Raw genomic sequence first — 57671 nt, forward strand, 5'->3', positions numbered from 1 at the left:
CGCGACGAACTGGAAGAAGAACAGCGCCTGCTGGCCGCTGCGAAAAAGCAGAAGCCTTTCGAGTTCGGCGGCAAGGACGACTTCCAGCTGGAACAGGCGCTGCGCCACTTCAAGGGCTTGCCGGTCAAGACATCCAGGCCTGAGCTGGCTGCCAAGTAAATGAACGACCAGCAGCTGCTGCGTTATTCGCGCCATATCCTCCTCGATGAAATCGGCATCGAGGGGCAGCAGGCGATGTTGCAGGGCAGGGCGCTGGTGATCGGCGCGGGCGGCCTCGGCTCGCCGGCTTCGCTCTACCTGGCCTCGGCCGGCATCGGCCAGCTGACCATCGTCGACCATGACAGCGTCGACCTGACCAACCTGCAGCGCCAGATCGCCCACACCACCGAGCGTGTCGGTCAGCCCAAGGCCGAATCGGCGCGCGCCACGCTGAATGCCATCAACCCCGAATGCCAGGTGAACGCCCTGGTCGAACGCGTCGACGACGCGCGCCTGGCGGCGCTGGTGGCGCAGCACGACGTGGTGCTCGATTGCACCGACAATTTCAAGACCCGCCATGCCGTCAACCGCGCCTGCGTGGCGCATCGCGTGCCGCTGGTGTCGGGCGCCGTGATCCGCTTCGATGGCCAGGTCAGCGTGTTCGATACGCGGGTGGCGGGGCCTTGCTACTCCTGCCTGTTCCCGCAAGACCAGCCGTTCGAGGACGTGGCCTGCTCCACCATGGGCGTGTTCGCGCCGCTGGTGGGCGTGGTCGGCGCCATGCAGGCTGCCGAAGCGCTCAAGCTGGTGATGGGCATTGGCGAGTCGCTCTCAGGCCGCCTGTTGCTGCTGGATGGATTGCGCATGGAGTGGAACAGCATTAGCATCACCCGCAACGAGGCCTGTCCTGTGTGCGGGACACAACATCAATAAACAGGAGATCCATCAATGAAGCGAGTTTCCGCCGTCCTGGCGCTGGCGATTGCAAGCGCGTTCAGCGCACAGGCAGCCGTCACGCAAACCACGCGCTACGTCATCATTTCCGAGAACAACGGCAAGCAGATGGGCGAGCAGGTGGTGGAAAACCACGACGACGGCCTGACCAAGGTTCGCTACATTTACAAGGACAACGGCCGCGGCCCCGAACTGACGGAGGAATTCCGCCTGGCGCCGGACGGCACCATGTCGCAATACCACGTCAAGGGCAATTCGACCTTTGGCGCCGTGGTGGACGAGGTCTTCGAACGAAACGGCGACAAGGCGCAGTGGAAGTCCACCACCGAACAGGGCGCGAAGGATGTGCGCGGCCCGGCCGTCTATGTAGCGCTGAACGGCAGCTTCGAAGTCGATTCGCGTGCAATCGCCGCGCTGGCCAGGACGCCGGATGGCACCATCCCGCTGCTGCCATCGGGCACCCTGAAGCAGGTCGTGCTCGATGAAGTGCAGGTTGCCGGTCCCAAGGGCCAGTCGCAGCAGGTGCAGCTGGTGGCACAGACCGGCCTTGGCCTGAGCCCCAAATTCCTGTGGATCACCAAGGGCGCCAATCCTTCCCTGTTCGCCGTCATCGAGCCTGGCACCTATGTGTTCGCCATCGAAGGCTGGCAGGACAACGGCAAGGTCCTGGCCGAGCGCCAGAAAAGCGCCGAAGCAAACATGCTGAAAGACCTGGCGGCCAAGCTGCAGCACCCGCTGCAAGGCCTGACCGTGGTGAAGAACGCCCGCATCTTCGACAGCAACAAGGCCACCGTCGGCGCGCCGTCCGACGTGTACGTGCTGCGCGGACGCATCGCCGCCATCATGCCGGCCGGCTCGCCGGTGCGCGGCGCCGTCAATGAGATCGATGCCGCCGGCCGCATCATGCTGCCAGGCCTGTTCGACATGCACGGCCACATCGGCCGCTGGGAAGGCGCGCTGCACGTGGCCGCCGGCGTAACCACGCTGCGCGACATGGGCAACGACAACGCCCAGCTGCAGATGATGATCGACGAGACTTCCGACGGCAAGCTGCTGGCGCCGCAGATCGTGCCGGCCGGCTTCCTGGAAGGTGAAAGCCCGTATTCGTCCAATGGCGGCTTCGTGGTGAAAACGCTGGAGCAGTCCAAGCGCGCCATCGACTGGTACGCCGAGCATGGCTATCCGCAGCTCAAGATCTACAACTCCTTCCCGAAAGAGATCCTGAAGGACACCGTGGCTTACGCCCACTCGCGCGGCATGCGCGTCTCCGGCCACGTGCCGGCCGGCCTGCGCGCCCAGCAGGCGCTGGACGCCGGCTACGACGAGCTGCAGCACATCAACCAGGTCATGCTGAACTTCCTGTTCAAGCCGGGCGTGGAAACGCGCAGCCTGGAACGCTTCTACCTGCCGGCTGAAAAAGTGGCCGGCCTGGACTTCAATTCGAAGGAGGTGAAGGACTTTGTCGCGACCCTGAAGAAAAAGCAGATCGTGATCGACCCGACCCTGGCGACCTTCGCTTTCCTGAAGCAGAAGGATGGCGACGTCAACGAGCCATGGGCGGCAGTGGAAGGCAATATGCCGCCCGACGTGGCGCGCGGCTTCCACGTCGGCACCATGAAGATCCCTGATGCCGCCACCCAGGCGCGCTACGAGAAGTCTTTCGCCAAGATGGTGCAATTCGTCGGCACCCTGCACAAGGCCGGCGTGCCGATCGTGGCTGGCACCGACGACCTGGCGGGCTTCACCCTGCATTCGGAACTGGCCCTATTGGTGAAAGCCGGCCTGACCCCGGCCGAAGCGATCCAGATCGCGACCCGCAACGGCGCCCGCTACACCCGCACCAGCGCCGACCGCGGCAGCATCGAAACCGGCAAGCTGGCCGACCTGGTGCTGGTCGACGGCGACCCGACCAGGAATATCGAGGACTTGCGCAAGGTATCCGCCGTCATCACGCGCGGCCAGGTGATCTATCCTAAGGAAGTGGACGAGGCGCTCGGCATCAAGCCTTTCGTCCGAGATTTGCCGGGGTTGCAGCCGTTGGAAGCTGTACCTGCCAATATAGCGGGTTCGAACGACGGCCTGTTGCGCCGCGCTGGCGCAATTGGCCGCAAGCACGATTGAATCACTTATACTGCCAGTTTAATTTCTAATGAATCTTATGCAAAAACCAAGCAAACGCCGCTCCGGCGGCTTCACGCTGATCGAAATCATGGTTGTCGTTGTGATCATGGGCGTGCTGGCGGCACTGGTGCTGCCTAAGGTGCTGGACCGCGTGGGCCAGTCCAAGACTGCCGCCGCCAAGGTCGAAATCTCCACCATCATGCAGGCGCTGAAGATGTACAAGCTGGATAACCAGCGCTACCCGACTACCGAGCAGGGCCTGCAGGCCCTGATGGCCAAGCCGACCGCCGGCCCTGCCGCCAATGGCTGGAAAGCGCCGTACCTGGAAAAAATGCCGAAGGACCCTTGGGGCAATCCGTACCAGTTCCTGTCCCCGGGCGTAAAAGGTGAAATCGATGTGTTCTCCTATGGCGCCGACGGCCAGCCAGGCGGCAGCGGCGACGATGCAGATATCGGTTCCTGGGAAATCTAAGCGTTCGGCAGCGCACTCGGCGGGGTTCACGCTGATCGAGCTGCTGGTGGTGCTGGTCATCATCGGCATCACGCTCGGCCTGACCGTGATGAATGTCGCGCCGTCCCAGGCGCAAGCCATGCAAAAGGAAGCGCAGCGCATCGCGCTCCTGATGCAGCTGGCGCGCGACGAAGCCATCGTGCGCAACCGGCCGATCGCCTTCGAAGCGGGGCAGGACAGTTACCGCTTCCTGGTGCGTAACGACAAGACCTGGGAAACGCTGCCGCAGGACGACCTGCTGCGCGAACGCCCATTCCAGTTCACCCCGATCACGCTGCTGCTGGACCCGCCGACCAATGTGCCCGGCACCATGCGCATCGTCTTTGGCCGCGAACCGGTAGACCGCCCATTCACGCTGACCATGGCCAGCGGCGATTTGCGCGCCATCATCCGTGCCGACGGCGTCGGCCATTTCACGGTGGACTGAAGAATGCGGCAAAAAGGCTTTACCCTGCTGGAAGTGCTGGTGGCGCTGCTGATCGTCTGCACCGCGCTGGGCGCCGCCTTGCGCGCCATGGGCAGCCTGACCCAGAACAGCGAAGGACTGCGCACCAACATGATGGCCATCTGGTCGGCGGAAAACCGCATGGTGCAGGTGCGCCTGGCCAAGGTATGGCCGGCGCCAGGGAAAACCACCTTCGAGTGTCCGCAAGCCGATTTCAATTTCATTTGTGAAGAAGTGGTGTTCACGCTGCCGAATCCGCGCATGCGCCGCATCGAAGTGAGCGTCTATGAAGCCAGCGCGCCGGAACGGCGCATCACGTCGTTGAACCAACTGGTGCTGCAGGAATGAAGAACGCGCGCGGCTTTACCCTGATCGAACTGCTGGTGGCGATCACCGTGCTGGCCATTGTCGCCGTGCTGGGATGGCGCGGGCTCGATGGCATTGTGCGCTCGCGCGAACAGCTCACGCAGAACATGGAGCAGACACGCGGCACCCAACTCACCTTCGCCCAGATGCAAAGCGACCTGGAACAGATTGCCGACAAGCCCCTGCTGCGCGAGCGCCAGAATCTGCTGGCCGAGAGCAACCGCCTGGTCTTCGTGCGCACCGTGATGGTCGAGAATGCCGCTTCGCAGCTGCAGGTGGTCAGCTACACCATCCGCGAGGGCTTGCTGTCGCGCACCGAGTCGCGCGGCGCGCGCGACCTGATCGAGCTGGACGCCCTGTGGAAGGCCGCGCTGGAACAATCGGGGCCGCAGTCGCCGGTCGGCCTGCAAAGCGGCGTCGCCAGCATGGAATTCCGGGTATGGGAGGGCGGCGGCTGGCGCCAGCCGAACAATTCCACGGCTTCGCCTGCCGATGGCGTGAAATGCGCCGATCCCGACCCGAACAAGTGCAAGGACATCAACCCGAGGGCCGGGCCAAAGGCCGAAGGCCCGACGGGGCTTGAAATCTCGCTGCAGATCCAGGGCCAGCCGGCGCCCCTGGTCAAGGTTTTCCAGCTGGGGTCCGTATGAAACGACGCTTCCAGTCCCGCCAGCGCGGCGTAGCTGTTGTTACGGCGCTACTGTTAACCACCCTGGCCGTGACGATCGTGGCCAGCCTGTTCTGGCAGCAGCAGGTGCAGGTGCGCTCGATCGAGAACCAGCGCCTGCATTCCCAGACGCGCTGGATCGTGCGTTCCGGCCTTGATCTGGCGAGGCTTATCCTGCGCCAGGACATGCTCGATAGCCGTACCATGACGCGCGCCGACGGCCTGTGGGCCACGCCGCTGGCGGAAACCCGGCTCGACGACTTCGTCAAGCGAGAAAAGATCGAGGGCGAAACTTTCGACGCGACCATTTCCGGACAGAATTACGACGCACAATCGCGCTACAATCTTGCGAATCTGGCCAGCACGACTGGCGCCGGCGGCATCAACAAGAAACAGGTGGCGGTATTTGCGCGGCTGCTGCAAGTCCTGCAGCTTGACCCTGCGCTGGCCAAGGTGGTGGCGACCCAGGTGGCGCGCAGCGAGGGCGCCGGCCTGCTGCAGCAGCCACCCGGCGGCACGCCGACGCCGGACGTCGAGGCTGTAGCGCCGGGCAGCGGGCAGCCGATGAAGATGCTGCGGGCCGAGGATTTGCTGTCGGTGTCGGGATTTGACCAGAAAGCCATCGACAGGCTGCGCGATTTTGTCGTCGTCCTGCCGGCGGCGACGCCGATCAACGTCAACACGGCGCCGGCGGAAGTGCTGGCGGCTCTGATCAACGGTTCGGTGTCGGAGGGGCAGAACCTGGTGGTGGCGCGCAAGCGCGCTCCCTTCCTCAACGTCAGCAACTTCAAGCAGAACGCCGGCAAGGCGCCGCTGCTGCAGGACAGCGACATGGACTGCCGCAGCGACTACTTCCTGGTGATGAGCCGGGTGAAGCTGGATCGGGCGGAGCTGGTGTCGTGGTCGTTGATCCATCGCGACCAGAACGGCACCCAGGTGGTGTGGATACGGGAAATTTAAGGAACAGGGAAGGCCAGCTTTGACAACACTCTACATTCGGTATCCGGCCCGCGCCGCAGCCGCCGACAACGGCGTGCCGGCCAGCTGCCAGTTCGCGCTGGTGGGCGACGGCGGCAACGTGATGCAGCAGGGCGCCGGCGCGCTGGGCAACCTCGGCGAGCTGGTGTCCTCGGCGCGTCGCGTGGTGCTGCTGCTGGCTGCCGCCGATGTCTCGCTACTGAAGGTCAAGATGCCGCCGCTGTCGGGCGCCCGGCTGAAGGCCGCCCTGCCCAACCTGGTGGAAGAACAGGTCCTGGGCGACCCAGCCGACTGCGTGCTGGCCCTGGCCCCCGCCAGCGGCGACAGCGACGAGCGCGTGGTGGCCGTGGCCAACCGTGCCTGGCTGGAAGTGCTGGTCAAGGCACTGGTGGCGCAAGGCGCGCATGGCGTGGCGGCGCTGCCGGTGCAACTGAGCCTGCCGCTGGCGCCGGGCAGCGTGTCGGCGGCCCTCGGCGTGGACGATGCGGGCCTGGAGCTGACCCTGCGCACCGCGCCCAACGAAGGCCTGGGCCTGACCCTGCCCAATGCCCCCGAACCTGCGCTGCACACCCTGCGCGCCCTGGCCGGCGAAGCCCCGGTCACGCTGTACGTGGCGTCGGCCCAGCGCGCGGAATATGCCGCTGCGGCAGCCAATGTGCCGGGCATCACGGTTGAAGAAGACAACTGGGCGCACCGCATCGCGGCGGCGAAAGCGGTGCCGTTCGACCTGGCTGCCGGCCTGGGCGCCGTCAGCGGCGCCACCGCCCGCGCCTGGGCGCGCTGGAAATGGCCGTACCGCATCGCCGTCGCGGCTGTGCTGGTCAATATCGTCGGCATGAACTGGGAATGGATGCGCCTCAAGCGCGAAGCAGACGCCGTCAGGCAGAACATGGTGCAGGTGTTCCGCGCGGCTTATCCGAACCAGCCGGTCACCGGCGACCCGGCGGCGCAAATGCGCCGCAATATCGCCGTGGCGCGCGCCAGCAGCGGCGGCGGCACGCCTGATGAATTCACCAATATGAGCGCGGTGCTGGGCGAAGCGCTGGCCGTGCTGCCCAATCGCGAGGCGGTGGCAGGCATCGAGTACAAGGAACGCAGCATGACGGTCAAGTTCAAGCCGAACAGCGTCGACGCCAACGCGATGGCGCAGGTACAGGCCGCGTTGGCCCAGCGCAAGATGAGCGCCACCGAAAGCGGTCCTGGCGTGTGGCTGGTGAAGGCGGGGGGCAAATAATGGCAAAACTGAACGACGCCATGAACGGCTACCGCGCCGCTGCCGACGCCTGGTGGGCCGCACGCACCGAGCAGGAACAGCGCATGCTGGCCGTCGGCGGCATCGTGCTCGCCCTTGGCCTGGTGTGGGGCGTGCTGATCGATCCGGCGCTGAGCGGCCGCGCCAAGCTGCAGAAGGAGCTGCCGCAACTGAACCAGCAGGTGGCGGAGCTGCAGGCGCTGGCCGGCGAGGCCACCCAGTTGGCGGCCCAGCCGCCGGTGCAGCCGCAGCCCCTGAGCAAGGACGGTGTGGCGGCGCGGCTGCAAGCGGCCGGCCTGGCCACGCAAAACCTGGCAGTTACGGGCGATTACATTAAAGTGGAATTCAAGGGCGTGCCGTTTGCCGGCCTGGTGACCTGGCTCGATGCGATGCGGCGCGAACAGCGCGTGGTGGTGCAGGAAGGCAGCATGACGCAGCAAGGACCGGCTGGCCAGGTGGACGCCAACCTGACCCTGCGCCAGGAGTCTTCCCCGCAATGAAGCGCGCAGTCTTGTGGTTGCTGGCCATCGTGCTCAGCGCAGGCCTGACGGTGCTGGTGTTCCTGCCCGCGAGCTGGATGGGGCAAATGGTGGAAAGCCAGAGCGGCGGCCGTTTGACCCTGGGCGATGCGCAGGGTACGCTGTGGCGCGGCTCGGCCTTCATCGGCGGCGCCGCCAGCAAGGATGGCGCGGTCACGCCGCTGCTGCCGGGACGCTTCAGCTGGCGGCTGTCGCCGTTGGTGCTGTTCGGCAGCGTCGACATGGAACTGCAAAATCCGGACGCCCTGACGCAGCCGGTCACGCTGCGCGGCGGCTGGAACAGCTGGGACGTGAGCCCGGCGGCCCTGATGCTGCCGGCCGACGGCCTGGCGGGGCTGGGCGCGCCATTGAATACGCTGGCACCAAGCGGCCGCATGAAATTGTCCTGGACTTCGCTGCACCTGGCGCGCGAAGGGCAGGCGATGTCGCTGAACGGGCGCACCACGCTGGAAATGCAGGACATGTCGTCGCGCCTGACGCCGGTGAAGCCCCTGGGCAGCTACCAGCTGGCCTTCGACTGGAAGGGCCAGCAAGCCGCGCTGGCGTTGAATTCGCAGCGCGGCCCGCTGCTGTTAAGCGGTGCGGGAAAGTTTGCGCAAGGCCGCCTGGAGTTTTCCGGCCAGGCGGAAGCAGCAACAGGATTTGAAGACCAGCTTGGCGGCTTGTTAAGCATGCTGGGCCAGCGTAAGCCAAACAGCGTTAAAAACGTCATTGCACTAGAGTTCCGATAATGAAAACACACACTGCAAGCCCAACCCCCTTCCCGGCGCTGCGCCGCCTGAGCGCTGCCGCGCTGCTGTGCTGTGCGCTGGCGCCCGCCGCCGCTCCGGTGCCGGCCTGGGCTCAGCCCAATGACGAAGCCGCGCTGAATTTTGTCGGCGCCGACATCGAATCGGTGATCAAGGCCGTCGGCCACTACACCAACATCACCTTCCTGATCGACCCGCGCGTCAAAGGCACGCTGACCCTGGTCTCGGAAAAATCCATCACCAAGTCGCAAGCCTTCCAGCTGCTGGCCTCCGCGCTGCGCCTGCAAGGCTATGCCATCGTCAGCGGCGACGGCTACGCCAAGGTGGTGCCGGAAGCGGAAGCCAAGCTGCAGGCTTCGCCGACCGTGATCGGCGGCCAGAAAAGCCCGCAGGGCGACCAGATCGTGACCCAGGTATTCCACCTGAACCACGAGAACTCGGCCAACCTGGTGACCGTGCTGCGCCCCCTGATCACGCCCAACAACACCATCAACGCCAACCCGGGCAACAACACCCTGGTGATCACCGACTACTCGGACAACCTGAGGCGCCTGGCCAAGATCGTGGCCTCGCTCGATGCGCCGTCGTCGGCCGACCTGGACGTGGTGCCGGTGCGCTACGCCATCGCCAGCGACCTGGCCGCCATGATCAACAAGCTGATGGAACCGGGCGCCGGCGGCGACTCCGGCCGCGTCACCCTAGTGCCGGACCCACGCACCAACTCGCTGGTGGTGCGCGCGCCTTCGGCCGCACGCGCCAACCTGGCCAAGTCCCTGATCTCGAAACTGGACCAGCCGACCGCGCAAGCCGGCAATGTGCATGTGGTCTACCTGAAAAACGCCGAAGCGACCAAGCTGGCGGAAACCCTGCGCTCCGTGGTGTCGGGCGACGGCGGCAGCAGCCAGTCCGGCAGCAATAGCGGCAGCCTGTCTTCGCTGGGCGGCGCCGGCAGCGGCAACAGCCAGATGGGCCAGTCGGGCCTCGGTTCTTCCTCGCAATCGGGCAGCGGCCAGAACGGCCCGAGCAATCCTGCGCTGCAAAGCGGCAGCCGCAGCGGCTCGCAGTCGTCCGGCGCCGGCGGTTCGGCAGGCTATATCCAGGCCGACGCCACCACCAACACCCTGATCATCACCGCGCCGGAAGCCGTGTACCGCAACTTGCGCGCCGTGATCGACCAGCTCGACGTGCGCCGTGCACAGGTCTACATCGAGTCGATGATCGTTGAAGTGAACGCTGAAAAGCTGTCCGAATTCGGCGTGCAGTGGGCGGGCCTGAGCGGCAACTCCGGCAGCACCTACCGAGTCGGCGGCGGCACCTCGTTCGCGACCGATTCGGGCAACAACATCATTAATCTGAATAACATCGCCAACACCACAGACATCACGAAGCTGACTCCACCAGGCGCTGGCCTGACTCTGGGCGTGTTCAAGCAGCTCGCCAACGGCAAGTTGGGACTGGGCGCGATTGCCCATGCCCTTGGCTCGGACGGCGACAGCAATATCCTGTCAACGCCGAACATGATCACGCTTGATAATGAAGTGGCGACCATTAAGGTAGGCCAGAACGTGCCGATCGTGACCGGTTCGTTCACCACCACTTCGGGCACTAACAATAACCCGTTCCAGACCGTGGATCGCAAGGACATCGGCATTACCCTGAAAGTGCGCCCGCAGATTTCCGAAGGCGGCACCATCAAGCTGGCGATCTACAACGAAAGTTCGAGCATCGACAATAGCGTTCCTTCGAGCAGCGGCCTGATCCTGAAAAACCGCGTGATCGAGACCAATATCCTGGCTGACGACGGTCAGGTGCTGGTCCTCGGCGGCTTGATCCAGGACGACACCAGTGAAGGCGTGGAGAAAGTTCCGGGCCTGGGCGACATTCCTTTGATCGGCAACCTGTTCAAATACCAGAAGCGCCAACGCAAGAAAACCAACCTGATGGTGTTCCTGCGCCCTGTAGTGGTGCGCAACCGCGAGCAGCAAACGAGCCTGACGGCCGACCGCTATGACTTTATCCGCGCCTCGCAAGAAGCGTCGAAGCCAGAACCGAGCATGGTGGTGCAAGACCTGGGTCGTCCAACCCTGCCGCAACTGGTGAACGGCGAGCCGAATGGAGGCGGCCAGATGGTGCGCCCGATTCCGCCGGCGCCGCACACCGTGCCTGAACAGAAGCAACAGCAACAGTAAAAGCGAGCAATGACCAACCTCCTGCCCTATGCCTTTGCGCGCGACTTCCTGGTGCTGGCCCAGCCCAGCGCCGAAGCCGAGCACGCGGTCGATGTGATGATGTCGGCCGCCACGCCTGCGTCGGCGATTGCGGAAGTATCGCGCCGCTTTGGCCGCATCAACCTCAAGCACCTGTCGCGCGCCGACCTGGAGGCGGCGATTGCCACCGCCTACGCCAGCGCCAGCGGCGACGCCTCGCAGGTGGCGGAGGAATTCGACGCCGACCTGGACCTGACCAAGCTGCTGCAGGACGTGCCGGCCATCGAAGACTTGCTGGAATCGTCCGATGACGCGCCGGTGATCCGCATGATCAATGCCCTGCTGACGCAAGCCCTGCGCGACGGCGCCTCGGACATCCACATCGAGCCATTCGAACAGACCTCGGTGGTGCGCTTCCGCGTCGATGGCGCGCTGCGCGACATCGTGCGTCCGCGCAAGGCGATCCACGGCTCGCTGATCTCGCGCATCAAGATCATGGCGCAGCTGGACATCGCCGAAAAGCGCTTGCCGCAGGACGGCCGCATCACCTTGCGCGTGGGCGGCAAGCCGGTGGACGTGCGCGTCTCCACGCTGCCGACCGGCCACGGCGAACGCGCCGTGCTGCGCCTGCTGGACAAGGAAGCGGGCCGCCTCGACCTGTCCCACCTCGGCATGAGCGAAAAGATGATGGGGCAGTTCAACAGCCTGATCAACCAGCCGCACGGTATCGTGCTGGTCACCGGCCCGACCGGCTCCGGCAAGACCACCACGCTGTACGCCGCGCTGTCCATGCTGAACAACACCTCCACCAACATCATGACGGTGGAAGACCCGGTCGAATACGACCTGCACGGCGTGGGCCAGACCCAGGTCAACGCGCGCATCGACATGACTTTTGCCAAGGCCCTGCGCGCCATCCTGCGCCAGGACCCGGACGTGATCATGATCGGCGAGATCCGCGACCTGGAAACCGCGCAGATCGCGGTGCAGGCATCGCTCACCGGCCACCTGGTGCTGGCGACCCTGCACACCAACGACGCCGCTGCCGCCGTGACCCGTTTGCTGGACATGGGCATCGAGCCCTTCCTGCTGTCGTCCTCCCTGCTTGGCGTGCTGGCGCAGCGCCTGGTGCGCAAGCTGTGCCCGAGCTGCAAGACATTCGACGGCACGCAATGGAAAGCCGTGGGCTGCGAACATTGCGGCAATACCGGCTACCAGGGCCGCGTTGGCATCTACGAGCTGCTGCAGACGGACGAACATATCCGCGCCCAGATCCACGACCGCACCTCGGAAGCGGAGATCCGCGCCACCGCGCAGCAGCAAGGCGGCATGATCACCATGCGTGAAGACGGCGAGCGCTGGCTGCAGCAGGGCGTCACCACGCCGGCTGAATTGCTGCGCGTGACGAAGGACTAAGCGATGCCGGCCTTCCGTTATGAAGCCGTCGATGCGGCAGGCGCCAGCAAGAAGGGCGTGGTCAACGCCGACAGCGCCCGATCCGCGCGCGCCGACCTGCGTTCGCAGGGCCTGGTGCCGATCAAGGTCGACGCCATTGCGGCGCAAGTGGACGCCAGCGGCGCCGCGTCGCGCCGCGGCTTCGGCGAAAAGCTCAGCACCACCGAACTGGCGCTGTTCACGCGCCAGCTGGCCAGCCTGCTGGAAGCGGGCCTGCCGCTGGAGCAAGCCTTCACCGCGTTGCTGGAGCAGGCCGAGCGCCCGTATGTGCGCGACCTGGTGGCCTCGATCCGCTCGGAAGTCATGGGCGGCTCTTCGCTGTCGGACGTGCTGTCGCGCCATCCGCGCGACTTCCAGGAAATTTACCGCGCGCTGGTGGCCTCGGGCGAGCAGATCGGCCAGTTGTCGCGCGTGCTGTCGCGCCTTGCCGATTACATCGAACGCCGCAACGCGCTGGTGCAGAAGGTCAAGCTGGCCTTTACCTACCCGGCCATCGTGACCGTGGTGGCCTTCCTGATCGTGATCTTCCTGCTCACCTATGTGGTGCCGCAGATCGTGTCGGTGTTTGCCAATACCAAGCAGAAGCTGCCGTTGCTGACCGTGATCATGCTGGCGATTTCGGACTTCGTGCGCAGCTATGGCTTTGCCGTGCTGGGCATCCTGATTGCTGGCGGTTTCGTGGTGCGGCGCATGCTGCAGAACCCCGACATCAAGCTGCGCTGGCACACCTGGCTCCTGACGGCGCCGCTGTACGGCAAGTTCGAACGCAGCCTGAACACCTCGCGCTTCGCCAGCACGCTGGCGATCACCACCGGCTCGGGCGTGCCTATCCTGCGCGCACTGGAAACCAGCCGCGACACACTATCCAACGTGGCCATGCGCCAGCTGGTCGAGCAGGCCAGCGATTCGGTGCGCGAGGGCGCCAGCCTGGCGCGTTCGCTGTCGGCGCAAAAACACTTCCCGCCGATGCTGATCCACATGATCCGTGCCGGCGAAATCACCGGCGAACTGCCCGCCATGCTGGACCGCGCCGCCAGCGCACAGGAATCGGACCTGGAGCGCCGCACGCTGACCATCGCCGGCCTGCTGGAACCGATGCTGATCCTGGCGATGGGCGTGGTGGTGCTGCTGATCGTGCTGGCCGTGCTGATGCCGATCATCGAAATCAACCAGCTCGTGCGCTGAACCTGGAGAATTGAATTGAAACGTTTGCCTTTGATCTGCAGTGTGGCCGCCGTCGCGGTGCTGTCTGCCTCGCTGGCCTATTGGGGCATGCAGCTGTTCAAGCCCAAGCAGCGCCCGATTGCGGCGGTGCCGGTGGCCCAGATGCCGGAAGCGAACATGGACGCGGCGCGCGGGCTGTTTGGCGGGAACACCGCGGTGGCTGTGGTGAGCAACTACCAGTTGCGCGGTGTGGTGGCCGATACGCGTGGCCACGGAAGCGTGGCGATCATTTCGGCTGACGGGCAGCCGGCCAAGGCTTTCCCGGTCGGTTCCGAGGTGTCGCCTGGTGTCAGCGTGAAGGAAGTGCAGCCGCGTCATGTGATCCTGATGGAAGGCGGCGTGCAGAAGCGCCTTGACCTGATGAGCGACCAGGGTGTGAGTTCGACCGGTGGCATCGTCGGGCCGGTTGGCATGGGCGGGCCGCAGGAGCCTCCGCCAGTCCCCCTGCCGCAGCCGGCCACGCCAATGGCGCCGCCGCCAGTGCAGATGGCGCCGGCGCAGCCGCCAACCATGTCGGCGCAACCGACCGGTGGAGCGCCGCAAGCGCGATGAAGCGCTTAATATTTGTCCTAGCTTTATGCACGGGCCTTGCCTGCGCAGCCGAAAACCCGGAAAGCGGGGTCAGGCCCATGGGGCAGACCCCTGACACGCGGCAGTCGCTGGCAGGTGTCGGACCCAGTGGGTCTGACACAGGGGTGCCGGTTTCACGCCGCCCTCGCGTTGCCCTAGTATTAAGCGGCGGCGGCGCCCGCGGCTTCGCCCACGTCGGCGTCCTGCGCGCCCTGCAACAAATGCGCATCCCGGTCGACATCGTGGTCGGCACCTCGATGGGCAGCGTGATCGGCGGCGCCTGGGCCGCCGGCGCCTCCCTGAAAGACCTGGAAACCATGGCCGCCACCACCGACTGGGACAGCGTGGTAGCCGACCGCCCCGCACGTGACGAGTTGCATTTCCGCCGCCGCGACGAAGACATCCAGATCCCGTCGCGCATCGAATTCGGCATCACGCGCCACGGCGTGCTGGGCCCGCCCGGCGCCGCCAGCAATGCCGCGCTGGAAATGGCCCTGCAACGCCTGCTGCCGCGCGGCACGCGCGACCTGCCGGTCAGCCAGTTGCCGCTGCCGTTCCGCTCGGTCGCCTCCGACCTGCTGACCGGCGAACTGGTCGTGCTCGACAACACGCCGTTGTTCCAGACCATCCGCGCCTCGCTGGCCGTGCCGGGCGTGTTCGCGCCGGTGCGCATCAAGGACCACCTGGTGGTCGATGGCGGCCTGGTTCGCAACCTGCCGGTCGACATGGCGCGTGCCATGGGCGCCGACATCGTCATCGCGGTCAACGTTGGCACCACGCTGGCGCCGGAAAAGGAATTGGGCAGCGCGCTAGGCGTCGCCAACCAGATGCTGCAGATCCTGACCGAACAGAACGTGCAGCGCTCGCTCAGCGAGTTGCGCAAGGACGATATCCTGATCGCCCCCAAGCTGGATGGCATCACTTTCCTCGATTTCTCCACCTGGGAGAAAGCCATGGCCGCCGGCGAAGCGGCTGCGCGCGAGCTGGAGCCGCGCCTGGCTGCGCTGGCGCTGCCGGAACGCGAGTACGTCAGTATGGAAAGCTTGCGCCTGGCGACGCCGGCCGACTCGGATCGTCCCGTCAAGCTGGCCAAGGTACAGGTCCAGGGTGCGCGCGAAGTGAATCCCGAAGTGCTGGAAAAGCAGTCCGGCCTGGTGATCGGCCAGCCGACCACGCGCGAGCAGGTGCGCCAGGCCGCCGTTGCGTTGTACGGCCGCGGCGACATGGCGCGCGTGGAAACCGATATCGACGACATGGATGGCGAACGCACTGTCACCATCCGCGCCACGGAAGCCGAATGGGCGCGCAGCCGCATGCGCGTCGGCCTCGAGCTGGCCAGCGACTTCCGCGACTCGAACAATTTCGCCATCAAGGTGATGCACGTGCTCTCCGCGCTCAATAGCTGGGGCGGCGAGTTGCGCACCGAGGGGCGCCTGGGCAATGAACGCGGCCTCGGCATCCAGTGGTGGCAGCCCTTGGGCGCGGGTTCGCAATGGTTCGTGATGCCGTCGGCGCAAGTTGGCAGGATTGCCGGCGATATCTTCCAGAAGGAGCGGCGCATGGCGCGTGTGGCCTACAGCACGCGCGCCGCGTCATTTGCGCTGGGGCGGCAGTTCGGCAACTGGGGCGAACTGTCGGTCGGCGTCACGCGCCAGGCCAACTCGGTGCGTCCGCTGATCCCGCAAGACCCTGCGGTTCCCGTGAACCGCGTGTACAACAGCAAGACTTTCGCCCGCTTCCGCGTCGATACGCTCGACTCCCTGGCCTTCCCGACACGCGGCACCCTGATCACCATCGGCCGCGAGCAAACGCCGGGCAGCGGCAAGAGCGTGGGCACGGGCGGCGTCAACTGGGGCGCGACGGCGCTGCAGGCTTTCGAGTGGAACGACTGGGCCGGCCATGTATCGGCGGAGTGGGCCAAGGCGCAAGCCGGCGCTTCGCCGGTAACCCTGGGTGGCTTCCTGCGCCTGTCTGGCACGCCGACCGATTCGATCCAGGAACCAACCATTTTGCTGGGCCGCCTGGTGCTGGCGCGCCGCATCGCAGCGTTGCCGAGTGCGTTCGGCGGCACCATGCGTGCCGGCTTCTCGCTCGAGACCGGCGGTGGCTTTGACCGCGGGACCAGCGCGACCGGCCGCGCGCTGAAACAGGCGGGAAGTGCATTCCTGTCGGTGGAAACCCGCTTCGGCCCCTTGTTCCTTGGCGCCGGCGCCACCCGCAGCGGCGAAGAAACCCTCTACCTCTTCCTTGGCCCGGTCTGGTAAGCCGGCCTCCCACTGGTGAGAATTCGATAGGCTTATAGCAATATTGTTTGATAAACTAGGTTGCTCAGGGGTAACTGCCTCCCCAGCCATCATATTCGTGTGGAAAAGAACTCTATTATGAAAAGCAGGCTTTTAGCGGCCGCCGCCGTGTTCATCTTCATTTGCCAGGGCAGCGCCATGGCAGCCGAGTTTGTCGATGAGGTAAAAGAATTCCGCTCGACAAATAAGGAAGCAAGCGCAGACATTTCCGAAATTGCCAGAAAATATATCGCAGCGGGCCAATCGCAAGAAACGGTCGAGCATTACTTGAAGGCTCAGAAGTTCAGCTTGAACTACCAGCCGGTTGCCGCCGGCAAGGTGCAGACGCTGGTCGCCGTCCACGCCGGGAAAGGTGCGGACAGCATCGGATTTCACGACGAGATCCGGGTCATCGTCACTTTCGAGCATGGCGTGGCCAAACGCGTCAACAGCAGGTTGATTTATCGCGCACTGTAATTGCCGGCGCTGGTTGGCGGAAAGGCGGCGCTATTCGTCGTCGGCGCCGGACAGCTTCTTGTCGATCAGCTTTTTGGCAGACTGGCGGTCGGCGGTGGTGCGGTTCTTGTCGTGCGGCCCCGCGGCGCGCGCCTTGGCCAGCGCCGCAATCGGATTGCGGGGCTTGCCAAAGTGTTGCGAGGGCTCGACGCGGATCCGCATCTTCTGCCGCGTCGCCAGTTGCTTGTTAGCCATTACAGTACGTAGCGTGACAGGTCTTCGTTGACGGCCAGCGCATCCAGCCGCTGGTTCACATAGGCTGCATCAATGGTGAGGTTCTTGTCGCCGGTTTCGGTCGCCGTGTAGGAGATCTCTTCCAGCAGCTTTTCCATCACCGTGTACAGGCGGCGTGCGCCGATGTTCTCGGTGCGCTCGTTGACCTGGAAGGCAATCTCCGCCAGGCGATTGATGCCGTCCGGCGCGAATCCCAGCTGCACGCCTTCGGTCGCCAGCAAGGCCTGGTATTGCTTGGTCAGACAGGCGTCGGTACTGGTCAGGATACGCTCGAAGTCCGCAATCGACAACGACTCCAGCTCAACGCGGATAGGGAAGCGGCCCTGCAGCTCGGGGATCAGGTCCGACGGTTTTGCCAGGTGGAAGGCGCCGGAAGCGATGAACAGGATGTGGTCGGTGCGCACCATGCCGTACTTGGTGTTGACCGTGGTGCCTTCCACCAGCGGCAGCAGGTCGCGCTGCACGCCTGCGCGCGAGACGTCGGCGCCGCCCACCTCCGAGCGCGAAGCGATCTTGTCCACCTCGTCCAGGAACACGATGCCGTTCTGCTCCACGTTGGCGAGCGCCTTCTTCTTCATCTCGTCTTCGTTGACCAGCTTGGCCGCTTCCTCGTCCAGCAGGAATTTCATGGCTTCCTTGATCTTGACCTTGCGCGCCTTCTTGCGGCCACCGCCCATGCCGGAGAACATGGACTTGATCTGCTCCGTCATTTCTTCCATGCCCGGCGGCGCCATGATTTCCATCGTCGGGCTCTGCTCGGCCAGCTCGATCTCGATTTCCTTGTCATCGAGTTCGCCCTGGCGCAGGCGCTTGCGGAAAGTCTGGCGGGTGGCGTCGTCGGTGCGCGGCTCGGCCGAGGCATTGGCAAAGCCGAAGTCGCGCGGCGGCGGCAACAGGATGTCGAGGATGCGGTCTTCCGCCGCATCTTCCGCGCGCGCGCGCACCTTGGCCATTTCCGATTGGCGGGTCTGCTTCACGCCGATCTCGATCAGGTCGCGGATGATGGTGTCGACGTCGCGGCCCACGTAGCCGACTTCGGTGAACTTGGTGGCTTCGATCTTGATGAACGGCGCGTCGGCCAGCTTGGCCAGGCGGCGTGCGATCTCGGTCTTGCCGACGCCGGTCGGGCCGATCATCAGGATGTTCTTCGGGGTGATTTCATGGCGCAGCGGTTCTTCCACCTGCTGGCGGCGCCAGCGGTTGCGCAGCGCGATGGCAACGGCCTTCTTGGCCTTGCCCTGGCCGACCACATGCTTGTCGAGTTCGCCGACGATTTCTTGAGGGGTCATGTTCATGCTGGGTCCAGGGTCTCGATAATGTGGTTCAGGTTGGTGTAGATGCACAGCTCGCCAGCAATGGTGAGCGACTTCTTCACGACTTCGCTTGGGGACATGTCGGTGTTCTCGATCAGGGCCTTGGCAGCCGACTGGGCATAGCTGCCACCGGAGCCGATGGCGCCGATGCCGCCTTCCGGTTCCAGCACGTCGCCGTTACCGGTGATCACCAGGGTGGAATCCTTGTCGGCCACCAGCAGCATGGCTTCCAGGCGGCGCAAGACGCGGTCGGTGCGCCAGTCCTTGGCCATCTCGACCGAGGCGCGCAGCAGGTTGCCCTGGTGTTTTTCCAGCTTGGCTTCGAAGCGGTCGAGCAGGGTGAAGGCGTCGGCGGTGCCGCCGGCAAAGCCGCACAGGACCTTGTTCTGGTACAGCTTGCGCACCTTGCGCGCCGTGCCCTTCATGACGATGTTGCCAAGCGTGACCTGGCCATCGCCGCCGATCGCGACATCGTTGCCGCGACGCACGCACAGGATGGTAGTGCCGTGAAATTGTTCCATGTTAATACCTTTGTTGGGGATTAACGCGGTACTTTGGGGCCGAAGCCCCAAAATTCAACTGATCAGTACTTGTGAGGGAAGAGCCGCGCTATATCAGCATAACCCAGCAGGCGCATCAGTGCTGCCACCAGATGGTTCAGGTCGCGGAACTCGACCCGGCGGCTGGCGCCTGCCAGTTCCGCCACCTTGCTTTGCAGGGCGCTGGCGGCGCCGAATTCCATGCGCGCCAGGCGGCCGCAGTCAAAGACCACCACCTGGTTTTCGCTGGCATAGGCGTCGATGGCCGTCAGCAGGGTGCCGATGTCGCCTTCGATCACGGCCGGCAGCATGAAGCGGTCGGAAGCGGCCGCCGTGGCCTGGCGTGGTGCGTTGGCAACCTTCTTTGGCGCGACGAAAGGCGGTGGCGATACCTCGAAGGTGACGCAGTAATCCATCGAGGCTTCTTCGAATTCCTTTTCCTGGTTCAGCAGGCGCAGCAGTTCAAGGTAGAGCAGCCACGGCGCTTCTCCGCCATCGCGGTTGCCGATGGTCAGGATGCAGCGAACCTGCTCCGCCAGCTCGGCGGCACCGACCACGATCAGGTCGCGATCAGCGGCCTGCACCTTCTTCAGGGCCGCCAGCAGGAGGGCGCAGCCTTCCGGGTCAACGCCGTTGACGCGCGAGAAGTCCAGGCGCAGCGGCTGCTTCTGGTCCATGCCATCCAGCCGCTCCAGCTGGGCTGCGACGGAAGCGTTCAGGATGCCGGCCAGGCCCAGGGTCGGGGTCACGCCGGAATAGCCGCGCGTTACTTCCCGGGCCTTGCTGTCCGCGCTGGCGGGCGGGACCCAGGACGGCGGCGAGGTTTCATACTGGCTGGCGTAGTCGATCGAGACGTTCTCGAACGATTCCTGGCGGCCCAGTACCTGGTAGAGGTCGAACAGCATCCACCAGACAGTGCGGTCCTGCGCCGAGTCGGGCAGGCTGCCCAGCAGCATCTGTTCGGCCACTTCGGCCTGGCCGTTGGAATACAGGATCGCGATCTCTTCCACGATCGGCGCGCTTTCGGCGGCCGCCGCTTCGAGCGGCATATCCTCGTCGCCCAGCAGTTCGGTGGTGTACTGGTCCAGCAGGGGCAGGGTGGCGCCATCATTGGCGGCAGCCGCGGCAGCTGGCAGCGTGCGCGGCTTGCGGGCCCAGGCCGGCTCCGGTTCGTTGAAGATGTCCGCAGCCATCGCCGCCTCGATGGCATCGATCTTCATGGCGGTGGCGCGGGCGATTTCGCGTTGCAGGTCCGACTGTTGCGCGCGTTGACGCTCCAGTTCGCTGTTCGCGGCCAGGCGTGCAGCGTCCGCATCGTCTGTTTCGACGGCGCGTTCGTCAACCTTGCCTTTTTTGAAAATGGAGAACAGTCCCATAGGATCACTAGTGTAGCCCAACGGAAAATTATAAGGGCGTACCGTACGTGTAAAGAAAAGAAAAAAGCACGCCTAAGCGTGCTTTTTCTCGATTTGTGGCAGTTCAGTCGCCGTACAGCTTCTGTTTCAGCTCACGGCGCTGCTGTGCTTCCAGCGACAGGGTAGCCGTTGGACGTGCGATCAGGCGTGGAATGCCGATCGGTTCGCCGGTCTCCTCGCAATAACCATAGTCGTTATTGTCGATCGCCGCGATCGATTGCTGCACTTTCTTCAGCAGCTTGCGCTCACGGTCACGGGTACGCAGTTCCAATGCGTGCTCTTCTTCGATGGTGGCGCGGTCGGCGGGGTCCGGCACCAGCACGGTTTCGCGCAGGTGTTCGGTGGTTTCGCCAGCGTTCTTCAGCAATTCTTTTTCAAGGTTCTGCAGCTTGTTCTTGAAAAACGCCATCTGGGCCGGATTCATATAGTCCTTGTCGCTCATCTTCAGAATTTCTTCTTCGGTGAGCAGGACTTCTGCGGCGGGGGTCGATTTATTTGCTTTTGTCATGACTTCGCTTACCTTCGATACGACAGAGTTTTCAAATTTCTGCTTGGGTGGCGTCAAAAAAACGCCTTAGTTTATACCAAACATTGTTCAAGGCCAGTAATAAAGATGTCTTTTGGGAGATTTTTGCCAATAAACACCATTTTGCTTGCCCGTGTCTCGTTTTCACCCCATTTTGCACCCAGGTCGCTGCCCATCAACTGGTGCACGCCCTGGAACACTACTTTCCTCTCTGCGCCCTGCATCAACAATACGCCTTTGTAACGCAACATGCGAGGACCGTACACATCAACGAGACCACCCAGGAATTCGTCCAGCTTGGCCGGGTCAAACGGGCGTTCGCTCTTGAAGACGAAGGCCGCGATATCGTCGGTATGATGGGCGTGGTGATGATCGTGATGGCCGCAGTGCTCGTCGTGCACATGGCCATGTTCGTGGTCGTGCTCGCTTCCATCGTGAAGGTCCTCGGCCAGGAAGCCGGGATCGATTTCCAGCTTTTCATTCAGGTTGAAGCCGCGCAGGTCGAGCACCTCGGTCAGCGGCGCCTTGCCGAAATCGGAACGGCTGATCGGCGCGCGCGGGTTGATGCGCTTCAGGCGGGCAGTCAGTGCATCGACGGCGGCGGCATCCACCAGGTCGGTCTTGGACAGCAGGATCTTGTCGGCAAAGCCGACCTGGCGCTGCGCTTCTTCGTGCTCGTCCAGCTGCTGCATGGCGTGGCGCGCATCGACCACCGTGACCACGGCGTCGAGCAGGTAGTTAGCGCCTACTTCCTCATCGATGAAGAAAGTCTGGGCCACCGGGCCGGGATTGGCCAGGCCGGTGGTTTCAATCACGACGCGGTCGAACTCGATTTCGCCGGCGGCGCGGCGCTTGGCCAAATCGCTCAGGCCGACGATCAGGTCGCCGCGCACGGTACAGCAGATGCAGCCGTTATTCATTTCCACGATTTGCTCGCGCGAATCCTGCACCAGGATTTCGTTGTCGATATTTTCCTGGCCGAACTCGTTTTCGATCACGGCGATCTTCATGCCATGCTCTTCACGCAGGATGCGGTTCAGCAGCGTGGTTTTGCCGGCGCCAAGAAAGCCGGTCAGGATAGTGGTGGGAATCATTGCCATAGTCGTACGAGAAGCATTTGGAATCGGTCGATTATGCCGGAATTCTGGAAATGCTGGCAAATGGGCAAACTTGAGCGGGATCAAGTTCCCGGCTATTTAATTTTAGCCCTTGGATGGGCCTTGTCATAGACCAGCGCCAGGTGCTGGAAATCAAGGGCGGTATACACCTGGGTCGAAGTGATGCTGGCGTGGCCCAGCATGTCCTGCACGGCGCGCAGGTCGCCCGAGGATTGCAGCACGTGCGAGGCAAACGAATGACGCAGCATGTGCGGATGGACCGCGACCGGCGCACCGGCCCGGATGCCGTGGGCCTTCAGCCGCAGCTGCACCACGCGCGGCGTGACGCGCTTGCCGCGCTCGTTGACGAACAGGGCATTGCTGCCATCGGCCGGCGCCGGGCGCACCGCCAGCCAGCGTTGCAGGGCATCGAGGGCGGCGCTGCCGACCGGCACGCGGCGCATCTTGTTGCCCTTGCCGGTCACCACGACTTCCGCGTTGCCCAGTTCCAGCCAGCCCAGCGATGCGGGCTGGCCATCGCCGGCCTTGCGGAATTCGCGGTCCAGGCTGGCCAGTTCGGACACCCGCAGGCCGCTCGAATACAGCAGTTCGAACATGGCGCGGTCGCACAGGCGGGCCGGCTCGCCAGCATCGGCAGCCGGCATGGCAGGCGCCACCAGCTGCACCGCATCGTCGGCCGAGAGGGCCTTGGGCAAGGTCTTGGCCCGCTTGGGCGCGCGCACGCCTTCCACCGGATTGGCGGCCAGCGCGCTGTGCTGGCCCAGCCAGGCAAAGAAGCCGCGCCAGCCGGACAGCTTGCGCGCGATGCTGCGCGCATCCAGGCCGCGGCTATGCAGCTGGGCCGCGTAGCGCCGGATATCGAAGTGGCTGAGGGCGTCCCAGGCTTTGCCGTCGGACAGCGCGGCCAGCTCGCGCAGGTCGCGCCCGTAAGCAGCGACCGTGTGCGCGGACAGCTTGCGCTGGGCGGCCAGGTGGGCCAGGTAGGCGTCGGCCTGTTCGAGCTTGCCGGCGCCGCTCATGGAAGGGTCGGCCTTGATGCTAGGCCAGCAGGGGCGCCAGGGCAACGCTGGCTGTTTCGCCGATGTGGACCAGGAAATCGGTCGCCATCAGGGACGTGAAGCGTTCCGGGTCCGGCGAGCCCATGATCAGCAGGCCGAAGGCCGGGCCTTTGGCGCCGGGCTTGCGCAGCGGCAGGATGACGGTTGACTTGATGCGCTCCGCATCGTCCAGCCAGCGCACCGCTTCGAAATCGTTGTTGCTGCCGCAGTAAGGCGTCAACAGGCTGTTGGCGAACAGGCGGGCATCCTCGGAGACGCCGCTGGCAAACCATGCGCCGGCGAATTCGTCGCTCACGTTGAACAGGCGCAGGGTCGCGGCCGGCACCTGGAAGCTGTCGACCAGGCCTTGCACGATGGCGCGCGGCACTTCGGCATCGTCGCGGGTTTGCAAGATGGCCTGGTTCCAGCTGTGGAAGCGGTTGGCAATGGCGGCGTTGGCCTCCGCGTGGCGGGTCAGTTCTGCCATGCGCAATTCCAGCGCCTTGTATTTGTCGCGCATGACTTCCATCTGGCGTTCCTGCAGCGAGACCGCACGCCCGGTCAGTGGGCTGGACAGCCTGACGTCGCCGAGCAGATTGGCGTGTTCTTCGAAGAAGTGGGGATTGTCGGCCAGGTACTGCGCGACGATTGCGGAATCCAGGGTGTCGGTCATTGTTGATGTCACATCGAATGTTGCAGGCGTGGACATTTTAACCGATCCAAACCGGTAAACCAGTGTCAGACCCAAGGGTCTGACACTCAACCCGCGGCGGAAGAGCAGACTGGGTCAGCCCCTTGGGTCTGACCCAGGTTTACCGGTTTTAGAAGTTGTGATGAATACCCAGCGCGTAATGATTCTGGTTGGTATCCGAAGTCGCCGTCGCAGTGAGCGGCAGCTTCTTCTGCGACAGGTCCAGGTACAGATAGGTACGCGGCGACAGGCTGTATTCATAGCCGACCGAGAACTGCTTGGTCTTCAACTGCCCATCCGGGTCCTTCTGGCCGTAGCCGATCAGGAACTTGCCCGGCCCGACAGTGTAGTTCGCACCCAGCATCCAGGAAGTGATGCCGTCATTGCTGGCCAGGATATGGCCCAGGTCCTGTTTACCGTAGTTGGCCATCAGCTTCAGGTCAGGAATCGGGCGGTAATAAGCGCCGATCGAATGCCATTTGACCTCGGTGGCATTGCGTTCGGTACCGGCGTAGATCGCCCACTGCGGCATCGTGCCCGGCGCCATGTACGTAGCGCTGACCGAATACGGATAGGCGCCGGCCAGCGAGCCCACCGGATACTGCGGCGCCGCCGCGGTGCCGCGGCCGACGATCGGAGTCGTCAGGCCATTGTTTTCCTTGCTGCCGATGTTCACATTGAGCTGGAAGCCATTCCACACCGGCGTGTTGTACCAGATGGCGTTGGAGAAACGGTTGCCGGAATTGCCGGCAATGCCCAGCGGATCGGAGCCGCTGCCCGACAAGGCCGTGCGGTAGCCGGCTACCATGATGTCGGTCTGGAAGCCGGCAGGGTTCGGCATGCCGGACCATGGCTCGAACTGGGTCGTGGTTTCCTGCAGCGACGTCAGTGCGCGGCCGGCGCGGATGGTGCCGAAGCCGCCTTGCAGGCCGACCCGGCTCTGGCCCTGGAACAACGGACGGGTCACGCCTTCAATGGTGCCGGTATCGGGCTCGAAGCGGATCTCCAGCTGGAACAGCGCCTTCAGGCCGCTGCCCAGGTCTTCCACCCCGCGGAAGCCCAGCTTGTTGTTGTCGCGCTTGGCTTCCTGGACGGCGGAATTGGCTGTATGGGTCGTCTTGGTAATGCCGGCATCCAGCGTGCCATAAATGGTGACCGAGGATTGGGCAAAGGCGGCACTGCTGAAGGCGCCCATCAAGGCCAGGGCCAATAACGATTTCTTCATGTGTTCTTCCTTTTTATGAGTCAAACCGGGTACAGGGATGCTTATACGATAAGTGCAGACAGCGCCGTATTCGGGCCGATTGGTCATCTACCTGCACGAAAAAGGGTCAAAACCGTCCAGTACTGTTGTATTTTTGAAACGCTTGCCAGCCTGTTCATTTAGTGAAAGAGCTGTAAGGAAGCCGAAAGCTAGGGCTGTCACATTTGTCACATATCAAAAAGTCCGGGAGTCATGCGCCAGCGCATAGTGGTGCGGCTACACTGGACATGCAGCTTATTCCTTGGAACCGGATACATCGATGGCAAATCGAGACGAGCTGGTGATTATCAGGGGAGCGCGGTCAGGAGACGCCGCAGCCCAGTTAGCGCTGGGCAAGCTCTACCTTTTTGGCGGGGCCAGCCTGCCACGGAACATGCCGACAGCCTTGCATTGGCTATGCCGCGCCGCGACCCAGGGCGTGGAGGAAGCCTGGCAACTGATTGGCGCCAACATTCCCTTCGAAGTGGCGCAGCCTGCGCGGGCTCAGGCATTGCAGTGGTTCGTGCGCGCCGCGCAAGAAGGAATCCCTGCGGCGGTGCGCGTGCTGGCGCAGTTGCGGCGCGTCGATCCGTCGCCGCCAGCCACGACGGGCCAGGTACGCCAGGCCGTCGCGCCAGCGATGCCGCAGCGCGCGGTACCGTCTAGCGCGCCGGAAGCCTGGCGCGCGCTGGAGGCCGAGCCGGATGCCGACCAGGAGGAGCTGCTGCGCTTGCGTACCATGGCAGCCCAGGGCGGCGACCGCGATGCCCAGTTGGCGTTGGGCCTGCACCTGGCCCGCATGAACAGCGAGGGCGACCGGGTCGAGTCCAGCAGCGGCACAGTCAACTTCAAGCGCGCCCTGCGCTGGCTGGCCCAGGCCGGCGAGCAAGGGCTGGCCGATGCCTGGTTTGCCATGTCGCGCATCTATATCCGCCCCGAGTTCTCCCAGCGCAGCGCGAGCGAGGCGCAGGCCTGCCTGGAACGGGCGGCGGACATGGGGCATAGCGGGGCGCAGCTGGAATGCGGCATCCATGCCTGGCGCGCGCGCCGTGGCGCCGAGGACAATGATGTGCGGGCCGTGTTCTGGCTGCAAAAGGCGGCAGCCCAGGGCAGCGCCGAGGCGCAGCAGGCACTGGACCGGATCGCGCCGCCGCCACCGCCGGCAGGCTGGGCCGATCCGCTGTTGCCCTTGCTGACGCGTGAAATCCTTAGCAGCCAGCCATTGCTGGCGGCGCGCATCGAGCTGGCGGCCCTGTTCCGCCTGACGCGCGCCGAAGCTTTGCTATTGGACGTGAAGGCGGCCGACCAGGGGCATTGCCTGGTGGTCGATATTCGCGCCAGTTATGGCCGCAGCAAGCGCCGCCTGGTGCTGGTGCGCACCGCGGCGGAGCGGCAGAAGCTGGACCGCATCGTGCGCCTGTTCGAGCAGGTGGATGCGGATATGGAAGGAAATTACCGGCAGCGGCTGTACCGGCTCAAGAGCTGGTTGGGCGCCGACATGATGGCGGCTGCTTGAGAACCGGTAAACCTGGGTCAGACCCCAGGGTCTGACCCAGGTTTACCGGTTTCAGATCGTGATCTCGCCTTCGAAGACGGTCACGGCCGGCCCGGTCAGGTAAACTGGCTGGCCCTCGCCCGCCCACGCAATCGACAATTGCCCGCCGCGTGCGTCAACCCGCACCGGCGAATCGAGCAAGCCGCGACGAATGCCTGCCACCACCGCCGCGCAAGCGCCGGTGCCGCAAGCCAGCGTCTCGCCGGCGCCGCGCTCGAATACGCGCAGCTTGACGTGTTGGCGGTTCACCAGCTGCATGAAGCCGGCATTCACCCGCTTGGGGAAGCGCAGATGGTGCTCGATCAGCGGCCCCACCAGCTCCACCGGCGCGCTGTCGACGTCAGCCACCACCTGCACCGCGTGCGGGTTCCCCATCGACACCACCGACACCTGCACCGCTTCGCGCTGGCCGCCCAGTTCGAGCACCAGCGGCCACAGGGTTTCGCGGCCTTCCGGCTGGCCCTGCAAGCCCTCCGCATCGAACGGCACTTGGGCCGGATCGAGCACAGGGGCGCCCATGTCAACCGTGATGCTGCCGTCATCCTCCAGGCGCGGTTCGATGATGCCGGCCAGCGTTTCCACCCTGATCTTGCGTGCCGCGGTCAGGCCTTTTTCGACCACGAACTTGACGAAGGCGCGCGAACCATTGCCGCACTGTTCCACCTCGCCGCCGTCATTGTTGAAGATGCGGTAGCGGAAATCGCAACCCGGCACGCTCGACTTTTCCACCACCAGCATCTGGTCCGCACCGACGCCGAACCGGCGGTCGGCCAGTGCTTGCCACTGGGCGGGGCTGAAATCGATTTTCTGGTTAATGGCGTCGATGACCACGAAGTCATTGCCTGCGCCGTGCATCTTGGTGAATTTGAGTTTCATTTTTTCTTTGAATAGAAAGAAGGCTGGCCATCCGGGCGGGTCTTGAAACGCTTGTGGGTCCAGAAGTATTCGGCCGGCGCTTCCTTGACGCGTTCTTCGATAAATTCATTCATGCGGCGCGTTGCCGCGACCATGTCGGGCCCTGGGTAATTCTCCCACACCGGATAGAACTTCACACGGTAGCCTTCGTAATTGGGCAGGAAAGTGGCGATCACCGGCATCACCTGGCCGCCGGTTGCCGCGGCGATGCGCGCAGTAGCGGTCAAGGTCGCGGCGGGTACGCCGAAGAAGGGCACGAATTCCGCATCCTTGTCGCCAAAGTCCATGTCCGGCAGCATGAAGTAAGGCAGCTTTTCCTTCAGCGCGCGCAGGATGGGCTTGATGCCGTCCTGGCGCGTGAACAGCCTGACCGGCTTGAAACGCGCGCGGCCGGCGCGCAACACTTCATCGAAGACCTTGTTTTTTTGCGCGACGTACATCGACGATGCCGACGCTTCCATGGCGATCGAGGCGCCGCCCACGTCCAGGCAAACGAAATGCGGGCAGAGCAGGATGGTCGGCTTTTCCGTCATCTCGGCAACCGGAACCTTGCCGGGCGCCATGCCGTCGCTGGTTTCCACCTTGATCAGCCTGCGCAGGCGCTGTTCGGAGGCCCACCACAGGATCGAGCGTTCCAGCACGCTGCGCGAATACGCCTGGAAGTGCTGGCGCGCGATGCCACGCCGCTGTTCCTCCGTCAATTCCGGCATGGTCAGGCGCAGGTTGGTCAGCGCGATCTCGCGGCGCGGTCCCATCACGATAAACAGCAGGTTGCCAACGGCCTTGCCGATGCGGCCCAGCACCGGCAGCGGCAACCAGTGCAGCAACCACATCATCCCCAGCAGGAGCCTCATGCCGATGCCTCCTGCGCCGCGGCGCCCGGACCGGTCACGCCGGCCGGCACTTTGTAGCGGTTATAGCTCCAGTAGTACTGGGCCGGACAACGCGCGATCAGCTTCTCCATTTCAGCGTTGATGGCGCGCGCCTGGGCGGCGGAATCGCCTTCCAGCGAGCCCTCGAACGGCACGAAACGCACCACGTAGCCCTTGCCGCCCGGCAGGCGTTCGGCGTAGACGATCAGGATCACGGCATCGCCCAGCTGCGCCATCTTGGCCGGCAAGGTCATGGTGTAGGCAGTGCGGCCGAAGAAATCGGCCCACACGCCTTCGCCTTCCTGCGGCACCTGGTCGGGCAGCAGGCCGATCGGCTGGCCTTTCTTCAGGAACTTGGCCAGCATGCGCACGCCGCCCATGTTCGCAGGCGCCAGCAACAGGTTCTTGCGGGCGCGGGCGCCCTCGATCAGCGGCTTCATCGCTTCCTTGCGGGGCGGACGGTACATCACCATCAGCTCGGTGCGGTGGGCGATTTCCTGCGCGGTGATCTCAAAACAGCCCAGGTGCGGGGTCAGGAAGACAATGCCCTTGCCGGCATCGAGGTATTGCTGCACCAGGCCCCAGTTTTCGACGGTGGCGCGGTCGGTCACGCGCTGCGGGTCGGCGCACCAGATGAACGGCAGTTCGGCAATGGCCTTGCCCGCTTCCCCCACGGCGCTGCCCAGGTGTTCGCCGAACCCGGCCTGTTTCATATTGGCGCGCATGCGGCGCCGGTAGGAAGGGGAGAGCAGGTAGACCAGCCAGCCGAGACCCACGCCCAGGGCATGCAGGATTGGCAGGGGGAAGATGGAGAAGAAGCGAAATATTCTTAACAGCATTTCTTAATTTATAAGAGCATTTTTACGTTGCTCTGCACAAAAATTTTTTAAGAAGCGTAAAATACCACGTTGCAGTAGCCGCTGAGTTAACAGACAACTTGCGAGGCGGGATACAAACTTCGCTAAAGCGTCGCAAGCTTTATTGGTTTTGCGACAATGTTATTTAGAACCAAAGCTAGGAGCTTGCGATGTCCAACGATTTCCTGTTTACCTCTGAATCCGTCTCTGAAGGCCACCCGGACAAGGTAGCCGACCAGATTTCCGACGCGATTCTGGATGCCATCCTGACCCAGGACCCACGTGCCCGCGTTGCCGCGGAAACCCTGTGCAATACCGGCCTGGTGGTGCTGGCAGGTGAAATCACCACCCACGCCAACGTGGATTATATTCAAGTAGCCCGCGATACCATCAAGCGCATCGGCTACGACAACACCGAATACGGTATCGACTACAAGGGCTGCGCCGTGCTGGTTGCTTACGACAAGCAATCGCCCGACATCGCCCAGGGCGTCGATGAAGGTGCAGGCATCGACCTGGACCAGGGCGCCGGCGACCAGGGCCTGATGTTCGGCTACGCCTGCGATGAAACCCCGGAACTGATGCCAGCGCCGATCTACTACTCGCACCGCCTGGTCGAGCGCCAATCGCAGCTGCGCAAGGACGGCCGCCTGCCATGGCTGCGTCCTGATGCGAAATCGCAGGTCACCCTGCGCTACGTCGACGGCCGCCCGGTCTCCGTGGATACCGTCGTGCTGTCGACCCAGCACGCGCCTGAACTGAGCCACAAGCAGATCGAAGAAGCGGTGATCGAAGAGATCATCCGCCCGGTGCTGCCGACCGAATGGATCAAGGACACCAAGTTCCTGGTCAACCCGACCGGCCGTTTCGTCATCGGCGGCCCGCAGGGCGACTGCGGCCTGACCGGCCGCAAGATCATCGTCGACACCTACGGCGGCGCAGCCCCGCACGGCGGCGGCGCGTTCTCCGGCAAGGACCCATCGAAAGTCGACCGTTCCGCAGCCTACGCTGCGCGTTACGTAGCCAAGAACGTGGTGGCCGCGGGCCTGGCGCGCCAGTGCCAGGTGCAGGTGTCGTACGCGATCGGCGTGGCACGCCCGATCAACATCACCGTGTACACCGAAGGCACCGGCGTGATCTCCGACGAGAAGATCGCACAACTGGTGCAGGAACACTTCGACCTGCGCCCGAAAGGCATCGTGCAGATGCTGGACCTGCTGCGCCCGATCTACACCAAGACCGCCGCTTACGGACACTTCGGCCGCGAAGAGCCGGAGTTCAGCTGGGAGCGCACCGACAAGGCCGCGATCCTGCGCGCCGCTGCGGGCCTCTAAACCGGCAAACCGGCCGGATGGCCGTCCCGTCTGACCCGCAGGGTCAGACACCTCCAGCGACCGCCGCGTATCAGGTGTCTGACCCCTTGGGTCAGACACCGGTTTACCGGTTCGGGCTCGCACAGTGTTACAATCTACCCCCTCCGAGGAGCGCTGCGACCAGCAAGCCTGGCCAGGCTCGGAACATCAACACCGCGCTCACGTTACTTTTTTCAACACACTGAAAGGAGGGCGTGATGAACGCCGTACTCAAAGACTCCCAAGACTACATCATCGCTGACATCGGCCTGGCCGCTTGGGGCGAAAAAGAGATCAAGATCGCCGAAACGGAAATGCCAGGCCTGATGGCAATCCGCGAGGAATTCGCCGCTGCGCAGCCGCTGAAAGGCGCGCGCATCACCGGCTCGCTGCACATGACCATCCAGACCGCAGTGCTGATCCGCACCCTTGAAGCACTGGGCGCGCAAGTACGCTGGGCCTCCTGCAACATCTACTCGACCCAGGACCACGCCGCCGCCGCCATCGCATCGGCAGGCACCCCGGTCTTCGCAGTCAAAGGTGAAACCCTGGCCGACTACTGGGACTACACCCACCGCATCTTCGAATGGCCAGGTGAAGGCGTGTACTCCAACATGATCCTGGACGACGGCGGCGACGCAACCCTGCTGCTGCACCTGGGCGCGCGCGCTGAAAAAGACATCTCCGTACTGAACAACCCAGGCTCGGAAGAAGAAATCTGCCTGTTCAACTCCATCAGGGCCCACCTGGCCAAGGACGCGACCTGGTACTCCAAGCGCCTGCCGCACATCCTCGGCGTGACCGAAGAAACCACCACCGGCGTGCACCGCCTGTACCAGATGCACAAGGAAGGCAAGCTGGCCTTCCCGGCCATCAACGTGAACGACTCCGTCACCAAGTCCAAGTTCGACAACCTGTACGGCTGCCGCGAATCCCTGGTGGACGGCATCAAGCGCGCCACCGACGTGATGGTGGCCGGCAAGATCGCCGTCATCGCCGGCTACGGCGACGTGGGCAAGGGTTCCGCGCAAGCCATGCGCGCGCTGTCGGCGCAAGTGTGGGTGACCGAGATCGACCCGATCTGCGCCCTGCAGGCCGCGATGGAAGGCTACCGCGTGGTGACCATGGATTACGCCGCCGAACACGGCGACATCTTCGTGACCTGCACCGGCAACTACCACATCCTGACCGAGCAGCACATGCTGAAGATGAAGGACCAGGCCATCGTCTGCAACATCGGCCACTTCGACAACGAGATCGATGTCGCCTCCCTGAAGAAATACCAGTGGGAGAACATCAAGCCGCAGGTGGACCACGTGATCTTCCCTGACGGTAAGCGCATCATCCTGCTGGCGGAAGGCCGCCTGGTGAACCTGGGCTGCGGCACCGGCCACCCTTCGTACGTGATGTCGTCCTCGTTCGCCAACCAGACCATCGCCCAGATCGAGCTGTTCGCCAACACCAAGGCTTACCCGGTCGGCGTGTACACCCTGCCGAAGCACCTGGACGAGAAGGTCGCGCGCCTGCAGCTGAAGAAGCTGAACGCGCAGCTGACCACCCTGACCGAAGAGCAGGCAGCGTATATCAACGTCAAGGTCGAAGGCCCTTACAAGCCTGAGCACTACCGCTACTAAAACCGGTAAAGCGGCGGGAACTGACCCTAGGTCCAGCTCCCGTCCTCTACTGCAAATCAGGCGACTGCCGCGTATCAGGTGTCTGACCCTGCGGGGCGGACACCGGTTTACCGGTTCTAAAGAAGCGAGATGAAATCATGCGTTTGGTCCTCACCTGGATAATCAATGCCGCCGCGCTGTTCGCGGTGCCTTACCTCATGCATTCCGTCAGTGTCACAAGCATTGGCGCCGCTTTGGTTGCTGCCCTCCTGCTTGGCCTGGTCAACACCCTGGTGCGCCCGCTGCTGCTGTTGCTGACATTGCCCGTCACGGTGCTGTCGCTCGGCCTGTTCATCTTCGTCATCAACGGCTTCATGTTCTGGCTGGTGGCGAAAGTGGTGGACGGCTTCCACGTCGACAGCTTTGGCTATGCCATCCTCGCAGCGCTCCTGTACAGCGTGATTTCCTGGGCCTTGTCTACCCTCCTGTTGAAAGACAATGATGGCTAACCATAATTTCAGTATCGAATTCTTCCCGCCGAAAACGGCGGAAGGAACGGAGAAGCTGCGCCTCGTGCGCGCCAAACTGTCCGAGCTGCATCCCAAGTATTTTTCCGTGACCTTCGGCGCCGGCGGCTCGACCCAGCAAGGCACCCTGGATACCGTGCTCGAGATCATGGCGGCCGGCGAAGACGCTGCGCCGCACTTGTCCTGCATCGGCGGCACGCGCGAATCGATCCGCGCCATCCTGCAGCAGTACAAAGCGCACGGCATCAAGCGCCTGGTGGCGCTGCGCGGCGACCTGCCTTCCGGCTACGGCATGGCGGGCGAGTTCCGCTACGCCAATGAGCTGGTGGAATTCGTGCGCGCCGAAACGGGCGACTGGTTCCATATCGAAGTGGCGGCCTATCCGGAAGTTCACCCGCAGGCACGCTCGCCGCAGGACGATATGCAGGCTTTCGTGCGCAAGGTGAATGCCGGTGCCAATGCCGCGATCACCCAGTACTTCTATAACGCCGATGCATACTTCCATTTCGTCGACGCGGCGCAGAAGGCGGGCGTGAACGTGCCTATCGTGGCCGGCATCATGCCGATCACGAATTACACGCAGCTGATGCGCTTCTCGGATATGTGCGGTGCGGAGATTCCGCGCTGGGTGCGCTTGAAGCTGGCATCGTTCGGCGACGATTCGGCTTCGATCAAGGCGTTTGGCCTGGACGTGGTCAGCGCGCTGTGCGAAAGACTGCTGGCTGGCGGTGCGCCGGGCCTGCATTTCTATTCGATGAACCAGGCCGTCGCCACGACGGCCTTGTGGAACCGGCTGGTCTGAAACCGGTAAACCAGTGTCAGACCCACAGGGTCCGACACTTGGCCCGCAGCCGTCGCAGGCCGGGTGCCTGACCCTGTGGGTCAGGCACAGGTCTTCCGGTTCTAGTCTTCGGTAATGATGCGGTCCAGCGCCACATCGTGTCCGTCGCTGCCGAATTCGGCGGCGAGGCAGCGATAGGCCACCCCCACAGTAGCCGGGCGCGGTTCGCGCGCCAGCGTGCGGTCGTAGAAACCGCCGCCATACCCCAGGCGGTAGCCTTGCGCGTTATAGCCCAGGCAAGGCACCAGTAAAGCCGGCGGATACTCTTCCACCAGGCGCAGCTTGGCCGGCACGGCCACTCCCATCGGGTCCTTCACCATCGGTTCGCCAATGGTCCACTCGGCGAATGCCAGCGGGGCATGCTTTTCCAGCACCACCGGCAGCAGCAGTTTCACGCCCAGTTGCGCCAGCTCCGCATAACAGGCATGCAAGTTTGGCTCGTCGCGCAAGGGCCAGTACACGCCCACCGATCCCACACCGGATTCACGCCACCACTGGACCACCTTCGCACCAATTTCCTTGTCCCATTGCGCACGCATTTCCGGCGCCAGCGCACGGCGTGCCGCCAGCATCTTCTTGCGCAGGTCCGCCTTGCCGGATGCTGGCTGGCCGTCGGGGTTGCGTGGTATCCTAGTTGGGCTGGTCATATCGTGAATTACCTTGAGAGTCGTACATTGATTTCCACCTCGAAATGGATAGCCGGCGCACTGATGGTCGCAGCATGCGCCGCCTCGCCACTGGCCTTGGCGCAGGATAACGCAAGCGACAGCCGCAAGGAAGACGATGCCTTCCTCCTGCTGCGTGATTCGGTACGGCGCGACGACGCCGCCAAGGCGGAGTTTTACGCCGCACGTCTTGCCGATTATTCGATTCCTTCCTACGTCGATTATTACCGCCTGAAGGCCCGCTTCAAGGAAGCGACCGATCCGGAAGTGCGCGCCTTCCTGAGCAAATACCAGGGCAGCGCGATCGCCGACCGCATGCGCAACGACTGGCTGCTGGAACTGGGCCGCAAGCGCGAGTGGGCCACTTTTGACGAACAGTTCCCGCAGTTCGTGCTGCAGGACGACACCCAGGTCAAATGCTACAACCTGCTGTCGCGCCTTTCCAAAGGCCAGAACGTCGCCGCCGATGCGCGCGCGCTGCTGGTCTATCCGCCTTACTACGGCGAAGGATGCGGTGCGCTGATCGCAGCGCTGGCGCAGACCGGACAATTCACCGAGGATGACTTGTGGGTGCAGGTGCGCCTGGCCGGCGAAACCAATGCCACGGGCCCTGCCAAGCGCACCGTGATCCTGCTGAACGGCTCCGACAAGAAGATGGGCCAGGCAGTCGACCTGCCGACGCTGGCGTTGGCCAAAGGCGCCGGCAGCACACGTGCCGACCACGAAACCTTCCTGGTCGCAGTGGGCCGCGGCGCCCGCACCAGCATGAACCTGGCGCGCATGGCGCTGGAAAAGAACTCGCCGCACCTGACACCGCAGGAGCGCGCGATCGGCTGGGCCAACCTGGCGCTGGTATCGTCCTACTCGTTCTCGCCCGACACGGCTGGCTACTGGGCCAAGTCGGCCGGCGCCCCGCTGTCGCTGGACCAGATGCAATGGAAGACCCGCATCGCCCTGCGTGAGCGCGACTGGAAAACGGTGAAGGCCACCATCGCCGCCATGCCGCCGCAACTGCGCAAGGACCCGACCTGGATCTACTGGAACGCGCGCGCCCTTGCCGCCGAAGCAGGCAGCAACACGCCGGAAGTGCTGGCGGCCTACCGCAGCATCGCCGACCAGTCCAGCTACTACGGCATCCTGGCCGGGGAAGAGCTGGGCCAGCTGGTCACCATCCCGCCGCCGGGCGCGGCCCCGACGCCGGCCGAAATGGCCGCCATCGCCGCCAACCCGGGCCTGCAGCGCGCGCTCAAGTTCTTCGAAATGCGCCTGCGCTTCGAAGGCACGCGCGAGTGGAACTGGGAGACGCGCCGCCTGAACGAGCGCGAGCTGATCGCCGCTGCCGAATTCGCGCGCGAAAAGCATGTGCTGGACCGCATGGTGTACACCTCCGAAAAGACCCGCGTGCAGGCCGACTACACGCACCGCTATCCGGTTCCGCATGACGACATCATGCAGCCGACCACCAGCACCCTGGGCTTGGACCGCGCCTGGGTATATGGCCTGATCCGCCAGGAATCGCGCTTCGTGATGGATGCGCAATCCTCGGTCGGCGCCTCGGGCCTGATGCAGGTGATGCCGTCGACCGGCCGCTGGGTGGCGCGCAAGATCGGGCTGACCGATTTCGTGCAGGGCATGCTGACCGACGTGAAGACCAATATCCTGCTGGGCGCGAACTACCTGAACATGGTCCTTGGCAGCATGGATGGCTCGCAGGTGCTGGCTACCGCCGCCTATAACGCCGGGCCGGGACGTCTGCGCTCCTGGCGCACGCAGCTGGCCAAGCCGATGGACAGCACCATTTTCATTGAATCGATCCCGTTCTCGGAAACGCGCGGCTACGTGAAAAATGTGATGGTCAACGCCACGTACTATGCGGCGCTGTTCGACGGCCGCCCGCAATCGCTGAAAGCGCGCCTGGGTGGCACCGTCACGCCAAAGGGTTACACCGAGCAGGAACAACAGGAAGCCGCCTACGGCGGCCGTTAAACCAGAGCAGAGGAACCATGCAGACCACAGAACTCGACCCGAAACTTGCCGAAACCCTGGCCGCGGCGCGCGAACCCGGCCTGACCCTGGTCATCGGCAACAAGAACTATTCCTCCTGGTCGATGCGCCCGTGGGTTGCGATGAAAGCCTTCAATATCCCGTTCACCGAAGTGCGCGTGCTGCTCGACCAGCCCGACACATCCAACAATATCGCCAGGTACAGCGCCAGTGGCCGCGTGCCGGTGCTGCTGGCCGGCGACATGGCGATCTGGGACAGCCTGGCGATCTGCGAATACCTGGCCGAGCAATTCCCCGACAAGCCCATGTGGCCGCGCGACGTGGCCGCCCGTGCCCTGGCGCGCTCGGTCTGCGCCGAGATGCACAGCTCCTTCGGCAGCCTGCGCACCACGATGTCGATGAACATCAAGGGCAGCTACCCGGGCAAGGGACGCACCCCGGCCACCCAGGCCGACATTGGCCGCATCAGCGAGATGTGGGAAGAATGCCTGAGCCGCTTCGGCCACAACGAATTCCTGTTCGGCGAGTTCTCGATTGCCGACGCCTTCTTCGCGCCGGTCGTGTGCCGCTTCAAGACCTATGGCGTGGCGCTGCCGCCGGCGCTGGCCGCCTACTGCGAGCGCATGCGCAACCATCCTGCCGTCGACGCCTGGATCGCCGGCGCCCTGGCTGAAACCGAAACCGCGCCATTGCATGACGCGGAGATGCCGGACGATTGATGGCGATGAAGAGTTACGTGGTCGGCGGCGCGGTGCGCGATGAATTGCTTGGCTTGCCTGTCAAGGACCATGACCACGTGGTGGTTGGCGCTACCCCGGAAGACATGGTGAAGGCCGGCTTCCGTCCCGTAGGCAAGGATTTCCCGGTATTCCTGCACCCCGAAACGCAGGAGGAATATGCGCTGGCGCGCACCGAGCGCAAAACGGCGCCCGGCTACAAGGGCTTCGTTTTCCACACTTCCAGCGACGTGACGCTGGAAGAAGACCTGGTGCGCCGCGACCTGACCATCAACGCCATTGCACGCGGCGACGATGGCGTGCTGGTCGATCCCTACCACGGCCAGCGGGACATCAGGGACCGCATTTTCCGCCACGTGTCGGACGCCTTCGCCGAGGACCCCGTGCGCATCCTGCGCGTGGCGCGCTTTGCCGCGCGCTATCCCGACTTCCGCGTGGCGCCCGAAACCAACGCGCTGATGAAACGCATGGTCGAAGAGGGCGAGGTCGATGCACTGGTGCCCGAGCGCGTGTGGCAGGAGATCGCGCGCGGCCTGATGGAGCAGAAGCCTTCGCGCATGCTGCAGGTGCTGCGCGAGTGCGGAGCCCTGTCGCACATCCTTCCGGAAGTCGACGACGGCCACGCTGTGGCGCCTGTGATCGATCGCGCCGCCGCGCAAGGCCATGAGCTGCCGGTGCGTTTTGCTGCGCTGACGCTTGCGCTCGAGGTGGCGCAGGTCGAGCAGGCCAGCAAGCGCCTGAAAGTGCCGACCGAATGCCGCGACCTGGCGGTGATGACCGCGCGCGACCGCGCGAGCGTGGGCCAGGCGCAGGCGCTGGACGCCGCAGCACTGGTCAGCCTGTTCGAACGCTGCGACGGCTTCCGCAAGCCGGCGCGCTTCATGCAGATGGTGCTTGCAGCCGAATGCGCGAATGCGGGCGGGACTTCGCCGTCGCCGCAGCGCGGGCTGGTGGCCAGGGCGCTCGATGCAGCGCGCGCAGTCAACGCCGGCGAGATCGCGCAGCGCTCGGCGGCGGCACCGCAACAGATTCCCGAGCTGGTGCGCGCGGCGCGCGTGCAAGCGGTACATGCAGCGATCGGCGCGGAGGGGCGCAACGATGACCAGCCTTAACTTCTTCCGCAATCCCTTGCGCGGCCTGTTCGGCGGCACGGACCGGCCGACCGTGCCGGTCAAGGAACTGCGCGAGCGCGACCGGCGCCGCATGCTCAAGCACTTCCTCGCGCTGGAGCATCGCGACCGCCTGCTGCGCTTCGGCTCCCCCATCAACGACGAGCAGGTCACGCGCTACGTCAACAGCATCGACTTCGATCGCGACCTGGTGTTCGGCGTCTACAACCGCGTCTTCAAGCTGGTGGCGGTCGGTCACCTGGCCTTCAACGATCGCGACGAAGACAAGCACAAGGCCACCGAGAAGGACCAGGTGGCGGAATTCGGCGTATCGGTCTCCAAGTCAGCGCGCGGCCTTGGCATCGGCTCCAAGCTGTTCGAGCGCGCCAACATGGCCTGCCGCAACAACGACGTCGACACCCTGTACATGCACTGCCTGTCCTCCAACGCCACGATGATCCACATCGCCAAGAAGGCCGGCATGGAAATCCACCGCGACTATGGCGAAGCGGATGCCTATCTCAAGCTCGGTCCGGCCGACCCGGCCAGCGTGCTGCAGGAAGCGATGGAAGAACAGCTCGCGTCGCTCGACTACGCCCTGAAAGCCAACGTCCGTGCGGCCAGCAAACTGCTCGACAAGATCCCTGGAGTAAAATCGGACGAAAAGTAGAGGAGGCTTCATGCCGTTCGCCCTGCGCAGCATTGCTTTAGCCGTAACCATGGCCGCACCGCTGGCGCAGGCGGCGGGCGCGCCGCTGACCTTCTGCTACGAAGATATCCCGCAGGCGCCGTGGACCATGCCGGATGGCACGGGCCTGAATATCGAGTTGCTGAAACGCGCAGCCAGGATCACCGGCGACCATGTCAACTTCGTTCCCCGCCCGTGGAAACGCTGTGAAGAAGAGACTCGTACCGGCGTGATCGACGCCATGGTCGGCCCTTCCGACAACCCGCGCCGGCGCGCCTACAGCCGGCCGCCGACCAAGACCGACGGCTCGCAGGACCCCGAGCGCGCCATGTATCGTGACCACGTCGATGTGTACCTGCGCGTCGACAGCGGCGCAAGCTGGGATGGCAAGACCCTGGTAAATCCGCGCAAACTGGTGGTGGCGCAGCGCGGCTACTACATCGTGGACATGCTGCAGGCGAGCGGCCAGACCGTGATTGACACGCCCAAGACCGCGGAGGAGGGCTTGCGGCTGCTGGCTGCCGGCAGTGCCGACGTCGCCGTGCTGATGGGGCGCGATGCGGAAAACCTGCTGAAAGAAGACCCGCGCTACCATGGCCGCGTGGTGCTGGCAAAACAGCCTTTCGCTAATTTCGATTTCCACCTGATGGTGGGCCGCAAAGCCTATGACAAGGACCCCAAGCGCTTTGAGTCGCTCTGGAACGCCATCGCGAAAGTGCGTTCTACGGCTGACTACCAGCGCCTGGAACAGTCGCTGGTCCGCCAGCACGAACACGATTGACGGCGGCACGCATGCCGTAAGCGAACAGCAGGCCGCTGGCGTACATCAGCACACCGTACAAGGCGCCCGGTATGGCATAAGCATCCTGCTTCAGGACGCTGCTGCCGATCACCATCGCCAGCGTGCCGTTCTGGATCGCGGTTTCGATACCGAGCGTCACGGATTGCTGGCGCGACAGGCGAGCCAGCCATGCCGCACCGAAGCCGCAGGCCAGCATGGTGACGTTGAGCGCGACCGCAAACGGCGCCAGGGTATGGAAATTATCGCGCAACATTGCCCAGTTCTTTGCCACGGCAGCGGCCACGATCAGGATGAACAGCACCGACGCAATCCTGGTACAGGCGCCCTCGATGCGCTGGCCCATGGCCGGCTTCAGGTGGCGCAGGAGCATGCCGATGGCAACCGGGAGGCCGAGCATCACAACCATCTGCTTCATCATGGCGCCAACCGGGGCCTCCACCCGCTGCCCGCTGCCTGCGAAGTATTCCAACGCGAAGGACACAATGAGCGGCAGCGTGAAAATGGTCAGCACGCTGGCCACGGCGGTGAAGCTGAGCGCCAGCGCCACGTCGCCGCGCGCGATGTAAGTCAGCAGGTTGGACGTGGTCCCGGTCGGGCAGGCAGCCAGGATCATGAAGCCGATCGCGAAGGCGCCGCCGATACCGGCCAACTGCAGCATGCCGAAGCAGGCCAGCGGCAGCAGCACGAAATGACACAGCACGCCCACCAGCAGCGCGCGTGGCTGCGTGACGATGCGCCTGAAATCGGCCGGCGTCAGGCCCAGGCCAAGGGAGAACATGATGAAGGCGAGTGCGGCGGGCAGCAGTACGGTCGAGACGATGTCTCCTTGCATGGCGTGTCTCCTGTTCCAGATTGGGTTTTTGCAGGGCGACCTATTTATATCATGCGTCGCGCACCGCGCCGCACCTCAGCCAGCCCGTCGTAGCACTTGCAATAGATCGACTAATACATGCTAGAATGCAGTTAAATGGACTGGGGGTTCCCGGTCGGCGTCTATGCCTCGGTGGGTTCACCGGGGCTTTTCGCTTTCTGGGGGCGGGAAAATCTTGAGTCCCCAATCTTCATATCCTGACCCAGCGTTTGTTCTACCACCGCTACAGAAGAACTTTTTCTTCAAGACTTCAAAAGCGCGATTTTCCTGTCCAGGCCGTACGACACTCAGACCTATTGGTCGGGCTACGAGGTCGGCTAGTTGTAATCCGGCAGAATTGACTTTCTTATCGGCGAACAGGATCTCGAACGGTAACGCAGTTGCGAGTCGATTCGCACCTGCGCAAATTCGTCGAAACTCCAATTCCAAATCGTTGTCCTCTTTCTTGCCTCGACACTCGACCAAAATATGCGTCGTTGCGCCGTCCTGTTTTTTTTCCAAGAGCAGCTGATACAACGTCTCAATACAGAAGCCTAAGGCGAGATGGTACGGATTTGGTGGCAAGCTATCGGTTGTCTGCAAACGCAGTTTATCGATCACACAGCTTATGAGTAATGAAATTGCTAGTGTCGATAATCCCAGTCAGATCCGCAATAAATTGCTGCTGGTGTTCCCTACTGCGAAAGAAGTTGAAGACACCGGTTTCCTTTCGTATTTCATGCTCCTGCAATACGACCAGGTCGTGACCGAAGTAATTGAACTTAAACTTCTCTAGAGCAGGGACAACCGTCTCGCTATAGTACCGTTTGTGAAAGACACAAAATGACAGTACGAAAACAGGGTAATTGGGATCTACGCTCGCCATGCCATGATCGCCGCTTTCATCGACATAGACGATATAGTCACTAAACCTGACTTTGCTTGCAGCGTCAGTTGTACCGGATTCCACTTCGAAAAGCGGGAACTGGGGCGAGGCTGCAGGCTCAGCTTTTGTCATGGCTTTAGACCAGCGGCAGTGCCGTGGTGTCCTTGATGCGCTGCAGGGCGAAGGACGATTTCACATCCAGCACTGCCGGGTGGCGCAGCAGCGTCGCCATCATGAAGCGCGAGAAGTGGTCCATGTCTTCCACGTGCACGCGCAGCAGGTAATCCATCTCGCCGGTCATGGCGTAGCAGGCCACCACTTCCGGCCACTGTTCGACCGCCACAGCGAAGTCGGCGCGCGGCGAAGTGCCGGTCGGGTTCACGCCCAGGGCGCGTGCGTTGCTGTGGGCGGCGGCGTCGCTGTGCTTCTCCAGGCGTACATTGACGTAGGCGAGCAGGCCAAGGCCGATCTTGTCCGGGTCCAGCAGCGCCACGTACTGGCGGATCACGCCTTCCTCTTCCAGGCGCTTGATGCGACGCAGGCAGGGGGAAGGGGAGAGGTTGACCTGCTCCGCGACATCCTGGTTGGACAGCCGGCCGTCCGTTTGCAAGATGGACAATATCTTGCGATCCGTTTTATCCAGCGCAATCTTGGTCATAAATTCCTCATTCAGTCGATGTTCTCGCAATATTATTGCTCAATCCGTCCAATGTTGGGAAATGTTTGCAATTAAATGTCGCATGCAGGGGACTATACTGTGCGCAATTCTAATAGGGAGACGCACCATGAAATTCACCCCCTGGGAAAACCCCATGCGCACCGACGGCTTCGAGTTCGTCGAGTTCGCGGCACCCGATCCCAAAGCCCTGGGCAAGCTGTTCGAAAACATGGGCTTCACCGCGATCGCCCGTCACCGCCACAAGGACGTGACCCTGTACCGCCAGGGCGACATCAACTTCATCATCAACGCCGAGCAGGATTCCTTCGCCCAGCGCTTCGCCCGCCAGCACGGCCCGTCCGTGTGCGCCATCGCGATCCGCGTGGACGATGCAGCCTTCGCGTACAAGCGCGCGCTGGAACTCGGCGCGTGGGGTTTTGACAACAAAACCGGCCCGATGGAGCTGAACATCCCCGCCATCAAGGGCGTGGGCGACTCCCTGCTGTACCTGGTGGACCGCTGGCGCGGCAAGAATTCGGCTGATGGCAAGCCGTCCGGCGCCATCGGCGACATCTCGATCTACGACGCGGACTTCGTGGCCATTCCGGGTGCCGAAGCCAACCCGGTCGGCAATGGCCTGACCTATATCGACCACCTGACCCACAATGTGCACCGTGGCCGCATGAAGGAATGGGCTGACTTCTACGAGCGCCTGTTCAACTTCCGCGAAGTGCGCTACTTCGACATCGAAGGCAAGCTGACCGGCCTGAAGTCGAAGGCCATGACTTCGCCTTGCGGCAAGATCCGTATTCCGATCAATGAATCGTCGGATGACAAGTCGCAGATTGCCGAGTACCTGAACGAGTACCACGGCGAAGGCATCCAGCACATCGCGCTGGGTACCGACGGCATTTACGACTCGGTGCAGGGCCTGCGCGACCAGGGCATCGTGTTCCAGGACACGATCGAGACCTACTATGAGCTGGTCAACCGCCGCCTGCCTAACCACGGCGAGAACGTGGAAGAATTGCGCCGCCTGCGCATCCTGATCGACGGCCATTCGAACGAAAACGAACGCGAACTGCTGCTGCAGATCTTCACCCAGAACGTGATTGGACCGATCTTCTTCGAGATTATCCAGCGCAAGGGCGACCAAGGCTTTGGCGAAGGCAACTTCCGCGCGCTGTTTGAATCGATTGAGCTGGATCAGATTCGACGTGGCGTGCTGGACGATCCTAACAAGACCGCCGCTTGAAACCGGTACCCCGGTGTCAGACCCGCAGGGTCAGACACCCGGCCAGCGGCCGCCGCGTATAGGTGTCAGACCCTATGGGTCTGACATCGGTTTACCGGTTTAAGAATTCCGGCAGCCCCGCAAACAAGAACGGGGCGCCGCTCACAACTTGAAGAAGTTTTTGGAGACACACCTGATGAACGCACCCGTCAAGAGCGGCGAGCTATCGCCTGCGCACGACATCACCCTCGACGACAAGTGGACCCTGGAGCGCGGCCGCGCCTTCATGACCGGCACGCAAGCCCTGATCCGCCTGCCGATGCTGCAACGTGAACGCGACCTGAAAGCCGGCCTGAACACCGCCGGCTACATCACCGGCTACCGCGGTTCGCCGGTCACCTCGGTCGACCAGACCGCGATGAAGGCCAAGAAGCACCTCGACGCGCATCACGTCAAGTTCCACCCCGGCATGAACGAAGACCTGGCGGCGACCGCCGTCTGGGGCACTCAGCAGACCAACCTGTTCGAAGACGCCAAGTACGACGGCGTGTTCTCCATGTGGTACGGCAAGGGCCCGGGCGTCGACCGCTGCGGCGACGTGTTCAAGCACGCCAACAACGCCGGCTCTTCCAAGCACGGCGGCGTGCTGGTGCTGGCCGGCGACGACCACGCCGCAAAATCGTCCTCCACCGCCCACCAGTCGGACCACATCCTGAACGCCTGCGGCATTCCTGTGCTGTATCCGTCGTCGGTGCAGGAATACATCGACTACGGCCTGCACGCCTGGGCCATGAGCCGCTACACCGGCCTGTGGGTATCGATGAAGTGCGTGACCGACATCATCGAGTCGGGCGCCGTGGTCGACTTCGACCCGGACCGCGTGCAGATCAAGATGCCGGAAGACTTCGAGCTGCCGCCGGGCGGCCTGAATATCCGCTGGCCGGACACCGTGCTGGACATGGAAGTCCGCATGAACAGCTATAAGTGGTACGCCGCGCTGGCCTACTGCCGCGCCAATAAGCTGAACAAGATCATCTGGGATGCGCCCAAGCCGAAGATCGGCATCATCACTGCCGGCAAGTCCTACCTCGACACCCGCCAGGCGCTGGCCGACCTGGGCATCGACGAGCAGGCCGCTGCCGACATCGGCATCCGCCTGTACAAGATCGGCATGACCTGGCCGCTGGAAGCGGACGGCGTGCACGAATTCGCCAAGGGCCTGGACGAGATCCTGGTGGTGGAAGAAAAGCGCCAGATCCTGGAATACGCGCTCAAGGAAGAGCTGTACAACCTGCCGGACGGCGAGCGCCCGCGCGTGGTCGGCAAGTTCGACGATACCGGCGAGTGGAGCAACAAGGGCAAGACCGGCCACGGCGACTGGCTGCTGCCTGCGACCTATGAGCTGAACCCGGCCCAGATCGCACGCGCCATCGCTTCCCGTATCGAGCACTATTGCAAGGACCACCCGGTAGCGGCCCGCGTGAAAGAGCGCATCGCCTTCTTGGAAGCCAAGGAAGCCGCGCTGAAGAACCTGCCGGCCAAGGCCAATCCGGAAACCGACCGCATTCCCTACTTCTGCTCCGGCTGCCCGCACAATTCCTCGACCAAGGTGCCGGAAGGTTCGCGCGCCATGGCGGGTATCGGCTGCCACTACATGGTGCTGTGGATGGACCGCGAAACGTCCACCTTCACCCATATGGGCGCGGAAGGCGTGACCTGGGTCGGCCAGGCGCCGTTCACCAATGAGAAGCACGTCTTCACCAACCTGGGCGACGGCACCTACTTCCACTCGGGCATCCTGGCGATCCGCGCTGCCGTGGCGGCGAAGGTGAACATCACCTACAAGATCCTGTACAACGACGCCGTGGCAATGACCGGCGGCCAGAACGTCGACGGCCCGCTGGACCCTGGCATGATCTCGCGCCAGATCGCGGCCGAAGGCGTGACCCCGATCATCGTCGTCACCGACGATCCCGAGAAATACCCGGACGACTACAACTGGGCGCCGGGCGTCACCGTGCGCCACCGCTCCGAGCTGATGGACGTGCAGAAGGAACTGCGCGACAAGCCGGGCGTGTCGGCCATGATCTACGACCAGACCTGCGCCTCCGAGAAGCGCCGCCGCCGCAAGAAAGGCGAATACCCGGACCCGGCCAAGCGCGCCGTGATCAACGAAGCCGTCTGCGAAGGCTGCGGCGACTGCTCCGTGCAGTCCAACTGCCTGTCCGTGGAGCCGCTGGAAACTGAACTGGGCCGCAAGCGCCAGATCAACCAGTCCAGCTGCAACAAGGACTTCTCCTGCGTGAACGGCTTCTGCCCGTCCTTCGTGACGGTGGAAGGCGGCGGCCTGAAAAAGCCGAAGAAAGCTGCGGCCGCGGGCGGCGGCGAAGTACCGGCCCTGCCATCGCCTGTACTGCCTTCGACCGCCAACCCGTACGGTATCCTGATCACCGGCATCGGCGGCACCGGCGTGGTGACCGTCGGCCAGATCCTGGCCGTGGCGGCACACGTTGAAGGCAAGGGCGCTATCGTGCTGGACATGTCCGGCCTGGCGCAGAAGGGCGGCCCTGTGATGTCGCACGTGCGCCTGGCCGACAAGCAGGCCGACCTGCATTCGACCCGTGTCGGTACCGGCAGCGCCAACCTGGTGATCGGCTGCGACCAGATCGTGACCGCGTCGAAAGACGCTCTGTCGCGCATGGGCGAAGGCCGCACTTACGCCGCCATCAACTCGACCGGCGCTACCACCGCAGCTTTCGTGAAGAACCCTGACTGGCAGTTCCCGGGCACTTCTTCGCAGGCAGAGATCAAGCGTGCCTGCGGCGAAGCCAACGTGGACTTCGTCGACGCCGGCAAGATCGCGACTGCGCTGATGGGCGACTCGATCGCCACCAATATGTTCATGCTGGGCTACTCCTTCCAGAAAGGCCATGTCCCGCTGTCGGAAGCTGCGCTGATGAAGGCGATCGAATTGAATGGCGTATCGGTGCCGTTCAACAAGGCAGCCTTCAACTGGGGCCGCTACTGCGCGCACGACACTGCCGCCGTGACCAAACTGGCCACCCCGGCAACCGTGATCGAATTCAAGCGCACCCAGACGCTGGAAGAGATCATCGCCAAGCGCGTGGAACTGCTGACCGCCTATCAGGACGCCGCGTACGCCAAGCAATACAGCGACTTCGTGGCGCAGGTACAGGCTGCGGAAGGCGCGCTGGGCTCGAAGAAGCTGACCGAAGCCGTGGCCCGCTACTTCTACAAGCTGATGGCCTACAAGGACGAGTACGAAGTGGCGCGCCTGCACAGCGACCCTGCCTTCCGTGAAAAGATCGCCAATATGTTCGAAGGCGACTACAAGGTGAAGTTCCACCTGGCGCCGCCGCTGTTTGCGAAGAAGGACAAGGAAGGCCACCTGGTCAAGCAGGAGTTCGGTCCGTGGATGCTGAAAGCCTTCGGCATCCTGGCCAAGTTAAAGGGCCTGCGCGGCTCCGCCCTCGACGTCTTCGGCTACACCGCGGAGCGCAAGATGGAACGCGCACTGATCGGCGAATACCGCAAGACGGTGGAAAGCCTGCTGGGCAAGTTGAATGCCGATAACCTGGCAACCGCAGTGGCCATCGCGCGCATCCCCGAAGACATCCGCGGCTACGGCCATGTCAAGGAGCGCCACCTGAAGGCGGCCAAGCAGAAGGAAGCATCGCTGCTGGCAGATTTCAACAAACCGGCCGTCGCAACCCACGCAGCCTGATCCTGAGAAGCCGGGGCAAGTCCCCGGCTTTTTTCATAAGCATCTGCAAAATCATTCGTTCATTTAAGAACTTCGGATTGTTAAGGTGGCCGCTCTTCACAAGAGGACCACTTCAATGCAGACAAAATTCAAATTGAAACCGTTGGCAGCGGGCGCTTTCGTTTTGCTGGCCGGCGTTGCGCAGGCGCAGGAAGCTTCCCCTGCCGCTGTCGTCATTACCGGCTCGCGCATCCCCCGCGCCAGCCTGGAAGGCCCATCGGCCGTCACCGTCATCACCGGCGACGACATCACCAGGCAAGGCTTCAAGAACGTCTTCGACGCGCTGACCAACCAATCGCAGAACAGCGGCTTCGTGCAAGGCGCCGACTACGGCAATACCTTCACGCCATCGGCCAACGCCATCAGCTTGCGCGGCCTCGGCCCGAACCATACGCTGGTGCTGCTCAATGGCCGCCGCATGGCCGACTTCCCGATTGCTTACGAAGGCACTGTCAACTTCACCAACCTGGCCAATATTCCGTCGAGCGTGGTGGAGCGCATCGAGATCCTGAGCGGCGGCGCGTCGGCCGTCTACGGTTCGGATGCGATTGCGGGCGTGGTCAACATCATCCTGAAGAAGCAGGCCAACGGCTACGACCTCAACCTCAAGGCCGGGACCACAACGCGCGGCGGCGGCAGCGACAAGCGCCTGCAGTTCACCGGCGGCCACAGTTTCGACAAATTGAACACCCTGTTCAGCGTGGAACTTCTGGAGCGCGATCCGTTGTGGAGCGCAGACCGTGACTTCATGGCCAGCAAAACCGGCGTGGCGCCGACCTCCGTGCTGGCGCGCAAGAACGTCAGCACCGGCAAGTACGTCGACCCGGGCACTACCTGCTCCGACATCGGCGACCTGTTCGGCGGCAGCACCGTCAAATACACGGCCAAGGCAGGCAGCTACTGCGCCAGCCCGAAAGTCGGACCGACCTACTGGACCACGCAAACGAAGAACAGCAGCCAGAACCTGTTCGGCAGTGCCAACTACGAACTGTCCGACAGCACCATCCTCTTTGCGGAAGCGCTTTACGGCAACAACCGCAGCAGCAATAACACGCGCGGCCCGTCGTGGACTTCGCGCTCGGCTACCGACAGCTATTTCTGGAACCAGAACACCAGCCGCTACGAGGCGTGGAGCCGCTACATCTCGCCGGAAGAAATGGGCGGCGTGGGACGCTACAACCGCCGCTGGGACGACCAGGCAGCTTCGCTGTCGCTCGGCTTGCGCGGCCAGGTTCCGAGCACCACCTGGAATTACGAAGCAGGCTACACGGCCTCGCAGTACAAGAGCCAGAATCACACCCAGCGCGCGCTGGCCAATATCGACAGCTTCTTCCTCGGCCCGCAACTGGGTGTGAATGCCAGCGGCATTGCGATCTTCGCAGCTGATCCGGCGCGCCTGGCTACGCGCCTGACGCCGGGTGAATTCAATGCCATCACCGGCGAATCGGTCAGCGACGACAAGTCGTGGACCAACACGCTGAGCCTGACCGCCAACGGCGAAGCCTTCACGCTGCCGGCCGGCCCGGTCAAGGTGGCCACGGTGGCTGAGTTGGGCAAGCAGGGCTTCTCCAACACTCCCGATCCGCGCATCAACCTGGGCTACTTCAACACGCTGGCACCGTCCGACGTGACTGCAGGCACCCGCAAGCGCTACGCCATCGGCGCCGAGGCCAGCATTCCGCTGGTGAAGACGCTGGACGGCACCCTGGCGGGCCGCTACGACCATTACTCCTTCGCTGGCCGCGGCGACGGCAAGTTCACCTACAACGGCGGCCTGGAATGGCGCCCGGCTTCGCAGATCCTGCTGCGCGGGAATGTCGCCACCAGCTTCCGTGCGCCGGACATGAACTACATCTACAAAGCGCGCGGCACCGGCTACTATTCGTCCACCACCGACTACTACCGCTGCGCCAAAGCCGGCCAGCCAGTGGCGGACTGCGACTTTGCGAACTACTCGCCGGGTGCCGATTATGTGCAGACCGGCAGCAAGGACCTGCGCTCGGAAACAGGCCGTTCCGCCGGCTTGGGCGCCGTGTGGTCGCCAAGCGCCGACTTCGACGTCACGCTGGACTATTGGAAGATCCGTATCGACGACCTGGTGACCAACCTGAGCGCCGACAAGCTGCTGCGCGACGAAGCCAATTGCCGCATCAAGGGCGATCTGGCTTCGCCCACTTGCGCCGACGCGATCCGCCGCATCGTACGCTATGCCGACAATGCGCTGAACAGGCCGGGCGAGATCAGGCAAATCCTGGTCAACCCGATCAACGCGGCATCGACTAAAGTCAGCGGCATCGACCTGTCGGCCCGCTACGTCCTGCGCACCGCGGCTTACGGCAATTTCATCACCAGGGTGAATTATTCGAAGACCCTGAAGCAGGAGTCGCGTCAGTTCGCCGATGACCCGCTGAACAACGACAAGGATGACCTGGGCAACTACGACTGGCGCGACAAGCTGAATGCCAGCCTGACCTGGAACGGCGGCGACTGGTCTAACACGCTGTTCCTGCAGCGCTACGGCAAGGTGCCCAACAGCGCCGGCGATGCCTGGCTGACGCCGACTACCCTGGTCAACGCCAGCTCGGTGGTCAAGCTGGACAAGCGCATTACCGTGTCGCTGGCCGTGAACAACCTGTTCAACCGGATCAAGCATGACGACAGCGGCGGCTGGCCGTATTACCCGGTCGGCAATTACAGCCCGGCGGGGCGCCAGCTTTGGCTTGAGCTGAACTACCATTTTGGCTCTTAATCTGTTGTAAATATTGATTGGAATATTTACAATCAAATAGTTACTCCATAGAATCGTTGGATGCAATAATTCTATGGAGTACATCATCGACACCGCCACCCCATCGCAGTCGGCCGTACTGGCCGAGCTGACCCGTCCCACCGCCGCCTACCAGCGCAGCGCGCGCCTGGCCGTTGCCGGCCTGCTGGTTTTTGTGCTGCTGTATTTTGGCCTGGCAGGCTGGTTCCTGTTCAGCGCCTGGCGCCTGGTGCACGCCAGCCAGCATAGCGGCAATGGCTTCGCCAACTGGTGCGCCGCCATCGTCGCCGTGCTGCTGGCAATCGTCATGTTGAAGGCCATCTTCGCCGTGCGTCACTCGATGTCGCCCGGCATGGTGGAGATCAAGCGCGAAGAGCAACCGCGCCTGTTCAATTACCTGATGGAGCTGGCCGATGCGGCCGGCGCGCCGCGCCCGCACCGCGTCTTCCTGTCCAATCGCGTGAACGCCGCGGTGTTCTATGACCTGTCGTTGCTCAACCTGATTTTCCCCTCGAAGAAAAACCTGGAAATTGGCCTGCCGCTGGTGAACGCCATGCCTCTGGGCGAGTTGCGTGCGGTGCTGGCGCACGAATTCGGCCACTTCGCACAACGTTCGATGGCGGTGGGCCGCTGGGCCTACGTGGCGCAGCAAGTGGTGCAGGAAATGGTGGCGCGCCGCGACAAGCTGGACGACGTCATCGAAGGCATCGGCCGCCTGGATATTCGCCTGCGCCTGGTGGCCTGGGTGGTTCAGGTCATCGTCTGGTCGCTGCGTTCGCTGGTGGAGCAAGCCTTCCGCCTGGTGGTATTGATGCAAAGGGCCCTGTCGCGCGAAATGGAAATGCAGGCCGACCTGGTGGCGGTGTCGCTGACAGGCAGCGACGCCTTGGTCCACGCATTGCACCGACTGGGCGCGGCGGACGACGCCTGGGAGCGTACCGTTGGATTCGTGTTCGGTGAATATGGGTCGGGCCGCGCCACCATTGACGCCTTTGCCGTGCAAAACCATGTTACGGCGCGCATGGCCGGCATCCTGGACGATCCATACTACGGCAAGGTGCCGCCGCTGCCGGCAAGTCAGCCGGAACAACACCGCGTCTTCAAGGCCGAACTGGGCCAGCCTCCGCGCATGTGGCAAACCCACCCGCAAAACCACGAACGCGAAGAGAATGCCAAACGGCGCTACCTGGCCGCCACGATCGACCAGTCCAGCGCCTGGTCGCTCTTCGACGATCCCGCGGGTCTGCGCCAGCGCATGACGACGCACCTGCTGGAAGGACAGGAAGGCAAGGCCGAGCCGGTCGAGCTGGAAGAAAGCCTGAAACGCCTAGCAAAGGAATATCGGCGCGAGCATTTCCAGAGCCGCTATTGCGGCGTGTATTTCGGCCGTTCCCTGACGCGCCACGCGGCACAGGCAGCAGAGCTGCGCGCTGCGCGTAATGCCCAACCGGCTGCCGAAGCCAGCGCGCTGTATCCGGTCTCGCTCAAGGAGGACGTGCGCCAGCTGCGCCAGTTGCAGGAGGAGCGCGCGCAATTGTCGGCCGTGATCAATGGCCACGCCCAGGTACAGGGCAATCGCGTCCAGCTGGGCGGCGAGGAGTACCGGGTGAACCAGCTGCCGGCAGCGCTGCAACGCACCGAAGAACGCATCGCCCAACTGGAAGAAAAGCTGCGCCGCCATGATGCAACAGGACGGGCCTGGCACTATGCGGCGGCGGTCAAGCTGGGCGAAGGCTGGCCCGCCTACCTGGACAGCCTGCTCGACGTGCTGCACTACGCTGAACATGGCGCCGCCAACGTGCGCGATGCCTGGGGCCTGGTGCTGAACACCCGCGCCGTGGTGACGGCCGTGGCGCGCCAGAGCGAGAGCAATATCCAGCGCCTGATCGCCGATTGCTGCGGCCTGTACGTGGTGCTGGACGAAATCTATCGCGGCAACGGCGCTGTGCAGCTCGACCCACAGTTGATGGAACGGCTGGACATAAAGGAGAGCTGGCAAGAGGCATTGCAGAAATTCACGCTGCCGCCTGTCTCGCGCGACAACATCAACGACTGGCTGCAGGTTGTCGTCAACTGGACGTCCCATACGAGCAACTGGCTGGGCGCCTTGCGCTCCGCGGTGCTGGAGCAAATGCTGGTCAGTGAAACGCTGCTTGCCAGCCATGTGCGCAGCGGCGCGCCGATCGAAGCGGCACCGCAAGCGTGCCAGGTCCCCAAGACCTACAGCGTGCTGCTGGCAGGAAGCGAGCGCAAACTGCAAACCTCGCTGGACTGGTGGTCGCGGTTCCAGCGTGCCGACGGCTGGCTTGCCGGCGGCGCGCGGCTGGCTGTTGCGGGCGGCGTCGTGGTCAGCGTGCTGGGCATGGGCATGGCGCTCGGCACTTCGACCGTCATGGTGTACAACGGCCTGGGCACGGCGGTACGCGTCACGATCGATGGCAATTCGAAGCTGGTCGAACCGGGCCAGCACATCACGATCGATGCCAGCCCTGAAGAGGGGCATGCGGTCGAAGCCCGCCTGCCGGATGGCCGGCTGCTGGAAAGCTTCCCCGCGCGCGATGGCGCGGACCAGTCGGTGTACAACGTCGCCGGCGGCACTGTGATGGCAACTGGCGTTGTTCATTACGGCGGACCCGGCAATGACGAGAACACCGTGCTTGGCGCACCGCGCTGGTTCGATACCGACGCCGACGTGCTGTTCGAAGAACCGCCGGAATCGGTCAGCAGCAAGAGCAAGAAATGGCGCAAGGTGCTTGCCGCGGCGTCGGGCATGGAGCCGGAGTCGCTGTCGCAGCTCGTGAAGGACGATGCGCAGCGCAAGGCCATGGTATTGGCCCACGCACGCTGGGACAACATCAAGGCTCCATCGACCCGCGCCTGGCTGACGATGGCGCACGAGGACGGCGCGGGCGACGTGCTGGTACAGCGCCTGAAGGAAGACCCGGAAAACGTCCAGCTGCGGCGCGCAGAACAGGGCGTTGCCAACGAGTCGCCGGAGATTTGTGCGGCCGCGCGCGAGCGTGCCAAGGCACGCCCGGATGACGGCGACCGGCTCTACCTGGCGCTGCGTTGCGGGCAGTCCGCCAGCAAGGAGGAAATCGCGGCGGCGCGGGCACGCTTCCCGGGCAACGCCTGGCTGGCCTACCTGCACGTGCGCACCCTGCTGGATCAAGGCGCCTGGGAGGAAGCACTGGAGCCGCTGCGCAAGGTGCAGGGCAAGCTGCCGTACGAGAATGCCGATCTGGAAATGCAACTGGAACGTTTGCAGCGCCTGTTGGATGGCCAGGCCGGGAACCGCGCCTTGCCCCAAGGTTCGCGCGTCGCTGCCATGGCGCAGGCCGAGCGCGATGCGAATGATCCTTACGGCGCCCTCGCGCGCGGCGAGCTGGCCAAGGCGCTGGACGCGGTCAAGGGCGATCCGGGGCGCGCGGCGCGCATGCGCCGGCTGGTTGGGGCGTCCGATGGCGCCACTGCCGCCCAGGTGCAGGCTGCGCTGGAGGAACCGATGACAAACGGTATCGACCAGGTGACCTTGCTGGTAGGAGCGGCACTGGCGCTGCGCCATGGCCGCGATACCGAACCATACTGGGCCCAGGCGAAGCCGATGGGGGAATATGCGCTGCGCCTGCGCCGCTTCATCGAGGCTTCCGGGGCCGGCAAATACCAGGAAGCGGAAATGGCGCTGGGCGCAATGCCGATGGAAGCGCGTGCGCTGGCCTATGCGGCGGGCGGGGTGGCGGCAGGCGACGGCGCGCCTGCCCGCTGGCGCAAGACTGCGCGCCTGGCGCTGTTCGCTCCCGAGCGCCCATACCTGCGCAACTGAAGCGCACTATAATGCTCCGGCGTTCCCAACCCAACCGCCGGAGCATTGAGATGATTCGTAACGCCGTACTGCTTTCCCTGTTTGCCGCCTTCCCGCTGGCGCATGCCGCGCCGGACCTCTCGACGGTCGCCGAACGCTCCGGCTACCAGGCCACGGGCCGCTACGACGAAGTGCAGCGACTGTGCGCGGACTACCAGAAGGCCTACCCGAAAGCGGTGCGCTGCTTCTCCTTCGGCGAAACGCCGGAAGGCCGGCCGATGCTGGCGCTGGCCGTTTCCCGTACCGGCGCGCTGACCGCCGCTGCGGCCAGGCAGCGCAAGCTGCCGGTGTTGCTGGTGCAAGGCGGCATCCACGCCGGCGAGATCGACGGCAAGGATGCCGGCTTCCTGGCCCTGCGTGAGGCACTGGACGGCAAGACCGCCGCCGGTGCGCTGGACAAACAGGTCGTGCTGTTCATCCCCGTCTTCAACGTCGATGGCCATGAACGCTTCGGCAAGAACAACCGCCCCAACCAGCGCGGCCCGGTGGAAATGGGCTGGCGCGTCACCGCGCAGAACTACAACCTCAATCGCGATTACGTGAAGGCCGATGCGCCGGAAATGCAGGCCATGCTCAAGCTGGTCAACGAATGGGACCCGCTGGCCTACATCGACCTGCACGTGACCGACGGCGCCAAGTTCCAGCCCGACGTCTCGATCCAGGTCGAACCGGTGCACGGCGGCGATACGGCGCTGCTCCCGCTGGGCAAGGAGCTGCGCGACAACGTCATGGCCGACCTGCGCAAGCAGGGCTCCGACCCGCGCCACTTCTACATTTCCTTCGACAAGACCGATCAGCCGGATTCCGGTTTCGTCGACAGCATGGCCACGCCGCGCTTCTCGACCGGCTATTTCCCGCTGCGTAACCGCTTCGCCATGCTGGTGGAAACGCACTCGTGGCGCGATTACCCGCACCGCGTGAAGGTCACCCGCAACACGATTGTCTCGCTGATGGAGCAATTCGCGCAGCATGGCGCGGCCTGGGCCAAGGCCGCAGCGGAAGCCGATGTGCGCGCCGCCAGGCTGGCCGACATGCCCCTCAGCTACAAGACCACCGAGCGTACCGAGATGATCGACTTCCCGGGCTACGAGTACACCCGCACGCCGTCGGACGTCTCGGGTGGCGTCTGGACGAAATATGATGAATCCCGGCCGCAGAAATGGACCGTGCCGCTGCGCGACGAAGTGGTGCCGGATGTAATGGCCAAGGCGCCGGCCGGCGGCTACCTGGTCCCTGCTGCGCAAGCTGCACTGATTGAACCCAAGCTGAAAGTGCATGGCATCAGCTACAAGCGCCTGGAGCAGGCGCCGGGCAAGGTCTCAGTGGAAGCCTTCCGCGCCGATGAAGCCAAGCTGACAGCAAGCTCTTTCGAAGGCCACCAGCTCGCAAGCTGGAAAGGCGCCTGGAAGATGGAACAGCGCGAGGTGGGCAGGGGCGCCCTGTTCGTGCCGATCGCCCAGCCGAAATCGCGGCTGGTGATGACGATGCTGGAACCGGCAGGCGCAGATTCGTTGGCCGCCTGGGGCTTCTTCAACAACTACCTGGAGCGCAAGGAGTACATGGAGGAATACGTGGCCGAGGAGGCTGCCCGTGAAATGCTGGCAGCCGATCCGGCACTGGCAGCCGCCTTCAAGGCCAGGCTGGAAAGCGATGCGGCATTCGCCAAGAACCCGCGCGCCCGACTGGATTTCTTCGCCCGCCGCCACGCCACCTGGGATGAGCGCTACAACCTGTATCCGGTGTACCGCACGGGCCTTGTTTACTAAACTTTCTGAAACTTCGCCGTTTCTGTCACTTTCGATTGCGAGGAAAGATCGGGTAAAGGTATAAAAGCAGCATCATCAAAGGAGACACCATGGGTATCCGACCTTTCGTGGCGCTGTTTACTGCAACACTGTTGGCCGCCGCCGCCCAAGCGGCGCCCACGGGCAGTCCGGCTGCCGCCGTCAACGTGTTTATCGGCACGGGCGGCGACGGCCACACCTTCCCCGGCGTCAGCCGCCCGTTCGGCATGGTGCAACTGAGCCCGGATACCCAGGTACGTCATTTCCGCCAAAGCTATCCATGGGCGGCGGGCTACCGCTACGAAGACAACTCCATCCTCGGCTTCTCCCATACGCATTTCTCGGGCAGCGGCCACTCCGACCTGGGCGACATCCTGCTGATGCCCTACAGCGGCGAAACCAAGCTTGAGCCGGGCTACCCCGAGCGACCGTTCAGCGGCTACCGTTCCCGCTTCCGCCACGAAGATGAGCGCGCGGAACCGGGCTATTACGCGGTGCGCCTGCAGGATCACGAGGTCGATGTCGAACTGACCGCCAGCGAACGCGTCGGCCTGCACCGCTACCGCTACGCTAAGGGCGCACAGGCAAAGCTGATCCTCGACCTGCGCCAGAGCATTTACGATTACGCCGGCAAGAACTTGTGGTCATCGCTGCGCCTGCGCGACAGCACCACCATCACCGGCATGCGCATTACGCGCGGCTGGGCGCCCGGACGCCAGGTCTACTTCGCCATGAAGCTCTCGCGCCCGGTCTCAAGCCACACCCTGCTCAACCGCGAGGAGGGCGTTGAATACAAGGGCTTCGCCGGTCCCGGCAAGACTCCGGCCGACAAAGTGCAGGTGGAAGGCAAGGCACTGGTGGCCGCCCTTGATTTCGGCATGCCGGAAGATGGCACGCTGATGGTCAAGGTCGCGCTGTCCGGCGTCAGCGAAGATGGCGCGCTGGCCAACCTGGAAGAAATGCCGGGCTGGGATTTCGATGCCGAACGCCAGCGCGCAAGCACAGCCTGGAGCGAGGCGCTGTCCGCCGTTGCCATCGAAGCGCCGGCCGACATGCGGAGCATGGTCTATACAAGCTTGTACCACGCCATGCTGGCGCCAAGCCTGTTCATGGACCGCGACGGCAGGTATCGCGGCCCGGACAACCAGGTGCACCAGGCCAAAGGCTTCCGCTACCATTCGACCTTTTCGCTGTGGGACACCTACCGCGCCCTGCATCCGCTTCTCACGCTGGTGCAGCCGGAACAGCGCAATGCCGACTTCGTGAATTCGCTTGTCGCATCGCGCCAGCATAGCCCGCACGGCATCCTGCCGGTATGGGCTTTCCACAGCCTGGAAACCTGGTGCATGATCGGCTACCACGCGGTGCCGGTGATTGCCGACGCCTACATGAAGGGCATCAAGGGCATCAATGCCGACGAAGCGCTGGCCGCGATGGTTGCCAGCGCCGACTATGGCCCGTACGGCGGCCTTGAACACTACAAGAAGCTGGGCTATGTGCCAATCGACCTGGAACCTGAAGCCGCCTCCAAGACCGTGGAATATGCCTTCGACGACTGGACCATCGCCCGCATGGCCGAGAAGATGGGCAAGAAGGATGTGGCCGCGCGCTTCTACCGGCGCGCGCAGAACTACCGCAATGTGTTCGACACCAAAACCGGCTTTGTCCGCGCCCGCAAATCCACCGGGGAATTCCGCGAGCCCTTCAACCCGGTGCAGTCCAACTTCGGCAGCGATTACACGGAGGGCAGCGCCTGGCAGTACTCCTGGTATATGCCTCACGATAACGCGGGCCTGGTCGGCATGCTGGGTGGCGACGCCGGCCTGCAGACGAAGATCGACCAGGTGTTCGACGCCAAGATCGATGACAAGGTCTACGCGCACATGGAAGACATCTCCGGCCTGATAGGCCATTACGCCCACGGCAACGAACCATCGCACCATGTGGCCTACCTGTACAACTACGCTGGCGCGCCGTGGAAGACCCAGGCGCGCCTGGCGCAGATCGTCGCCAGCCAATACCATAACAAGCCCGATGGCCTGGCGGGCAACGACGACCTGGGACAGATGTCCGCCTGGCTCGCCTTTACCGCATTGGGTTTCTACCCTGTGGCGCCGGGCAGCAACGAGTATGTGATTGGCCGCCCCTTCGTCGACAAGGCCACGCTGAACCTGCCGAACGGGAAACGCTTTGCCATCCGCGCGGAGCAGATGTCGGTGGCCAATCCCTATGTCGGCAGTGTCACGCTGAACGGCAAGCCCTTGGCGCGCACTTTCCTGCGGCATGAAGACATCATGGCCGGCGGCGAGCTGGTATTTCGCATGCAGGCCGGACCGAACAAGGAATGGGGCCGCGAAGCCGGCGCCCGTCCATATAGC

At 63.6% G+C, this 57671-nt stretch carries 50 protein-coding genes and 1 riboswitch (2 of these 51 cut by a window edge); of the genes, 33 read left to right on the plus strand and 17 right to left on the minus strand.

Translation table 11 applies throughout. The annotated features are described in order from the left end of the window. The 17 genes from ACN9MY_RS03390 to ACN9MY_RS03470 form a co-directional block, all read left to right on the plus strand. Positions 1-159: the 3' end of a S41 family peptidase gene (locus ACN9MY_RS03390; protein WP_426320514.1), read on the plus strand. It extends 1248 nt beyond the left edge of the window; only the last 159 of its 1407 coding nucleotides appear in the window; its start codon lies beyond the left edge, outside the window; the stop codon is at positions 157-159. Further along, positions 160-912, plus strand: a complete 753-nt coding sequence (locus ACN9MY_RS03395) for a HesA/MoeB/ThiF family protein (protein WP_426167507.1) — start codon at positions 160-162, stop codon at positions 910-912. A gap of 15 nt (positions 913-927) precedes the next feature. Continuing rightward, positions 928-3054: an amidohydrolase family protein gene (locus ACN9MY_RS03400; RefSeq protein WP_426167509.1), complete on the plus strand. Its 2127-nt coding sequence runs from the start codon at positions 928-930 to the stop codon at positions 3052-3054. Between the two features lie 37 nt (positions 3055-3091). Beyond that, entirely contained in the window at positions 3092-3526 is a 435-nt protein-coding gene (gene gspG / locus ACN9MY_RS03405) for a type II secretion system major pseudopilin GspG (protein ID WP_426167511.1), read from the plus strand. Further along, complete coding sequence (locus ACN9MY_RS03410) at positions 3498-3992, plus strand: GspH/FimT family pseudopilin (RefSeq protein WP_426172107.1); 495 nt, start codon at positions 3498-3500, stop codon at positions 3990-3992. The genes gspG and ACN9MY_RS03410 overlap by 29 nt, the downstream gene beginning before the upstream one ends. A gap of 3 nt (positions 3993-3995) precedes the next feature. Further along, positions 3996-4358, plus strand: a complete 363-nt coding sequence (gene gspI / locus ACN9MY_RS03415; protein ID WP_426167513.1) for a type II secretion system minor pseudopilin GspI — start codon at positions 3996-3998, stop codon at positions 4356-4358. After that, the gene (locus ACN9MY_RS03420; RefSeq protein ID WP_426167515.1) at positions 4355-5026 is read left to right on the plus strand and encodes a PulJ/GspJ family protein; all 672 of its coding nucleotides are present in this window, start codon (positions 4355-4357) and stop codon (positions 5024-5026) included. The genes gspI and ACN9MY_RS03420 overlap by 4 nt, the downstream gene beginning before the upstream one ends. Then, positions 5023-6003, plus strand: a complete 981-nt coding sequence (gspK, locus tag ACN9MY_RS03425) for a type II secretion system minor pseudopilin GspK (RefSeq protein ID WP_426167517.1) — start codon at positions 5023-5025, stop codon at positions 6001-6003. The genes ACN9MY_RS03420 and gspK overlap by 4 nt, the downstream gene beginning before the upstream one ends. 19 nt (positions 6004-6022) lie before the next feature. Beyond that, positions 6023-7255, plus strand: coding sequence for a type II secretion system protein GspL (gspL, locus tag ACN9MY_RS03430; RefSeq protein ID WP_426320518.1), 1233 nt, complete (start codon positions 6023-6025; stop codon positions 7253-7255). Further along, a complete protein-coding gene (gene gspM / locus ACN9MY_RS03435; RefSeq protein ID WP_426167521.1) occupies positions 7255-7773 on the plus strand; it encodes a type II secretion system protein GspM in 519 nt (172 codons plus the stop codon). The genes gspL and gspM overlap by 1 nt, the downstream gene beginning before the upstream one ends. Next, positions 7770-8543 carry a type II secretion system protein N gene (locus tag ACN9MY_RS03440; protein WP_426320520.1) on the plus strand — a complete coding sequence of 258 codons (774 nt, stop codon included), beginning with the start codon at positions 7770-7772 and terminating at the stop codon, positions 8541-8543. Before gspM ends, ACN9MY_RS03440 begins: the two co-directional genes overlap by 4 nt. Beyond that, positions 8543-10750 (plus strand): type II secretion system secretin GspD, encoded by a 2208-nt coding sequence (gene gspD, locus ACN9MY_RS03445; protein WP_426167525.1) that lies wholly within the window; start codon positions 8543-8545, stop codon positions 10748-10750. Before ACN9MY_RS03440 ends, gspD begins: the two co-directional genes overlap by 1 nt. A gap of 9 nt (positions 10751-10759) precedes the next feature. Then, entirely contained in the window at positions 10760-12184 is a 1425-nt protein-coding gene (gene gspE, locus ACN9MY_RS03450) for a type II secretion system ATPase GspE (protein WP_426167527.1), read from the plus strand. Positions 12185-12187: 3 nt separating this feature from the next. After that, positions 12188-13408: a type II secretion system inner membrane protein GspF gene (gene gspF, locus ACN9MY_RS03455; protein WP_426167529.1), complete on the plus strand. Its 1221-nt coding sequence runs from the start codon at positions 12188-12190 to the stop codon at positions 13406-13408. Positions 13409-13423: 15 nt separating this feature from the next. After that, positions 13424-13999: a type II secretion system protein N gene (locus ACN9MY_RS03460; protein ID WP_426167531.1), complete on the plus strand. Its 576-nt coding sequence runs from the start codon at positions 13424-13426 to the stop codon at positions 13997-13999. Between the two features lie 143 nt (positions 14000-14142). Then, positions 14143-16281: a patatin-like phospholipase family protein gene (locus ACN9MY_RS03465; protein ID WP_426336833.1), complete on the plus strand. Its 2139-nt coding sequence runs from the start codon at positions 14143-14145 to the stop codon at positions 16279-16281. 117 nt (positions 16282-16398) lie between these two features. Further along, positions 16399-16776, plus strand: a complete 378-nt coding sequence (locus ACN9MY_RS03470) for a hypothetical protein (protein WP_426167535.1) — start codon at positions 16399-16401, stop codon at positions 16774-16776. 30 nt (positions 16777-16806) lie between these two features. Here the strand turns inward: ACN9MY_RS03470 and ACN9MY_RS03475 are convergent, their stop codons facing one another. From ACN9MY_RS03475 to ACN9MY_RS03515, 9 genes are all read right to left on the minus strand, one after another. Then, a complete protein-coding gene (locus tag ACN9MY_RS03475; protein WP_426167537.1) occupies positions 16807-17010 on the minus strand; it encodes a hypothetical protein in 204 nt (67 codons plus the stop codon). Next, positions 17010-18344 carry an ATP-dependent protease ATPase subunit HslU gene (hslU, locus tag ACN9MY_RS03480; RefSeq protein WP_426336834.1) on the minus strand — a complete coding sequence of 445 codons (1335 nt, stop codon included), beginning with the start codon at positions 18342-18344 and terminating at the stop codon, positions 17010-17012. Before hslU ends, ACN9MY_RS03475 begins: the two co-directional genes overlap by 1 nt. Then, positions 18341-18883 (minus strand): ATP-dependent protease subunit HslV, encoded by a 543-nt coding sequence (gene hslV, locus ACN9MY_RS03485; protein WP_426167541.1) that lies wholly within the window; start codon positions 18881-18883, stop codon positions 18341-18343. The genes hslU and hslV overlap by 4 nt, the downstream gene beginning before the upstream one ends. A gap of 62 nt (positions 18884-18945) precedes the next feature. Beyond that, complete coding sequence (locus ACN9MY_RS03490; RefSeq protein WP_426336835.1) at positions 18946-20277, minus strand: STAS domain-containing protein; 1332 nt, start codon at positions 20275-20277, stop codon at positions 18946-18948. A gap of 103 nt (positions 20278-20380) precedes the next feature. After that, positions 20381-20824 (minus strand): RNA polymerase-binding protein DksA, encoded by a 444-nt coding sequence (dksA, locus tag ACN9MY_RS03495; RefSeq protein ID WP_057265949.1) that lies wholly within the window; start codon positions 20822-20824, stop codon positions 20381-20383. A gap of 71 nt (positions 20825-20895) precedes the next feature. Continuing rightward, positions 20896-21942: a CobW family GTP-binding protein gene (locus ACN9MY_RS03500; RefSeq protein ID WP_426336836.1), complete on the minus strand. Its 1047-nt coding sequence runs from the start codon at positions 21940-21942 to the stop codon at positions 20896-20898. A gap of 92 nt (positions 21943-22034) precedes the next feature. Then, positions 22035-22979: a tyrosine recombinase XerC gene (locus ACN9MY_RS03505; RefSeq protein WP_426167547.1), complete on the minus strand. Its 945-nt coding sequence runs from the start codon at positions 22977-22979 to the stop codon at positions 22035-22037. A gap of 19 nt (positions 22980-22998) precedes the next feature. Further along, positions 22999-23670 carry a DUF484 family protein gene (locus ACN9MY_RS03510; RefSeq protein WP_426167549.1) on the minus strand — a complete coding sequence of 224 codons (672 nt, stop codon included), beginning with the start codon at positions 23668-23670 and terminating at the stop codon, positions 22999-23001. A 148-nt stretch (positions 23671-23818) separates the two neighbouring features. Further along, on the minus strand, positions 23819-24913 hold the full coding sequence (locus ACN9MY_RS03515; RefSeq protein WP_426167551.1) for a porin: 1095 nt from the start codon (positions 24911-24913) through the stop codon (positions 23819-23821). A 298-nt stretch (positions 24914-25211) separates the two neighbouring features. Here ACN9MY_RS03515 and ACN9MY_RS03520 point away from each other — a divergent pair, with 298 nt between their 5' ends. Further along, positions 25212-26447, plus strand: a complete 1236-nt coding sequence (locus ACN9MY_RS03520; protein ID WP_426336837.1) for an SEL1-like repeat protein — start codon at positions 25212-25214, stop codon at positions 26445-26447. A gap of 51 nt (positions 26448-26498) precedes the next feature. Here the strand turns inward: ACN9MY_RS03520 and dapF are convergent, their stop codons facing one another. From dapF to ACN9MY_RS03535, 3 genes are read right to left on the minus strand one after another with little or no spacing between them, the layout of a single operon-like run. Next, positions 26499-27362: a diaminopimelate epimerase gene (dapF, locus tag ACN9MY_RS03525; protein ID WP_426167555.1), complete on the minus strand. Its 864-nt coding sequence runs from the start codon at positions 27360-27362 to the stop codon at positions 26499-26501. After that, positions 27359-28255, minus strand: coding sequence for a lipid A biosynthesis acyltransferase (locus tag ACN9MY_RS03530; RefSeq protein WP_426167557.1), 897 nt, complete (start codon positions 28253-28255; stop codon positions 27359-27361). Before ACN9MY_RS03530 ends, dapF begins: the two co-directional genes overlap by 4 nt. After that, entirely contained in the window at positions 28252-29112 is an 861-nt protein-coding gene (locus ACN9MY_RS03535) for a lysophospholipid acyltransferase family protein (RefSeq protein WP_426167559.1), read from the minus strand. Before ACN9MY_RS03535 ends, ACN9MY_RS03530 begins: the two co-directional genes overlap by 4 nt. 188 nt (positions 29113-29300) lie before the next feature. Between ACN9MY_RS03535 and metK the strand changes: the two genes are divergently transcribed. From metK to metF, 4 genes are all read left to right on the plus strand, one after another. Next, entirely contained in the window at positions 29301-30464 is a 1164-nt protein-coding gene (gene metK, locus ACN9MY_RS03540) for a methionine adenosyltransferase (protein ID WP_426167561.1), read from the plus strand. 139 nt (positions 30465-30603) lie between these two features. Continuing rightward, positions 30604-30671: riboswitch (S-adenosyl-L-homocysteine riboswitch) on the plus strand. 29 nt (positions 30672-30700) lie between these two features. Continuing rightward, a complete protein-coding gene (gene ahcY, locus ACN9MY_RS03545) occupies positions 30701-32116 on the plus strand; it encodes an adenosylhomocysteinase (RefSeq protein ID WP_426320538.1) in 1416 nt (471 codons plus the stop codon). 137 nt (positions 32117-32253) lie between these two features. Continuing rightward, positions 32254-32604, plus strand: coding sequence for a phage holin family protein (locus ACN9MY_RS03550; protein ID WP_426320540.1), 351 nt, complete (start codon positions 32254-32256; stop codon positions 32602-32604). After that, the gene (gene metF, locus ACN9MY_RS03555) at positions 32597-33424 is read left to right on the plus strand and encodes a methylenetetrahydrofolate reductase [NAD(P)H] (protein WP_426172108.1); all 828 of its coding nucleotides are present in this window, start codon (positions 32597-32599) and stop codon (positions 33422-33424) included. Before ACN9MY_RS03550 ends, metF begins: the two co-directional genes overlap by 8 nt. Positions 33425-33525: 101 nt before the next feature. Here metF and ACN9MY_RS03560 read toward each other — a convergent pair whose 3' ends face one another. Next, a complete protein-coding gene (locus ACN9MY_RS03560) occupies positions 33526-34110 on the minus strand; it encodes a 5-formyltetrahydrofolate cyclo-ligase (RefSeq protein WP_426167567.1) in 585 nt (194 codons plus the stop codon). Positions 34111-34137: 27 nt separating this feature from the next. On the opposite strand from ACN9MY_RS03560, the gene ACN9MY_RS03565 reads away from it, so the two are divergent. Genes ACN9MY_RS03565 through ACN9MY_RS03585 form a run of 5 tightly spaced genes read left to right on the plus strand, consistent with a single transcriptional unit; the run spans position 34138 to position 39447 of the window. After that, positions 34138-36114, plus strand: coding sequence for a transglycosylase SLT domain-containing protein (locus ACN9MY_RS03565; RefSeq protein ID WP_426336838.1), 1977 nt, complete (start codon positions 34138-34140; stop codon positions 36112-36114). 17 nt (positions 36115-36131) lie between these two features. After that, complete coding sequence (locus ACN9MY_RS03570; protein WP_426167571.1) at positions 36132-36851, plus strand: glutathione S-transferase family protein; 720 nt, start codon at positions 36132-36134, stop codon at positions 36849-36851. 5 nt (positions 36852-36856) lie between these two features. Next, on the plus strand, positions 36857-37981 hold the full coding sequence (locus ACN9MY_RS03575) for a multifunctional CCA tRNA nucleotidyl transferase/2'3'-cyclic phosphodiesterase/2'nucleotidase/phosphatase (protein WP_426323675.1): 1125 nt from the start codon (positions 36857-36859) through the stop codon (positions 37979-37981). Then, positions 37968-38648: a GNAT family N-acetyltransferase gene (locus tag ACN9MY_RS03580; RefSeq protein WP_426167573.1), complete on the plus strand. Its 681-nt coding sequence runs from the start codon at positions 37968-37970 to the stop codon at positions 38646-38648. Before ACN9MY_RS03575 ends, ACN9MY_RS03580 begins: the two co-directional genes overlap by 14 nt. A 10-nt stretch (positions 38649-38658) precedes the next feature. Then, positions 38659-39447: a substrate-binding periplasmic protein gene (locus ACN9MY_RS03585; RefSeq protein ID WP_426320552.1), complete on the plus strand. Its 789-nt coding sequence runs from the start codon at positions 38659-38661 to the stop codon at positions 39445-39447. On the opposite strand, the gene ACN9MY_RS03590 is transcribed toward ACN9MY_RS03585, so the two are convergent. The 4 genes from ACN9MY_RS03590 to ACN9MY_RS03605 all read right to left on the minus strand — a co-directional run bounded on the left by ACN9MY_RS03590 (position 39389) and on the right by ACN9MY_RS03605 (position 41862). Then, positions 39389-40300, minus strand: coding sequence for a bile acid:sodium symporter family protein (locus ACN9MY_RS03590; RefSeq protein ID WP_426320554.1), 912 nt, complete (start codon positions 40298-40300; stop codon positions 39389-39391). The genes ACN9MY_RS03585 and ACN9MY_RS03590 overlap by 59 nt on opposite strands. Before the next feature lie 177 nt (positions 40301-40477). Continuing rightward, on the minus strand, positions 40478-40939 hold the full coding sequence (locus ACN9MY_RS03595) for a DUF3800 domain-containing protein (protein ID WP_426320556.1): 462 nt from the start codon (positions 40937-40939) through the stop codon (positions 40478-40480). Then, positions 40929-41336 (minus strand): DUF3800 domain-containing protein, encoded by a 408-nt coding sequence (locus tag ACN9MY_RS03600; protein ID WP_426320558.1) that lies wholly within the window; start codon positions 41334-41336, stop codon positions 40929-40931. Before ACN9MY_RS03600 ends, ACN9MY_RS03595 begins: the two co-directional genes overlap by 11 nt. A 4-nt stretch (positions 41337-41340) precedes the next feature. Next, positions 41341-41862, minus strand: a complete 522-nt coding sequence (locus ACN9MY_RS03605; RefSeq protein WP_028103119.1) for an Lrp/AsnC family transcriptional regulator — start codon at positions 41860-41862, stop codon at positions 41341-41343. A 127-nt stretch (positions 41863-41989) separates the two neighbouring features. Between ACN9MY_RS03605 and hppD the strand changes: the two genes are divergently transcribed. The 6 genes from hppD to ACN9MY_RS03635 form a co-directional block, all read left to right on the plus strand. Then, positions 41990-43117, plus strand: a complete 1128-nt coding sequence (hppD, locus tag ACN9MY_RS03610) for a 4-hydroxyphenylpyruvate dioxygenase (RefSeq protein WP_426167580.1) — start codon at positions 41990-41992, stop codon at positions 43115-43117. Between the two features lie 175 nt (positions 43118-43292). Continuing rightward, on the plus strand, positions 43293-46841 hold the full coding sequence (locus tag ACN9MY_RS03615; protein WP_426320560.1) for an indolepyruvate ferredoxin oxidoreductase family protein: 3549 nt from the start codon (positions 43293-43295) through the stop codon (positions 46839-46841). A 115-nt stretch (positions 46842-46956) separates the two neighbouring features. Further along, positions 46957-49629 carry a TonB-dependent receptor plug domain-containing protein gene (locus ACN9MY_RS03620; protein WP_426320562.1) on the plus strand — a complete coding sequence of 891 codons (2673 nt, stop codon included), beginning with the start codon at positions 46957-46959 and terminating at the stop codon, positions 49627-49629. 73 nt (positions 49630-49702) lie between these two features. Continuing rightward, a complete protein-coding gene (locus tag ACN9MY_RS03625; RefSeq protein WP_426320564.1) occupies positions 49703-53470 on the plus strand; it encodes a M48 family metallopeptidase in 3768 nt (1255 codons plus the stop codon). Between the two features lie 50 nt (positions 53471-53520). Beyond that, positions 53521-55275, plus strand: coding sequence for a M14 family metallopeptidase (locus tag ACN9MY_RS03630; RefSeq protein WP_426320566.1), 1755 nt, complete (start codon positions 53521-53523; stop codon positions 55273-55275). Positions 55276-55364: 89 nt separating this feature from the next. Further along, on the plus strand, positions 55365-57671 hold the 5' portion of the coding sequence (locus tag ACN9MY_RS03635) for a GH92 family glycosyl hydrolase (RefSeq protein WP_426336839.1). 21 nt of this gene lie beyond the right edge of the window; only the first 2307 of its 2328 coding nucleotides appear in the window; its start codon is at positions 55365-55367; its stop codon lies beyond the right edge, outside the window.

The organism is Pseudoduganella sp. R-31 (assembly GCF_049913235.1).
In the GTDB taxonomy this organism is placed as follows: Bacteria; Pseudomonadota; Gammaproteobacteria; order Burkholderiales; family Burkholderiaceae_D; genus Rugamonas.

Coding starts and splice junctions, on each gene's coding strand:
- ACN9MY_RS03615 (WP_426320560.1), top strand. CDS start 43,293: ATGAACGCACCCGTCAAGAGCGGCGAGCTATCGCCTGCGCACGACATC.
- metF (WP_426172108.1), top strand. CDS start 32,597: ATGGCTAACCATAATTTCAGTATCGAATTCTTCCCGCCGAAAACGGCG.
- hslV (WP_426167541.1), bottom strand. CDS start 18,883: ATGGAACAATTTCACGGCACTACCATCCTGTGCGTGCGTCGCGGCAAC.
- gspD (WP_426167525.1), top strand. CDS start 8,543: ATGAAAACACACACTGCAAGCCCAACCCCCTTCCCGGCGCTGCGCCGC.
- ACN9MY_RS03625 (WP_426320564.1), top strand. CDS start 49,703: ATGGAGTACATCATCGACACCGCCACCCCATCGCAGTCGGCCGTACTG.
- ACN9MY_RS03475 (WP_426167537.1), bottom strand. CDS start 17,010: ATGGCTAACAAGCAACTGGCGACGCGGCAGAAGATGCGGATCCGCGTC.
- ahcY (WP_426320538.1), top strand. CDS start 30,701: ATGAACGCCGTACTCAAAGACTCCCAAGACTACATCATCGCTGACATC.
- ACN9MY_RS03510 (WP_426167549.1), bottom strand. CDS start 23,670: ATGACCGACACCCTGGATTCCGCAATCGTCGCGCAGTACCTGGCCGAC.
- dapF (WP_426167555.1), bottom strand. CDS start 27,362: ATGAAACTCAAATTCACCAAGATGCACGGCGCAGGCAATGACTTCGTG.
- gspK (WP_426167517.1), top strand. CDS start 5,023: ATGAAACGACGCTTCCAGTCCCGCCAGCGCGGCGTAGCTGTTGTTACG.
- ACN9MY_RS03585 (WP_426320552.1), top strand. CDS start 38,659: ATGCCGTTCGCCCTGCGCAGCATTGCTTTAGCCGTAACCATGGCCGCA.
- hppD (WP_426167580.1), top strand. CDS start 41,990: ATGAAATTCACCCCCTGGGAAAACCCCATGCGCACCGACGGCTTCGAG.
- dksA (WP_057265949.1), bottom strand. CDS start 20,824: ATGACAAAAGCAAATAAATCGACCCCCGCCGCAGAAGTCCTGCTCACC.
- ACN9MY_RS03490 (WP_426336835.1), bottom strand. CDS start 20,277: ATGGGACTGTTCTCCATTTTCAAAAAAGGCAAGGTTGACGAACGCGCC.
- gspE (WP_426167527.1), top strand. CDS start 10,760: ATGACCAACCTCCTGCCCTATGCCTTTGCGCGCGACTTCCTGGTGCTG.
- ACN9MY_RS03395 (WP_426167507.1), top strand. CDS start 160: ATGAACGACCAGCAGCTGCTGCGTTATTCGCGCCATATCCTCCTCGAT.
- gspM (WP_426167521.1), top strand. CDS start 7,255: ATGGCAAAACTGAACGACGCCATGAACGGCTACCGCGCCGCTGCCGAC.
- ACN9MY_RS03400 (WP_426167509.1), top strand. CDS start 928: ATGAAGCGAGTTTCCGCCGTCCTGGCGCTGGCGATTGCAAGCGCGTTC.
- ACN9MY_RS03575 (WP_426323675.1), top strand. CDS start 36,857: ATGAAGAGTTACGTGGTCGGCGGCGCGGTGCGCGATGAATTGCTTGGC.
- ACN9MY_RS03500 (WP_426336836.1), bottom strand. CDS start 21,942: ATGGCAATGATTCCCACCACTATCCTGACCGGCTTTCTTGGCGCCGGC.
- ACN9MY_RS03530 (WP_426167557.1), bottom strand. CDS start 28,255: ATGAGGCTCCTGCTGGGGATGATGTGGTTGCTGCACTGGTTGCCGCTG.
- ACN9MY_RS03550 (WP_426320540.1), top strand. CDS start 32,254: ATGCGTTTGGTCCTCACCTGGATAATCAATGCCGCCGCGCTGTTCGCG.
- hslU (WP_426336834.1), bottom strand. CDS start 18,344: ATGAACATGACCCCTCAAGAAATCGTCGGCGAACTCGACAAGCATGTG.
- ACN9MY_RS03410 (WP_426172107.1), top strand. CDS start 3,498: ATGCAGATATCGGTTCCTGGGAAATCTAAGCGTTCGGCAGCGCACTCG.
- ACN9MY_RS03515 (WP_426167551.1), bottom strand. CDS start 24,913: ATGAAGAAATCGTTATTGGCCCTGGCCTTGATGGGCGCCTTCAGCAGT.
- gspG (WP_426167511.1), top strand. CDS start 3,092: ATGCAAAAACCAAGCAAACGCCGCTCCGGCGGCTTCACGCTGATCGAA.
- ACN9MY_RS03590 (WP_426320554.1), bottom strand. CDS start 40,300: ATGCAAGGAGACATCGTCTCGACCGTACTGCTGCCCGCCGCACTCGCC.
- ACN9MY_RS03420 (WP_426167515.1), top strand. CDS start 4,355: ATGAAGAACGCGCGCGGCTTTACCCTGATCGAACTGCTGGTGGCGATC.
- ACN9MY_RS03580 (WP_426167573.1), top strand. CDS start 37,968: ATGACCAGCCTTAACTTCTTCCGCAATCCCTTGCGCGGCCTGTTCGGC.
- ACN9MY_RS03605 (WP_028103119.1), bottom strand. CDS start 41,862: ATGACCAAGATTGCGCTGGATAAAACGGATCGCAAGATATTGTCCATC.
- ACN9MY_RS03630 (WP_426320566.1), top strand. CDS start 53,521: ATGATTCGTAACGCCGTACTGCTTTCCCTGTTTGCCGCCTTCCCGCTG.
- gspF (WP_426167529.1), top strand. CDS start 12,188: ATGCCGGCCTTCCGTTATGAAGCCGTCGATGCGGCAGGCGCCAGCAAG.
- ACN9MY_RS03440 (WP_426320520.1), top strand. CDS start 7,770: ATGAAGCGCGCAGTCTTGTGGTTGCTGGCCATCGTGCTCAGCGCAGGC.
- ACN9MY_RS03620 (WP_426320562.1), top strand. CDS start 46,957: ATGCAGACAAAATTCAAATTGAAACCGTTGGCAGCGGGCGCTTTCGTT.
- metK (WP_426167561.1), top strand. CDS start 29,301: ATGTCCAACGATTTCCTGTTTACCTCTGAATCCGTCTCTGAAGGCCAC.
- ACN9MY_RS03600 (WP_426320558.1), bottom strand. CDS start 41,336: ATGACAAAAGCTGAGCCTGCAGCCTCGCCCCAGTTCCCGCTTTTCGAA.
- gspI (WP_426167513.1), top strand. CDS start 3,996: ATGCGGCAAAAAGGCTTTACCCTGCTGGAAGTGCTGGTGGCGCTGCTG.
- ACN9MY_RS03470 (WP_426167535.1), top strand. CDS start 16,399: ATGAAAAGCAGGCTTTTAGCGGCCGCCGCCGTGTTCATCTTCATTTGC.
- ACN9MY_RS03560 (WP_426167567.1), bottom strand. CDS start 34,110: ATGACCAGCCCAACTAGGATACCACGCAACCCCGACGGCCAGCCAGCA.
- ACN9MY_RS03505 (WP_426167547.1), bottom strand. CDS start 22,979: ATGAGCGGCGCCGGCAAGCTCGAACAGGCCGACGCCTACCTGGCCCAC.
- ACN9MY_RS03535 (WP_426167559.1), bottom strand. CDS start 29,112: ATGCTGTTAAGAATATTTCGCTTCTTCTCCATCTTCCCCCTGCCAATC.
- ACN9MY_RS03520 (WP_426336837.1), top strand. CDS start 25,212: ATGGCAAATCGAGACGAGCTGGTGATTATCAGGGGAGCGCGGTCAGGA.
- ACN9MY_RS03570 (WP_426167571.1), top strand. CDS start 36,132: ATGCAGACCACAGAACTCGACCCGAAACTTGCCGAAACCCTGGCCGCG.